The 57,126-nt window shown below is 68.9% G+C and carries 53 protein-coding genes (1 of these 53 only partly in view); 24 read left to right on the forward strand and 29 right to left on the reverse strand.

Annotation, left to right across the window (positions count from 1 at the left end; genetic code table 11):
• The first annotated feature begins 161 nt into the window (after window positions 1-161).
• Complete coding sequence (locus HMPREF3121_RS11395) at window positions 162-743, forward strand: hypothetical protein (RefSeq protein WP_083291710.1); 582 nt, start codon at window positions 162-164, stop codon at window positions 741-743.
• 4 nt (window positions 744-747) lie between these two features.
• Here HMPREF3121_RS11395 and HMPREF3121_RS11400 read toward each other — a convergent pair whose 3' ends face one another.
• From HMPREF3121_RS11400 to HMPREF3121_RS11415, 3 genes are all read right to left on the reverse strand, one after another.
• Window positions 748-1,704 carry an ADP-ribosylglycohydrolase family protein gene (locus HMPREF3121_RS11400; RefSeq protein ID WP_070523743.1) on the reverse strand — a complete coding sequence of 319 codons (957 nt, stop codon included), beginning with the start codon at window positions 1,702-1,704 and terminating at the stop codon, window positions 748-750.
• 91 nt (window positions 1,705-1,795) lie between these two features.
• Complete coding sequence (locus HMPREF3121_RS11405) at window positions 1,796-2,692, reverse strand: putative toxin-antitoxin system toxin component, PIN family (RefSeq protein WP_168161407.1); 897 nt, start codon at window positions 2,690-2,692, stop codon at window positions 1,796-1,798.
• Window positions 2,693-3,032: 340 nt separating this feature from the next.
• Window positions 3,033-3,587: a hypothetical protein gene (locus HMPREF3121_RS11415; RefSeq protein ID WP_070523619.1), complete on the reverse strand. Its 555-nt coding sequence runs from the start codon at window positions 3,585-3,587 to the stop codon at window positions 3,033-3,035.
• 79 nt (window positions 3,588-3,666) lie between these two features.
• On the opposite strand from HMPREF3121_RS11415, the gene HMPREF3121_RS11420 reads away from it, so the two are divergent.
• Window positions 3,667-4,347 (forward strand): TetR/AcrR family transcriptional regulator, encoded by a 681-nt coding sequence (locus tag HMPREF3121_RS11420; RefSeq protein ID WP_083291713.1) that lies wholly within the window; start codon window positions 3,667-3,669, stop codon window positions 4,345-4,347.
• A gap of 63 nt (window positions 4,348-4,410) precedes the next feature.
• On the opposite strand, the gene HMPREF3121_RS11425 is transcribed toward HMPREF3121_RS11420, so the two are convergent.
• Both HMPREF3121_RS11425 and HMPREF3121_RS11430 read right to left on the reverse strand, forming a co-directional pair.
• The gene (locus HMPREF3121_RS11425) at window positions 4,411-5,364 is read right to left on the reverse strand and encodes a hypothetical protein (protein ID WP_070523625.1); all 954 of its coding nucleotides are present in this window, start codon (window positions 5,362-5,364) and stop codon (window positions 4,411-4,413) included.
• 134 nt (window positions 5,365-5,498) lie between these two features.
• The gene (locus HMPREF3121_RS11430; RefSeq protein WP_083291715.1) at window positions 5,499-6,434 is read right to left on the reverse strand and encodes a (2Fe-2S)-binding protein; all 936 of its coding nucleotides are present in this window, start codon (window positions 6,432-6,434) and stop codon (window positions 5,499-5,501) included.
• Between the two features lie 615 nt (window positions 6,435-7,049).
• Between HMPREF3121_RS11430 and HMPREF3121_RS11435 the strand changes: the two genes are divergently transcribed.
• The 3 genes from HMPREF3121_RS11435 to HMPREF3121_RS11445 all read left to right on the forward strand — a co-directional run bounded on the left by HMPREF3121_RS11435 (window position 7,050) and on the right by HMPREF3121_RS11445 (window position 15,887).
• The gene (locus HMPREF3121_RS11435) at window positions 7,050-8,048 is read left to right on the forward strand and encodes a hypothetical protein (RefSeq protein WP_070523628.1); all 999 of its coding nucleotides are present in this window, start codon (window positions 7,050-7,052) and stop codon (window positions 8,046-8,048) included.
• Window positions 8,049-12,098, forward strand: coding sequence for an ABC transporter ATP-binding protein (locus HMPREF3121_RS11440; protein ID WP_070523631.1), 4,050 nt, complete (start codon window positions 8,049-8,051; stop codon window positions 12,096-12,098).
• 66 nt (window positions 12,099-12,164) lie between these two features.
• Entirely contained in the window at window positions 12,165-15,887 is a 3,723-nt protein-coding gene (locus tag HMPREF3121_RS11445) for a multifunctional oxoglutarate decarboxylase/oxoglutarate dehydrogenase thiamine pyrophosphate-binding subunit/dihydrolipoyllysine-residue succinyltransferase subunit (protein ID WP_070523634.1), read from the forward strand.
• A 121-nt stretch (window positions 15,888-16,008) separates the two neighbouring features.
• Here the strand turns inward: HMPREF3121_RS11445 and HMPREF3121_RS11450 are convergent, their stop codons facing one another.
• A complete protein-coding gene (locus tag HMPREF3121_RS11450) occupies window positions 16,009-16,776 on the reverse strand; it encodes a type 2 periplasmic-binding domain-containing protein (protein WP_141743093.1) in 768 nt (255 codons plus the stop codon).
• A gap of 162 nt (window positions 16,777-16,938) precedes the next feature.
• On the opposite strand from HMPREF3121_RS11450, the gene HMPREF3121_RS11455 reads away from it, so the two are divergent.
• Complete coding sequence (locus tag HMPREF3121_RS11455) at window positions 16,939-18,000, forward strand: magnesium and cobalt transport protein CorA (protein WP_246580179.1); 1,062 nt, start codon at window positions 16,939-16,941, stop codon at window positions 17,998-18,000.
• Window positions 18,001-18,055: 55 nt separating this feature from the next.
• On the opposite strand, the gene HMPREF3121_RS11460 is transcribed toward HMPREF3121_RS11455, so the two are convergent.
• Window positions 18,056-18,541, reverse strand: coding sequence for a YflT domain-containing protein (locus tag HMPREF3121_RS11460; protein WP_070523640.1), 486 nt, complete (start codon window positions 18,539-18,541; stop codon window positions 18,056-18,058).
• 167 nt (window positions 18,542-18,708) lie between these two features.
• Here HMPREF3121_RS11460 and HMPREF3121_RS11465 point away from each other — a divergent pair, with 167 nt between their 5' ends.
• From HMPREF3121_RS11465 to HMPREF3121_RS11480, 4 genes are all read left to right on the forward strand, one after another.
• Window positions 18,709-20,064 (forward strand): magnesium transporter MgtE N-terminal domain-containing protein, encoded by a 1,356-nt coding sequence (locus HMPREF3121_RS11465; RefSeq protein WP_083291727.1) that lies wholly within the window; start codon window positions 18,709-18,711, stop codon window positions 20,062-20,064.
• Window positions 20,065-20,067: 3 nt separating this feature from the next.
• Window positions 20,068-20,652, forward strand: coding sequence for a DUF1003 domain-containing protein (locus tag HMPREF3121_RS11470; RefSeq protein ID WP_070523644.1), 585 nt, complete (start codon window positions 20,068-20,070; stop codon window positions 20,650-20,652).
• An 11-nt stretch (window positions 20,653-20,663) separates the two neighbouring features.
• Window positions 20,664-21,797 (forward strand): Mrp/NBP35 family ATP-binding protein, encoded by a 1,134-nt coding sequence (locus HMPREF3121_RS11475; RefSeq protein WP_070523646.1) that lies wholly within the window; start codon window positions 20,664-20,666, stop codon window positions 21,795-21,797.
• 85 nt (window positions 21,798-21,882) lie between these two features.
• Window positions 21,883-23,019, forward strand: a complete 1,137-nt coding sequence (locus tag HMPREF3121_RS11480) for a nitronate monooxygenase (RefSeq protein ID WP_070523648.1) — start codon at window positions 21,883-21,885, stop codon at window positions 23,017-23,019.
• Window positions 23,020-23,036: 17 nt separating this feature from the next.
• Here HMPREF3121_RS11480 and tatB read toward each other — a convergent pair whose 3' ends face one another.
• The 4 genes from tatB to sigE all read right to left on the reverse strand — a co-directional run bounded on the left by tatB (window position 23,037) and on the right by sigE (window position 26,309).
• Window positions 23,037-23,546, reverse strand: a complete 510-nt coding sequence (tatB, locus tag HMPREF3121_RS13045) for a Sec-independent protein translocase protein TatB (protein WP_083291719.1) — start codon at window positions 23,544-23,546, stop codon at window positions 23,037-23,039.
• 93 nt (window positions 23,547-23,639) lie between these two features.
• Window positions 23,640-25,166 (reverse strand): S1C family serine protease, encoded by a 1,527-nt coding sequence (locus HMPREF3121_RS11490; protein WP_070523651.1) that lies wholly within the window; start codon window positions 25,164-25,166, stop codon window positions 23,640-23,642.
• Window positions 25,163-25,522, reverse strand: coding sequence for a zf-HC2 domain-containing protein (locus HMPREF3121_RS11495; protein ID WP_168161408.1), 360 nt, complete (start codon window positions 25,520-25,522; stop codon window positions 25,163-25,165). The genes HMPREF3121_RS11490 and HMPREF3121_RS11495 overlap by 4 nt, the downstream gene beginning before the upstream one ends.
• A 166-nt stretch (window positions 25,523-25,688) precedes the next feature.
• A complete protein-coding gene (gene sigE, locus HMPREF3121_RS11500; RefSeq protein WP_070523657.1) occupies window positions 25,689-26,309 on the reverse strand; it encodes an RNA polymerase sigma factor SigE in 621 nt (206 codons plus the stop codon).
• A 339-nt stretch (window positions 26,310-26,648) separates the two neighbouring features.
• Between sigE and HMPREF3121_RS11505 the strand changes: the two genes are divergently transcribed.
• Window positions 26,649-27,275 (forward strand): O-methyltransferase, encoded by a 627-nt coding sequence (locus HMPREF3121_RS11505; protein ID WP_070523751.1) that lies wholly within the window; start codon window positions 26,649-26,651, stop codon window positions 27,273-27,275.
• Window positions 27,276-27,557: 282 nt separating this feature from the next.
• On the opposite strand, the gene HMPREF3121_RS11510 is transcribed toward HMPREF3121_RS11505, so the two are convergent.
• Window positions 27,558-28,169 (reverse strand): type 1 glutamine amidotransferase domain-containing protein, encoded by a 612-nt coding sequence (locus tag HMPREF3121_RS11510; protein ID WP_224371621.1) that lies wholly within the window; start codon window positions 28,167-28,169, stop codon window positions 27,558-27,560.
• A gap of 510 nt (window positions 28,170-28,679) precedes the next feature.
• Window positions 28,680-29,897, reverse strand: a complete 1,218-nt coding sequence (glgC, locus tag HMPREF3121_RS11515) for a glucose-1-phosphate adenylyltransferase (RefSeq protein ID WP_070523660.1) — start codon at window positions 29,895-29,897, stop codon at window positions 28,680-28,682.
• Window positions 29,898-30,129: 232 nt separating this feature from the next.
• Here glgC and glgA point away from each other — a divergent pair, with 232 nt between their 5' ends.
• Both glgA and budA read left to right on the forward strand, forming a co-directional pair.
• Window positions 30,130-31,326, forward strand: coding sequence for a glycogen synthase (gene glgA, locus HMPREF3121_RS11520; RefSeq protein ID WP_070523663.1), 1,197 nt, complete (start codon window positions 30,130-30,132; stop codon window positions 31,324-31,326).
• A gap of 135 nt (window positions 31,327-31,461) precedes the next feature.
• On the forward strand, window positions 31,462-32,229 hold the full coding sequence (budA, locus tag HMPREF3121_RS11525; RefSeq protein ID WP_256388245.1) for an acetolactate decarboxylase: 768 nt from the start codon (window positions 31,462-31,464) through the stop codon (window positions 32,227-32,229).
• 6 nt (window positions 32,230-32,235) lie between these two features.
• Here the strand turns inward: budA and HMPREF3121_RS11530 are convergent, their stop codons facing one another.
• The 7 genes from HMPREF3121_RS11530 to HMPREF3121_RS12755 form a co-directional block, all read right to left on the reverse strand.
• The gene (locus tag HMPREF3121_RS11530; protein ID WP_070523665.1) at window positions 32,236-33,111 is read right to left on the reverse strand and encodes a methyltransferase domain-containing protein; all 876 of its coding nucleotides are present in this window, start codon (window positions 33,109-33,111) and stop codon (window positions 32,236-32,238) included.
• Window positions 33,112-33,335: 224 nt separating this feature from the next.
• The gene (locus HMPREF3121_RS11535; RefSeq protein ID WP_070523668.1) at window positions 33,336-33,503 is read right to left on the reverse strand and encodes a DUF3117 domain-containing protein; all 168 of its coding nucleotides are present in this window, start codon (window positions 33,501-33,503) and stop codon (window positions 33,336-33,338) included.
• 11 nt (window positions 33,504-33,514) lie between these two features.
• Entirely contained in the window at window positions 33,515-33,757 is a 243-nt protein-coding gene (locus tag HMPREF3121_RS11540) for a hypothetical protein (RefSeq protein WP_070523670.1), read from the reverse strand.
• Window positions 33,754-34,596: a glucosyl-3-phosphoglycerate synthase gene (locus tag HMPREF3121_RS11545; RefSeq protein WP_305764041.1), complete on the reverse strand. Its 843-nt coding sequence runs from the start codon at window positions 34,594-34,596 to the stop codon at window positions 33,754-33,756. The genes HMPREF3121_RS11540 and HMPREF3121_RS11545 overlap by 4 nt, the downstream gene beginning before the upstream one ends.
• 32 nt (window positions 34,597-34,628) lie before the next feature.
• Window positions 34,629-35,441, reverse strand: a complete 813-nt coding sequence (gene folP, locus HMPREF3121_RS11550; protein WP_070523759.1) for a dihydropteroate synthase — start codon at window positions 35,439-35,441, stop codon at window positions 34,629-34,631.
• A gap of 71 nt (window positions 35,442-35,512) precedes the next feature.
• Window positions 35,513-36,355: an LOG family protein gene (locus HMPREF3121_RS11555; protein ID WP_070523674.1), complete on the reverse strand. Its 843-nt coding sequence runs from the start codon at window positions 36,353-36,355 to the stop codon at window positions 35,513-35,515.
• A 110-nt stretch (window positions 36,356-36,465) separates the two neighbouring features.
• Window positions 36,466-37,551 carry a hypothetical protein gene (locus HMPREF3121_RS12755; protein ID WP_070523677.1) on the reverse strand — a complete coding sequence of 362 codons (1,086 nt, stop codon included), beginning with the start codon at window positions 37,549-37,551 and terminating at the stop codon, window positions 36,466-36,468.
• Window positions 37,552-37,688: 137 nt separating this feature from the next.
• Between HMPREF3121_RS12755 and HMPREF3121_RS11565 the strand changes: the two genes are divergently transcribed.
• Window positions 37,689-38,615, forward strand: coding sequence for a DapH/DapD/GlmU-related protein (locus HMPREF3121_RS11565; RefSeq protein WP_070523680.1), 927 nt, complete (start codon window positions 37,689-37,691; stop codon window positions 38,613-38,615).
• A 171-nt stretch (window positions 38,616-38,786) separates the two neighbouring features.
• On the forward strand, window positions 38,787-40,235 hold the full coding sequence (locus HMPREF3121_RS11570) for an amino acid permease (protein ID WP_070523683.1): 1,449 nt from the start codon (window positions 38,787-38,789) through the stop codon (window positions 40,233-40,235).
• A gap of 245 nt (window positions 40,236-40,480) precedes the next feature.
• On the opposite strand, the gene HMPREF3121_RS11575 is transcribed toward HMPREF3121_RS11570, so the two are convergent.
• A complete protein-coding gene (locus HMPREF3121_RS11575; protein WP_070523687.1) occupies window positions 40,481-41,578 on the reverse strand; it encodes a cutinase family protein in 1,098 nt (365 codons plus the stop codon).
• 166 nt (window positions 41,579-41,744) lie between these two features.
• Window positions 41,745-42,683 (reverse strand): pseudouridine synthase, encoded by a 939-nt coding sequence (locus HMPREF3121_RS11580; RefSeq protein ID WP_246816144.1) that lies wholly within the window; start codon window positions 42,681-42,683, stop codon window positions 41,745-41,747.
• 104 nt (window positions 42,684-42,787) lie between these two features.
• Between HMPREF3121_RS11580 and HMPREF3121_RS11585 the strand changes: the two genes are divergently transcribed.
• Window positions 42,788-43,099 (forward strand): hypothetical protein, encoded by a 312-nt coding sequence (locus tag HMPREF3121_RS11585; protein WP_070523694.1) that lies wholly within the window; start codon window positions 42,788-42,790, stop codon window positions 43,097-43,099.
• A gap of 124 nt (window positions 43,100-43,223) precedes the next feature.
• A complete protein-coding gene (locus HMPREF3121_RS12655; RefSeq protein WP_070523697.1) occupies window positions 43,224-44,279 on the forward strand; it encodes a hypothetical protein in 1,056 nt (351 codons plus the stop codon).
• 528 nt (window positions 44,280-44,807) lie between these two features.
• Here the strand turns inward: HMPREF3121_RS12655 and fdxA are convergent.
• The 5 genes from fdxA to typA are packed head-to-tail and all read right to left on the reverse strand — an operon-like array spanning window position 44,808 to window position 50,995.
• Window positions 44,808-45,131 (reverse strand): ferredoxin, encoded by a 324-nt coding sequence (fdxA, locus tag HMPREF3121_RS11595; RefSeq protein ID WP_070523700.1) that lies wholly within the window; start codon window positions 45,129-45,131, stop codon window positions 44,808-44,810.
• 55 nt (window positions 45,132-45,186) lie between these two features.
• Window positions 45,187-45,636 carry a hypothetical protein gene (locus HMPREF3121_RS11600; protein WP_070523703.1) on the reverse strand — a complete coding sequence of 150 codons (450 nt, stop codon included), beginning with the start codon at window positions 45,634-45,636 and terminating at the stop codon, window positions 45,187-45,189.
• Window positions 45,633-46,733, reverse strand: coding sequence for an N-acetyl-1-D-myo-inositol-2-amino-2-deoxy-alpha-D-glucopyranoside deacetylase (mshB, locus tag HMPREF3121_RS11605; protein ID WP_070523705.1), 1,101 nt, complete (start codon window positions 46,731-46,733; stop codon window positions 45,633-45,635). Before mshB ends, HMPREF3121_RS11600 begins: the two co-directional genes overlap by 4 nt.
• A gap of 50 nt (window positions 46,734-46,783) precedes the next feature.
• On the reverse strand, window positions 46,784-49,036 hold the full coding sequence (locus HMPREF3121_RS11610; protein ID WP_070523708.1) for an ABC transporter substrate-binding protein: 2,253 nt from the start codon (window positions 49,034-49,036) through the stop codon (window positions 46,784-46,786).
• 42 nt (window positions 49,037-49,078) lie between these two features.
• The gene (typA, locus tag HMPREF3121_RS11615) at window positions 49,079-50,995 is read right to left on the reverse strand and encodes a translational GTPase TypA (RefSeq protein WP_070523709.1); all 1,917 of its coding nucleotides are present in this window, start codon (window positions 50,993-50,995) and stop codon (window positions 49,079-49,081) included.
• A 389-nt stretch (window positions 50,996-51,384) separates the two neighbouring features.
• Here typA and HMPREF3121_RS11620 point away from each other — a divergent pair, with 389 nt between their 5' ends.
• The 4 genes from HMPREF3121_RS11620 (at window position 51,385) to HMPREF3121_RS11630 (ending at window position 53,856) form a co-directional block, all read left to right on the forward strand.
• A complete protein-coding gene (locus HMPREF3121_RS11620; RefSeq protein WP_070523712.1) occupies window positions 51,385-52,104 on the forward strand; it encodes an Rv1157c family protein in 720 nt (239 codons plus the stop codon).
• A gap of 225 nt (window positions 52,105-52,329) precedes the next feature.
• A complete protein-coding gene (locus tag HMPREF3121_RS12660; protein WP_168161410.1) occupies window positions 52,330-52,497 on the forward strand; it encodes a hypothetical protein in 168 nt (55 codons plus the stop codon).
• Between the two features lie 52 nt (window positions 52,498-52,549).
• Window positions 52,550-53,215 carry a DUF402 domain-containing protein gene (locus tag HMPREF3121_RS11625; protein ID WP_070523715.1) on the forward strand — a complete coding sequence of 222 codons (666 nt, stop codon included), beginning with the start codon at window positions 52,550-52,552 and terminating at the stop codon, window positions 53,213-53,215.
• Window positions 53,216-53,259: 44 nt separating this feature from the next.
• Window positions 53,260-53,856 carry a suppressor of fused domain protein gene (locus HMPREF3121_RS11630; RefSeq protein ID WP_070523717.1) on the forward strand — a complete coding sequence of 199 codons (597 nt, stop codon included), beginning with the start codon at window positions 53,260-53,262 and terminating at the stop codon, window positions 53,854-53,856.
• 144 nt (window positions 53,857-54,000) lie between these two features.
• Here the strand turns inward: HMPREF3121_RS11630 and HMPREF3121_RS11635 are convergent, their stop codons facing one another.
• Entirely contained in the window at window positions 54,001-54,276 is a 276-nt protein-coding gene (locus HMPREF3121_RS11635; RefSeq protein WP_052054242.1) for a metal-sensitive transcriptional regulator, read from the reverse strand.
• A gap of 290 nt (window positions 54,277-54,566) precedes the next feature.
• Here HMPREF3121_RS11635 and HMPREF3121_RS11640 point away from each other — a divergent pair, with 290 nt between their 5' ends.
• The 3 genes from HMPREF3121_RS11640 (at window position 54,567) to HMPREF3121_RS11650 (ending at window position 56,459) form a co-directional block, all read left to right on the forward strand.
• Complete coding sequence (locus HMPREF3121_RS11640; RefSeq protein WP_070523764.1) at window positions 54,567-55,103, forward strand: hypothetical protein; 537 nt, start codon at window positions 54,567-54,569, stop codon at window positions 55,101-55,103.
• A 105-nt stretch (window positions 55,104-55,208) separates the two neighbouring features.
• Window positions 55,209-55,514, forward strand: a complete 306-nt coding sequence (locus HMPREF3121_RS11645; protein WP_070523720.1) for a DMT family transporter — start codon at window positions 55,209-55,211, stop codon at window positions 55,512-55,514.
• A 114-nt stretch (window positions 55,515-55,628) separates the two neighbouring features.
• Window positions 55,629-56,459 (forward strand): NAD-dependent deacylase, encoded by an 831-nt coding sequence (locus HMPREF3121_RS11650; protein ID WP_141743097.1) that lies wholly within the window; start codon window positions 55,629-55,631, stop codon window positions 56,457-56,459.
• An 84-nt stretch (window positions 56,460-56,543) separates the two neighbouring features.
• On the opposite strand, the gene HMPREF3121_RS11655 is transcribed toward HMPREF3121_RS11650, so the two are convergent.
• A protein-coding gene (locus HMPREF3121_RS11655; protein ID WP_070523722.1) for an acyl-CoA dehydrogenase family protein crosses the window boundary here: on the reverse strand, window positions 56,544-57,126 show its final stretch. It continues 605 nt past the right edge of the window; only the last 583 of its 1,188 coding nucleotides appear in the window; its start codon lies off the right edge, out of view; the stop codon is at window positions 56,544-56,546.

Raw genomic sequence — 57,126 nt, forward strand, 5'->3', positions numbered from 1 at the left:
CACCCGGATCAACGCACTCTAAATCGTGAAGAGCCCGTTCACCTTTGCTCCGAAAGGCTACCAGCCCGTTCGGACGAAAAACCTTCATTTTTCACCACTGTCGCACTCCCGTTCGAACGCTCTTCGAACGTCCGTCCGAGCCGTCGTCTAACGTGCGGGCCATGACGACCTCCCCGAACACTCCCGCCGCCAACCAGCCCACCACCTGCCCCGACGCCGTTCGCCCGGACGTGCACCAACTCCCCCGGCACGCCTCCGCACTCGCCGACCGCTACCGCACCACCTGCGCCGACGATCTGGCGCTGGTTTCCACGTTCCACCGCCACCCCGTCGCCGCCCGCAACCTGCGCCCCGGCGCACTCGACCACACCATCACCCTGCCCGGCACCGACGCCGTCACCGCCACCGTCCGCACCCACCGCCTCCGCGTCCCCGCCGGCCTGGTCCGCGACTTGTCGCTGCGCTACCCCGAGTACTTCCTGCTCGGCGGCAACCCCGTCTACCTCTTCACGGTGTCCATCCGCGTGGGGCTTCACGACGACCACCCCACCGCCTCCACCCGACACGCACATGCACGCGCCATCGCCGAAGCCCTCCACGACGCCCGGGACGCCGCCAACATCCACGCCAACGGCACCGACCCCGCCACCGGCGCCCTGCGCTTCAGCTGGATCGGTGACCGTGAAGGCCGGGTGTTCACCAGCCCACCCGAACTGTTCAGTTCACGACATCGAGCAGCGTAGACGCCTACTCCCCGTAGTCCGTGCCCGCCAGCTCGTCGGCCTGCTCCAGCAGACCCGTCGCCCAGAACTCACGGCCCAACGGATTCGCCACACCGGGGCGCCCCTCCGCCGGCTCGCACTCCAGTACGCCGGTCACCCAGCGCTCCGGCCAAGCCCCCGCCCCATGCACCGCGCCAAGCAACGCCCCGGCAATCGCCGCATTGGTGTCCGTGTCGCCGCCCATGCCGACGGCGTCGACGAGAGCCTCGACGGGATCGTCGTAAAGCACGAGCTGCCGCACCGCGATCGACAACGCCAACAACACCCAGCCCATGTGCCCCTCATACGCGGAGACGACACCCGTGCGGCCCGCCGCAATCGCCTGCGCCACCGCCCGCTCCAAGGCGGCGGCCTCCATCGCATCGACGACCTCCCCGGCCGCGCCACCACGAATGCCGGTGACCAGACCAGTGACGAACACCGCGTTGGCATCGACGCAGACGGGATTCGGGTGGGTCAGGGCGGCATCCGCGCGGGCGAAATCGGCGGCGGCGTCGATGCCAACGTCCTCGCGAGCACCGAATACGCCCAGCGGAGAGACGCGCATGAGGGCGCCATTGGCCTGGGAGTCCCCGTTGAGCCCCTCACCCGACAACGCCTGCGCACACGTGCCGCCGATATCGAACGGGCCCGTCGAATACCAATGAACGTAACCGCGCATCACGTCATCGGCATCGAACGTGCCGCAGCGCTGCAAACTACGAATGAGCATCATCGCCATCTGCGAATCGTCCGTCGGCTGGCCGGCGATCAGATTCCACGTGCCACCGTCGGCGAGATCGCGCACCCCGTCCGGGTAACGCCCGGCGATCTCCTCGGGCGTCTCAAACTCCACGAGACTGCCCAGCGAATCGCCGATGAACTGGCCAAGCAAGCACCCGCAGGCGCGGTCGCACAGCAGCGCGGAATCAACGGAAGTCATGATGGCCAGGATAGGGAAAGCGGGCGACGGGCACAGGAGGCCCAAGTACTCATCAACTAAGTAGAGGTTTCACACGGCCTCTGTCTCGTGATCACTCCCGACGGTCGAGCTGAATCTGCGACGGGTCGACGGGGTAGTCGCCGATCGAATGCGGCCTCCAACCGCCGAAGCCAAGTGGATCACTTCCGTCGCCATCCAGGATTGATCCGTAGCGCACCAAAGTCAGCCATACAACGTCCGCCAGCTCTATCGTCGGAGTTATCGACCTGTAGGTGTCACCCAAGTCCGGCACGAGCTTCATCGCACAAACGTCGACCCCCATGACCCATGGTTTCGTGGCGATCGCGCGACCGCTCGCCATCGCCATCACCTCATCGAGGTCCTTAAGCCATGCAGCCTCGGTACCGGGCGCGACAAGCTTGGTCACGATTTCCCGACGGTATTTGCCCTCGCGAATCCCGGTCAGCGCCTCCGAGAACATGGAGACAACCTTGAACAGGTCGCCGTTCCCTTCAGCGGCCATCATTGCCACCGCCTCTTCCTCGCTGCCCTTGATCAAGTGAGAACCCCACGGGTGTTGTTTCTCCAGAAGCCCAAGCGCCTCTTTTGGACTCAAAACTGTGCATCCGGGGAATTGAACAGCCCGGACCCCCTTGTCGCCGCTAATCAACACATCCGCATGCCCGTCCTCGTAGACCGAGAACAGGTAGTTGTCATCGGGGTCGACGCAAACCCTCGGATGCTCCCCCTCCGGCCGATCTTCGACCCTTTCACCTGCAACTCGGATCACATCGAGAAGAACGTACCCCTCGTCCACAGGAAACCACCGGCGGAACTTCTCTCGTACGAATACGCTCTCCAGCTCGTCAAGAAGCCCCTGGGAGTAGAGCAAAACGAAGCGGCCATCCAGGCAAGCTTCGATGATTGGCGCGGCTAACCCATTTGTCGAAATGAGGTCCGAGATGAAGACGTTGGCGTCCAGCAGCAATCGCCGACGACGATCCGTCCTCTCCCCTTGCCCGCTTCCCCCCATCGTCATCAGTATCCCTCTGCCAGAAGATCCTCGGGCTGCTTGCGTTCCTCTCTCATACGCTGAACTTCTTCAGCGACCTCGCACTCAGCCTCCTCCGGGGGCAACGTCGCACCCCGCCGGCGGATTCTCGACTTGAGCTGGCTATATGCAGAGACCGCAGATTGGTCCGGTTCCATCTCGGTGCCCTCCCCCTCCATTGCGATCCATCGTTCGAGCCGACGACGCGCTTCCTGATCACCAGTAGCCATGGCGTTCAGCACCTCCTTTGGTTACTCGGAGCGTAACCCCGACGCCCTCAGTTGCCAATGGGGCCCGTAGCCGGTGCCCCACGCCGCCCGCCCGGCGTCAGTATCACCCACAGAGGACCGGTGGCGAACCAAATCGCCAACACCAAGCCAAGTCGCGGATGCCACTCGCGCAGGGCCTGCGTTTCGACGCCACCACCGACGGCGAAAACGCACACCTCCAACACCACCGCCGCGATTCCCGCCGCCACGACGGCCAAGCCGAAGTCCACCCACTCCTTGCGCAGCTTCGACCCGACGTCCGGTTCGGCGACATCCTCGCCCCGCACCTTCCGCCGATACATCCGATCAGCCCACGCCACCGAGCGCTTGCCGAACACCACCGAAAAACCCAAATACAACGCCGCCACCCCGTGCACCAAGCTCGGCTGACCACCCGTACGCAGATCAATGACCGTAAACGCCAACAACGCGACATCCACCACCGGCGTCAGCGCCAACAACACCAACCCCAACCGCGACATACCCAGCGGATACCTCGCCAACAGGCCCGCCGCGATGAGCACCCAGAATCCAATCTCACACGCAATGATCGCGTACACCATGGCCGATCACTTCCCTTCCACACCTCTAACACGGTCGTGCTAATCACGGAGACTAGCACGACTGGGCTAGAATTGCGTCATGGCAGATTCCGGCAGTAGCTCAACGGGCACTTCGCGCTCCCCTCGCAGCCCCCGACCACGCCTCACCGCCGACGAACGAAAGGCCCAAGCACTCGACGCCGCCCGCCGCTTGATCCTGCGCGGCGGCATCGAAGCCGCCAGCGTCCGCAACGTCGCCGCCGAAGCCGGCATGGCCACCGGCTCACTCCGGCACATCTTCCCCTCCCACGAATCACTGTTCATCGAGCTCATGGCCGACAACGCCACCCAAGCCGCCGCACAGATCCAAGCCGTCTACGCCCGCGAACTCGCCGCCGGAACCCCCATGCGCGACATGTTCCTGGCCGTCCTCCGCGAGGTCATCCCCCTGACCGACACCACCCGCACGCAACTGGTGGTTCAGCTCGCGCTCTTCACCGCCCACCCCGACAGCGCCCCCATCCGCGAGTCGATCAAAGATGCCGGCGCGAAACTCGACCAACTGTGCACCGACATCGTCGGACAGCTTCGCCCCGACCTGGCCCCGACGGACAATGCTTCGGCCAACCTCGCCACTGACCTGCGAGTCGCCCTCGACGGGATCGCCCTGCGCTGCCTGGAAAACCCCGCATTCGCCACCGACGCCACCAGCCGAGGCGCCGAAGCGACGCTCACCCGCGCCCTCGACCGGATCACCGAAGCCCGAATCACCGAAGCGTAGACGCGAAAGCGGGGCACCGGCCCAATGCCAGTGCCCCGCTCCCGCGATTCGCGCTACACGCGACTACTTCTCGTCATCCGCGTCGTCCGAGTCATCATCATCGTCGGAGTCGCCATCATCGTCGGAGTCGTCATCGTCGTCGGAGTCATCCTCTTCGCCATCATCCTCCGACTCCTCGCCATCGAGGTCATCGTCGTCAAGCTCATCATCGTCGAAGTCGTCCTCGTCATCGAAGTCGTCTTCGTCATTGTCGTCGTAATCATCGTCATCGCCCCAGTCATCCTCATCCCGGTACGACTCATACAACGACTCCGCGAAACCATCCTCCACCGGCGCGAGCTGATCCTCCCACTCCTCGGCACGATCCGCGGCCAGCGACAGCACATCCAACAACTTGTCGAAATCGCGGAACGACCCCAACGTCAAAACCTCATTGCGCAAGCTCGCGGCATCCGCATACAGGTCGGCGAACATCTTCCGACGATCCTCATCCGTGAGAATCGTCTCCGTATCCGAATCCCAAAACTCCGCAATCGCCTGATCGACGATGTCATCCAGATTTTCGTCCTGCGCAATGAACCGCACATGCGCCACCGGATCATTGTCATTCGCCGACACCAACACCTGCAGCACCGACGACTCCCCCACCTCCGCCGACACCAACGTCGCCTCCTCCGGATCCTGCTCGAACTCCAGATCCGACACGCGATCGTCGTCACCATCAAGCAGCGTGCGCAGCAACGCCACCACCCGATCCGTCGCCACATGATGCGCCACCGCATCGACCGCATCCTCCACCGAGAACACGACCGACACCAACACGGCCTCGAAATCGTCATCATCCGAATCGACGTCCGCCGCCGCGACATACACCTCCGCCGCCGGCAAATCCTCGTCGATCGTGACGAACTGGACCTCCAAATCCAAGGTGATGGGCACGAACAAGGTGTCACCGTTAACCCGGCTCTCGATGTCCTCGCGATCCAGCGCCGCGGCAATATCCTCGAAGAAGCTCATGACTGGGACCCTTCCCTCAATCGACGTCAGCCCAACGCCCGAATACCGGCCGCGGCACGACCGCCATCGTAGCGACAACCCGCCGCCCCCGCCGCCACCAAAACCACCCCGTCACACGCCCGGTGCGGCCCCGCTCACGCACCCGCCCACAACGCACGCCGCTCCTCCGCCGACCGACGCGGACACGACACGCACAAGTCAGCGTCCGGACAGTGGAAAATCATGCAACACGACGACCGCTCCACATGCGTGACGACGTCAAAGTCCGCAACCGCCCCATCCGCCGCAGCCGCCAAATCCGTGGCCACCACGCCATCCGCCCCCGCGCCGGCGACGACGTCGACGAAACGCGGCGCCGGCACCCGCGCCACCTCGCCCAAGCCCTCCACCAGCCACGATCCGATCAGCGCACCCGCCCACGGCTCCATCACCTCATTGCCCGCGGCGACCGCGGCGCCCGCCAGGCCATCGGCGACGATCGCCCACGAAGGCGCCGGCCGCACCCCCAACTCCTCCTCCATCGCCGCGACGACCGGCGCCACCAGCTCCCCCAGCGCCCGCCCGTAGGCCCGCACCGCGTCGGCCATGGCCGGGTCGCCGGGCTCGACGCCGTCGTCGGCGCCCACATCCACGAAGGAGTCGGAGGCGAAGCCCAGCCAGTAGTCGTCGCGCTCGAAGACCGTCAACCCCGCCCACTCGGCCGACGGCGCCCGGCCCTGCACCACAATCGACGCCGCCGCCGGGCCCAACCACGAATTGCACGTCGAATACCACCACAGCTGCGTTTGGAACCTCTGGTCGCCCGCGCCGTCGGAATCCTTCGCCGCGGCATCGGGCATCGGGAACAACGCCCGGCCGGCGTCGATTCGGGCGCGCAGGAAATCGCCGTCGTCGGAAAGCAACGTCCGCGCGTCTTCGCCCGCCCACCAGCGCGCGCCGTCGTGAGCATTGACCTCGGCGGTGAGCCGCGGGATTTCGGCGAGAGTCCGCGCATACTCCCGCGCCGGCTCGGGCACCGGACCCGTGTTGGCCGGAACAGTTCCGTCGATTCCGTCGGTTCCGTCGGTCATGACAGTCCACCTCTCGCCGTGCGCATGCCTCCAGCCTAGGGACAGTCGGCGCAGGCCACCCCAGCCACCGCACGCAACCCGGCCACCGCCACCACTGCAGCCACCGCACCCACCCCAGCCACTCCCGCCCCAGAATCCCGCGAGGTCGCACAAAACGGGACAACCGACACCCGCAAAACCCCAGGTCGAAGCCAACGACAATGTCCCGTTTTGTGCGATCGCGGACTTGTTACCCCGCCAGGATGCGATTGGGCGCCGTCGAGTGCGCCGCAGACCGCGAGGAAGTGAAGTGGGCCGAGAATCCGGGGCCAGACGAGACGGCCGAACAGGGAAACCGGAGCAGTCCGAGAGTCCCGGGGGCACACGGGATGGATCACCACACGCAGTGGATGAACACACGGGATGGATGGCCACACGGGATGGATCGCCACACGCAGTGGATCGACACACGGGATGGATGGCCACGCGGGATGAACAACGACACAGTTGGGTAACGGCGCTCACCAATGGGTCCCGCGAATCGCCGATGCGGATAGAATCAGGTCGATAACCCCCGGCGACCGTCGGCAGTCGGCAGACCATCTCCGGCAGCCAACAGTCGATTCTCGGCGGTTGATGGCCGACGACCAGGAAGGACGCCACATGTTCGGATTCTTCGGCAAGAACGGCGACGCCACGAAGACCAAGCCCCGCACCACAGACGACGCCAACGGCGACGGCCCCGTCGGCCTCGACAGCGCCCCGCGCGACGGCGGTTTCGTCACCGACGCCGTCGGCTCGGACCCGAAGAAGCTGCAGGACGAGACGGGCATCGCCGGCCGCCTCCTGATCCGTTCGCTGGACACCGCGATGGGCTGGCAGACCTCGGCGATCACGGGCTACGTCCGGCAGCTCCACGCGCGCAAGCCGGACGAGACTCCGGCGCAGATCCAGAAGCGCATCGACGATCACTTCCTGGCGCTGGTCACCGGCTCCGGTGGCGCGGCGGGCGGCGCGGCGGTGATCCCGGGCGTCGGTTTCGTCACGGGTCTCGGCGCGGTGGCGTTGGAGTCGGTGGTCTTCCTCGAGATCGCCGCCTGGTACACGCTGGCGTCGGCGTCGCTGCGGGGCATCAGCATCGGCGAGGAGGAGCGGCGCCGCAGTCTGGTGCTGGTGACGTTGATGGGCGCGTCGGGCACGGCGCTGGTCGCGGCGGCGATGGGCGATCAGCCGCTGCGGAAGCAGGCCCCGGCGAAGGACCCGGCGGCGTCGCTGATCGCGCGTTTGGGCGTCCCGCAGCTGGGCGGGCTGAACAAGATGATGATCAAGCAGGCGCAGAAGCGCCTCGCGAAGTCGGCGCGGATGGCGATGATCGGCAAGTTGATGCCGATGGGCATCGGCGCGTTCGTGGGCGCGGGGGCGAATCGCAAGATCGCCAAGAAGTTGATGGAGCGGGCGCGTCTGGCGCTTGGTCCGATTCCGGCGTCGTGGCCGGAGGAGTTCGTGCTTTCCGACGACGACCTCGCAAAGGCCCAGTTCTCCCTGCCGAAGCTTCCGTTGTCGTTCGGGTGGATCGGCGGCAAGGACGATGACACGGGCAAGGACGGCTCCTCCGACAAGAGCCCCGAGGCTTAGATGCCGGGTCCCGCCGCCGCACCCGGGACCCACCCGGCGCGCGTGATCTGGCGTTCGTGTCTTCGGCATCCGGGGCCGTTGGCGGCGGTGGTCGTCGCGACGGTGGTGCTCGTCGCTTTGGAGACGGTGATCCCGCTGTTGACGCGCGATGCGATCGACGTCGCGACGGGTCAGGGCGATGGTGGCACCTCCACCGCGCTGCTGCCCGGCCTGGCACCGCTGGCTGCGGTGATCGCGGTGTTCGTGGGCGTGGGCGTGGCTCGGTTCCTCACGCAGGTGGTGCGCCGGTTTACCGCGGGGCTGCTGTCGCTTGACGTCCAGCATGATTTGCGGGTGCGGCTGCTGCGTTCGTTGCAGGCGCTGGACGGCCCGGCGCAGGACCGGGTGCGCACGGGTCAGGTCGTTTCGCGGGCGATCTCGGATTTGCAGGGCATTCAGGGGATGCTCGCGATGTTGCCGTTGACGTTGGGGGCGGTGGTCAAGATCGTGTTGACCATCGGCGTGATGCTCATGCTTTCCCTGCCGTTGACGGTGGTGGGCCTGGCGGTGATTCCGCTGGTGGTGGCGGTCGCGGTGAAGTCCCGCTCGGCGCTGTATGCGGCGACGTGGACGGCGCAGCAGAAGGCGGCGGACGTCGCGACGCACGTGGAGGAGACCGTCTCGGGCGTGCGGGTGGTCAAGGCGTTCGCGCAGTCGTCGCGTGAGGTGGCGCGGCTGGATGCGTTGTCGCGGTCGTTGTATGCGTTGCGGATGCGGTCGGCGAAGCTCAACGCGCGGTTTCAGCCGGCGTTGCAGGCTTTGCCGCAGGTGTCGTTGGTGGTCAACATCGCGGTGGGCGGTTGGTTGGCGTTGCGGGGTTCGATCACCGTGGGCACGTTCGTGGCGTTCGCCACGTATTTGACGACGTTGACGGCCTTGTCCCGCATGGTGTCGACGATGATCATTTCGTTGCAGCTCACGGCGGCGAGCATCGATCGCGTCGGCGAGGTCATCGAGTCGGTGCCGGATCATCCCGACCCCGACGACCCGGTTGCCGTGCCGGCGGGGCCGGTGGGGCTGCGGTTGCGGGGAGTGACGCATTCTCGGGGCGGGCGCACTTTGCTTGACGACGTCGACGTGGACGTCCCCGCCGGTTCGACCCTGGCGCTGGTGGGGCCGCCGGGGGCGGGAAAGACGATCCTGACGGAGTTGCTGGGGCGTTTTTACGTCGCCGATTCCGGGTCGATCGAGATCGTGGGCGGGTCGTCGTCAAGCAAGGAGGACGCCGGGGCCGCGGACATCGCCCTGGCCACCGCCGACGACGTGCGCGGCGCGATCACGGTCGTGCCCGATGAGCCGTTCCTGCGTTCGGGGACGCTGCGCGACAACATCGCGCTGGCCAAACCCGACGCCACCGACGCGGAAATCGAGGCCGTCGCCGAGGATGCGCAGGTGACGTTCGTCGACCAGCTGCCCGACGGGTGGGACACCGCCATCGGCGAGCGCGGCCATAACCTGTCCGGCGGCCAACGCCAGCGCGTCGCCCTCGCCCGTGCTCTGCTCGCCCGGCCGCGGATCCTGGTGCTCGACGACGCGACCTCCGCCATCGACGCCGCCACCGAAGCCCTCATCTTCGACGCGCTGCGCACCCGTTACGGGGACATCACCACGGTCGTCGTCGCCCACCGTTCCTCCACCCTGGAGTTGGCCGACCGCATCCTCGTCCTCGACGGCGGGCGCGTCACCGGCTACGGCACGCGCGACGAACTTCTCGCCGGCCACCCCGGATTCGCCGACCTGATGGACCTGTCCGACGACGACCGCGCCCGCGCCCGCGCCGCGCTCGACGCCGAACGCGACGGCGACGCCGATCCCCTGGTCATCGACGCACCCGACGCCGCGGAACCCGACCGGGCGGTGCTGTGGCCGACGGCGAAGACCGAGGCCGGTGCAGGCGTCGGGTCCGACCGCGTGATCTCGGCAACGGGCGCGGGAGCCGGAATGAGCGGTGGCGGCGCAGGCGGTGCGATGGGCGCAGGCGGCGGGGGCGGCCGGGGCGGCGGCCATCGCGGGATGGGCGGCGGCATGGGGGCCGCGATGATGAACGCCCCGGTCACCCAGGACCTCCTCGACCGCATCGCCGCCCTGCCCCCGGCCGACGAAGAACCCCGCATCGCCGCCTCCGCCCTCGACGACTCGCGGCCGTTCAGCCTGCCGAACCTGCTGTCCAACGCACGGATGCTCATTCTCGCCGTCGTCGCACTGCTGCTGGTGACCACCGCCGCGGACCTCGCGTTCCCCATGCTCGTGCGCTGGGCCATCGACGACGGCGTGTCCGCCGGCGACGAAACCACCCTCTGGCTCGCCGCCGCAGCCGGCCTGGGCGTCGTGGCCGTGAGCTTCATCGCCATCGCCGCCACGACCGTGCTGACCTCCCGCACCGGCGAACGACTGCTCTACGCCCTGCGCGTCCGCTCCTTCCGCCACCTGCATTCGCTGGGACTGGACTACTTCGAACGTCAACGGTCGGGACGCATCATGACGCGGATGACCACCGACATCGACGCCCTGTCGTCCTTCCTGCAAACCGGCGTCGCCCAGGGCATCATCGCCCTGTCCACCCTCCTGGGCGTCGCCGGCATGCTGCTGGCCACCAACGTCACGCTGGCCGGGGTGGCGCTGCTGGCGCTGCCGATCGTCGCGGTGGCCACGGCGGTCTTCCGGTCGATTTCGTCGAAGCTCTACGCCGCCGCCCGCGAACAGGTCTCCACCGTCAACGCCGACTTCCAGGAGACCATCGGCGGCCTGCGCGCCATCCAGATGCACCACCGCGTCGCCGACGTCGAACGATCCTTCGCCCGCCAGTCCGACCGCTACCGCCGCCTGCGCATCCGTGCCCAAGCCGCCGTGAGCGTCTTCTTCCCCGGCATCAACCTCATCGCCGAACTGACCACCGCCGCCGTGCTCTTCGTCGGCGCCACCCAGGTCGCCGAGGGCGCCACCACCGCCGGCGTGCTCATCGCGTTCACCCTGTACCTGGGCATGATGTTCGGCCCCATCCAGCAGCTGTCCCAGGTTTTCGACGGCTACCAGCAAGCGCGCGTCGGCCTGACCCGCATCTCCGACCTGTTGGGCACCGAACCGACCGTCGCCGACGATGGCGCCCGCGACGGAGCCCGGGCGGCCGCCGCCGGCGACGTCGCACTCGACGACGTCACCTTCCGCTACGCCCCCGCAGACTCCGACGCCTCCGACGGCGACGCGACCACCGGCCGAAAGACCGATGCAGGATCCGGTGCGACCATCGACTCCACCGAGGAAGCCGACACCACCGCCCCCACCTCCCTCCCGCCGACCGTGCTCGACGGACTCGACCTCCACATCCCCGCCGGGCAAACGATCGCCGTGGTCGGATCCACCGGTGCGGGGAAGTCGACCGTCGTCAAGCTCCTGGCCCGCTTCCACGACCCCGTGTCCGGCGCCGTGCGCGCCTCGGGCACCGACATCCGCGAATTCCCCCTCGAACAATGGCGCGCCACCCTCGGCTACGTGCCCCAGGAACCCCACCTGTTCCACGGCACCATCGCATCGAACATCGCCTACGGCCGCCCCGACGCCGACGAGGACGCCATCACCGACGCCGCCCGCCGCGTCGGCGCACTGACCGCCATCGCCGCCATCCCCGGCGGCTTCACCCACCCCGTCAACGAACGCGGACGCGGTCTGTCGTCCGGCCAACGCCAACTCATCGCCCTGGCCCGCGCCGAAATGGTCGACCCCGCGCTGCTGCTTCTCGACGAAGCCACCGCCACCCTCGACCCCGCCACCGAAGCGACGTTCCTCGCCGCCGCCGACCGCGCCACATGCCGCCGCACCTCGGTCATCGTCGCCCACCGACTCGCCACCGCAGCCCGCGCCGACAGAATTTTGGTGATCGAAAATGGTCGCATCATCGAAGACGGGGCTCACGCCGCTCTACTGGCGGCGGGCGGCCCCTACGCTCGGCTGTGGGACACGTACCATAAAGGGGCGGCGGACGTGGAGGAACGGGACAACAACCGTTATCCTTGATTGACTCCAAAAACTCCGCAGTCAACGCGCAGATGCAATCAACATGAAATGAGGCGAGTACCTGCCGTGAGCAGCGACATGAGCTTCGGCCAGAACGAGTGGCTGGTCGACGAGATGTTCCAGCAGTTCAAGAAGGATCCCGATTCCGTCGACCCGGAATGGCGCGATTACTTCACCAAGAACGCCTCCGGTTCGGACCTGTCGGCCGCCAGCCGCGTCGGCTCCGCGACCCCGCGCAACAACCCGCAGGATCCGGCGCCGATGGCCAAGCCCGCAGCCGCCACCGAGGCCGAGGCCAGGGAAACCGGCCGCCGCCCGTCGAAGGGACCGGAGCCGACCGGCACCCCGCAGAAGGCCTCCCCGATCCGGGCGAAGAAGTCCCCCATGGACATCGCCGCGGCCGCCGAGGCCCCCGAGGCCGGCAAGACCGCCCTGCGCGGCATCGGCAAGGCCATCGCCAAGAACATGGACATCTCGCTGGAGGTCCCGACGGCCACGTCGGTCCGCGACATGCCCGCCCGCCTCATGTTCGAAAACCGCACCCTGGTCAACGACCAGCTCAAGCGCACCCGCGGCGGCAAGATCTCCTTCACCCACATCATCGGCTACGCGATGATCAAGGCCGTCATGGCCCACCCGGACATGAACAACTCCTACGACGTCGTCGACGGCAAGCCGACGCTCGTCGTCCCGGAGCACATCAACCTGGGCCTGGCCATCGACATGCAGAACAAGGACGGCTCCCGCGCCCTCGTCGTCGCGGCCATCCGCGAATGCGAGACGCTGTCGTTCAAGGAGTTCGTCGACGCCTACGAGGACATCGTCGTCCGCGCCCGCAACGGCAAGCTGACCGGCAAGGACTTCTCCGGCGTCACCATTTCGCTGACCAACCCGGGCGGCATCGGCACCCGCCACTCCGTGCCCCGCCTGACCAAGGGCCAGGGCGCCATCATCGGCGTCGGCTCCATGGATTACCCCGCCGAGTTCGCCGGCGCCTCCGCCGACCGTCTCGCCGAGCTGGGCGTCGGCAAGCTGGTGACCATCACCTCGACCTACGACCACCGCATCATCCAGGGTGCGGAGTCCGGCGAGTTCCTGCGCACCATGTCGCAGCTGCTCGTCGACGACAAGTTCTGGGATCAGATCTTCGAGGACATGGGAGTGCCCTACACCCCGGTCCGCTGGGCGCAGGACATCCCCAACGTCGGCGTCGACAAGAACACCCGCGTCATGCGCCTCATCGAGGCCTACCGTCAGCGCGGTCACCTGCTCGCGGACATCGACCCGCTGCACTTCGACCACCCGAACATCATCACCCCCGACCACCGCGACCTCGACATCGCCACCCACGGCCTGTCGCTGTGGGACTACGACCGCACGTTCAACGTCGGCGGCTTCGGCGGCAAGGAGCGCATGACCCTGCGCGAGGTGCTCATCCGCCTGCGCAACGCCTACTGCCTCAAGGTCGGTTCCGAGTACACCCACATCCTCGACGCCGACGAGCGCGAGTGGCTGCAGGACCGCATCGAGGGCGGCCAGCCCCGCCCGACGCACGCCGAGCAGAAGTACATCCTGCAGAAGCTCAACGCCGCCGAGGCGTTCGAGAACTTCCTGCAGACCAAGTACATCGGCCAGAAGCGATTCTCCCTCGAGGGCGCCGAGTCGCTGATCCCGCTGATGGACGCCGCCATCGACACCGCGGCCGGACAGGGCCTCGACGAGGTCGTCATCGGCATGCCGCACCGTGGCCGCCTCAACGTGCTGGCCAACATCGTCGGCAAGCCCCTGTCGCAGATCTTCACCGAGTTCGAGGGCAACATGGACCCGGCCCAGGCCGGCGGCTCCGGTGACGTGAAGTACCACCTGGGCACCGAGGGCCGCCACATCCAGATGTTCGGCGACGGCGAGATCGACATCACCCTGACCGCCAACCCGTCCCACCTCGAGGCCGTCAACCCGGTCGTCGTGGGCCTGGCGCGCGCCAAGCAGGACATCATCGACCGCGGCGAAGAGGGCTACTCGGTCATGCCGATGCTGCTCCACGGCGACGCGGCCTTCGCGGGCCTGGGCATCGTCCAGGAGTCCCTGAACCTCATGGCCCTGCGCGGCTACAAGGTCGGCGGCACCGTCCACATCGTGGTGAACAACCAGATCGGTTTCACCACCTCCCCCGACTCCTCGCGTTCGTCGTACTACGCCACCGACCTGGCCAAGGCCTACGGCTGCCCGGTCTTCCACGTCAACGGCGACGACCCGGAGGCCGTCGTGTGGGTCGGCCAGCTGGCCGTCGAGTACCGCAACCGCTACGGCAAGGACGTCGTCATCGACCTCGTCTGCTACCGCAAGCGCGGCCACAACGAGGCCGATGACCCGTCGATGACCCAGCCGGCGATGTACGACGTCATCGACGCCAAGGAGGGCGTGCGCGCCGCCTACACCGAGGACCTCATCGGCCGCGGCGACCTGTCCGAGGAAGAGGCCGAGGCCGCCCGCCGCGACTTCCACGACCAGATGGAGGCCGTGTTCAACGAGGTCCGCGCCGCCGAGCGCGGTGGCCCGGGCGAGCAGACCGGCATCACCGGCTCCCAGCCGCTGCCGCACGGCCTGGACACCAGCATCGACAAGGTCGAGCTGCAGGCCATCGGCAACGCGCACGTCAACCTCCCCGAGGGCTTCACCGCGCACTCGCGCGTCGCCCCGGTGGCCAAGAAGCGCGCCGAGGCCGCGAAGGAAGGCGGCATCGACTGGGGCTTCGCGGAGCTGCTGGCGTTCGGTTCGCTCGCCGGCGCCGGCCGCACCGTCCGCCTGGCGGGCGAGGATGTCCGCCGCGGCACCTTCACCCAGCGCCACGCGGTCCTCATCGACCCGAACACCGGCGCCGAGTACAACCCGGTCAACGCCTACGCCGAGTCGCAGGGCAACGGCGGCCGTTTCATGGTGTACAACTCGGCGCTGACCGAGTTCGCGGCCATGGGTTACGAGTACGGCTACACGCTGGGCAACCCGGACGCGGTCGTCGCGTGGGAGGCGCAGTTCGGCGACTTCGCCAACGGCGCGCAGACCATCATCGACCAGTACATCTCCTCCGGCGAGGCGAAGTGGGGCCAGACCTCCAAGCTGATCCTGCTGCTGCCCCACGGTTACGAAGGCCAGGGCCCGGACCACTCCTCCGCCCGCATCGAGCGTTTCCTGCAGCTGGCGGCCGAGGGTTCGTACACCGTCGCTCAGCCGTCTGACCCGGCGAACTACTTCCACCTCCTCCGTCGTCACGCGCTGTCGGACCTGCACCGTCCGCTGATCGTCTTCACCCCGAAGTCGATGCTGCGCAACAAGGCCGCGGTGTCGCCGGTGGAGGCGTTCACCGAGCAGAAGAAGTTCAAGTCGGTCATCGACGACCAGTACTTCGAGTCCGGACAGGGCGACAAGGACAAGGTCAAGACGATCCTGCTGGTGTCGGGCAAGCTGTACTGGGAGCTGGAGAAGAAGCGCCAGAAGGACAAGCGCGACGACGTCGCCATCGTCCGCCTGGAGATGCTGCACCCGATCCCGTTCAACCGTCTGCGGGACGCGTTCGACAACTACCCGAACGCCACCGAGGTTCGCTTCGTCCAGGACGAGCCGGCGAACCAGGGTCCGTGGCCGTTCCTGGCGCTGGGTCTGCCGGAGGTCCTGCCGGACATGCCGAAGCTGACCCGCGTGTCGCGTCGCGCCCAGTCGTCGACGGCGACGGGTGTGGCGAAGGTTCACGCCATGGAACAGAAGGCTCTGCTCGAGGAGGCCTTCAAGTAGGCCGCCCGCGCATCAGGGTTTGACGAGGCCCCCGCTTCCGACCATCGGGTCGGGGCGGGGGCCTTCCGCATGTCCGGTTGGGCTGTGCGCGATTTGCTTGACGACGCCTATCCCCCGGCGTCTACCCGGTGGTGAATCGGGAGGTGTCGAGCCATTCGGCGGCGACCTCCGACGGGTTTTCCCCCGCGGTGGCGCGGGTGGTCAGGTCGTCGAGTTCTTCGGTCGACAGCGACCCGGCGACGCGGTTGAGGACGTTGACGCGGTCGGCCCTCGTCAACGCCGGCTTGAGGTAGAAGGGCACGATGTGCTGCGGCAGCACGGCGCCGGGGTCCTCGTCCGCGCGTGCTTCGAGTGCGGCCGCCTCGTCCTCGTCGAGTCCGTCCTCGCGGCCGCAGCCCTGCGCGTTGGACGGGTCGGTGGCCATGATTTCTCCGGGCAGCGCCGCCGACATGGCGCCGTAGACGCGGTCGCGCCATTCGGCGGACAGGGCCTTGCCGGGGTCGTCGTCGGCGAGGTATTCCTCGGCGAGTTCGCGGGCGGTCGCCGGGTCGATGAGCCCCAGCAGTTCGCCGGTGCAGCCGAACGACAGCGTCACGGTCCCCGACTGCACGGCCAGCATCCGTTCGTCGGCGGGCACCTCGACGACCGGCGCGGCTTCCCGACCACGCCGTTCCAGCGCGCCGGCGTACACCTCGGCCATGACGGCCTGCTGGGCGATGCGCGCGTCGGCGCCGACGACGACCGGCTCGGACTGTTCGGCGGGCACGGGCACGGCGGGGTCCTGGGACGCGCAGCCGGCCAGCACCAGGGTCGTCGCCAGCGTCGCCGACAGCATCACCGGCAGCCTTGCCGTCGACGTCCCCGTCGACTCCGCACCCCGCATGCGCATTGCCCCCCGTGCTTGACCCGTTCGGCGATACCTCCGGTCGCGTCGTAAGCTCATTCCGATGCGCCGGACCTCCGTCATCTTCGCGGCACCGCTCACGGCCTTCACCACTTCGCTTCCGTCAATCGGCAATACGCCGCCAGATTACCCACGTAGGAGGTCCCAGTGCCCTCGTCCCCCCGGCCGACTCCGCGGACGAATCGTCGCAAAGCATTCGAGCCGGCGCAGGACGCGATGCGCGACTGCGGCGTCTACGTCAACGGACACCGCCTGCCGGGGCAATTCGACCACCGCAGCGCACTCGAAGAGGTCCGCAACCGCGGCGAAGGTTTCGTGTGGCTGTCGCTGTCACGGCCGAACGCGGTGCAGATGGACGCCATCGCCGAGGAGTACGGCCTCCACGAGCTCACCGTCGAGGACGCCCTGACGCAGCGGCAGCGCCCGAAGGTCGAGATTCACGACGACCACATGGTTTTCGTCATCCGTTCCGTCCACTACAACCCGGACGGCACGGAGGAAGACGAAAACGAGAAGATCAATACCGGCCAGCTGCTCATGGTGCTGGGGCGCAACTACATCATCACCATCCGCATGGGCATGGCCCGCGAGGCGCTGAGCATCCTCGGCGAACGCGTGGCCGAGGACCCCGAGCTGATCCAGCCGGGGCCGGCGGGCGTGCTGTGGGCGATCACCGACTACCTCGTCGACGACTACCTGCGCACCGTCCAGCAGCTGGAGGAACTCGTCGAAGACATGGAAGACGACGTCTTCGAGCCGGGATACATCACGGAGATCGAGGACATCTACATCCTCAAGCGCGAGATCCTGGAGATGCGCCACGCCATCGACCCGCTGACGACGGCGCTGCGCTCCATCATGGCGATGCGCGGCCAGCTGATGCCGAAGTCCGTCCGCCGCTACCTGTCGGACGTCCTGGACCACCAACTCGTCGCCGCCGACATGGCGCAGGGTTTCGACGAGCGTCTGTCCGCCCTGATCGACGCCGCGGCCGTGAAGATCCAGCTGCAGCAGAACACCGACATGCGCACCATTTCCGCCTACGCCGCCATCCTCGCCGTGCCGACCGCACTGGCCGGAATCTACGGCATGAACTTCGACCGCATGCCCGAGCTGCATTGGGAGTACGGGTACTACATCGTCCTGCTCATCATGGCCGGGATCGTCGCGTTCCTGGTATGGCTGCTGCGCCGCAACAAGTGGCTGTAGCTGCTTGCTTTGCGACGCCCGCGTCCCCGCCCATTGACGGGGAGCCTGGCAGCGATCAGCGCAGTCGACGCTGGGCGAGCAGGTCGCGGGCCTTCTCGGCGTTGCGGGGGTTGCACAGGACGTCGTACCGGCCTGCGACGATCTCGGTGGTCGACGCGAAGTCCCGCTTGCCGTTCTGCATGCCGTAGGGCACTGCGGCCAGGATGATGCCGAACACCGCGCCGACGACGACGCCGGTGATCAGCGGGGCGATCCAGTCTTCCTGGAACAGGCCGAGCAGCAGGCCGAAGAACAGGCCCATCCACACGCCGTACAACGCTCCTCCGCCGAGTACCTTGCCCCACGTCAGACGGCCGACCACCCGCTCGACCTGCATGAGGTCGACGCCGACGATGGTCAGATCCGACACCGGAAACTCATCCCGGTCGGACAGTTCGTCGACGGCGGCCTGCGCCTCGGCGTACGTGGTGAAGGTTCCGATCGGCCATCCCTCGGGCGGCGTGGCGGTGGGTTTTCCGTAGGGGCGGCGGCCCTGGGCCATGACGGTGATGCTCCTTTTGATCCTCGGCTGCGGGCGGTGTCGGCCGGCGACCGGCGGCCAACGGAAGTGAATCGGCGGATGCCCGCTCGTTCCACCCCCTTCAACGGCCCGGCCTCGGAATTTGTTCCAATCACGGCGGCCCCGACGCGGCGGTTATTGTTGTGTCCATGACTTCAATCGATCGCGTGTACGCCGGACGTTTGTCGGGGATGATCGTGCGCAACCCCGACGGCGACGCCATCGGACGGGCCCGCGACGTGGTCGTGCGGCTGCGCCCCTCCGGCGCCCCTTCGCGGGCGTTGGGGCTGGTGCTGCAGCTGACCGACAAGCGCAGGGTGTTCGTGCCCATGGGGCGCATCACCGCCATCGAGCCGAATGAGATCCTGCTCAACTCCGGCCTGGTGTCCATGCGGCAATTCCGGGCGCGGCCGGGCGAATCGACGGTGCTCGGCGACCTCGTCGGCGCGAAGGTGCAGATCGACGACCCCGACCTGGAGCACCTGCACGGCGTGCCGCAGGAACTCACCGACGTCGAGATGGAACGCTCCCGCACCCGCGACTGGATCCTCACCCGCGTCGCCGTGCTCGGCCCGAAACGGGGGTTGCGCGGCCGCCGGGATGTCGCCGTCGCCCCGTGGAACCACGTCCACGGCCTCGGCGCCGGCGCGGAACCCAGCGACCACGACACCGAGCTCATCGCCGAGTTCCACGAGATGCGCCCCGCCGACGTCGCCTCCGCCATGGCCGACATGTCCAATGAACGGCGCCGCCGCATCGCAGAGGCGCTTGACGACGAACTGCTCGCCGACATCATCCAGGAACTTCCCGACGACGACCAGACCGAAGTCCTGGAAGACCTCACCATCGAACGCGCCGCGGACATCCTGGAGGAGATGGATCCCGACGACGCCGCCGACCTGCTCGGCGAACTCGACGAAAACCGAGCCGACGTGCTGCTGGAACTCATGGCCCCCGAGGAGTCGCAGGCGCTGCGGCGACTCATGGTCTTCGAACCCGACACCGTCGGTGGTCTGATGACGTCGGACCCTCTGATCCTCCAGCCCACCACCACCGTCGCCGAGGCGTTGGCCAGGGCGCGTGACCCGGAGCTGCCGACGTCGCTGGCGTCGATGGTCTTCGTCGTGCGTCCCCCGACGGCGACGCCCACCGGCCGCTACCTCGGCTGCGTGCACCTGCAGAAACTGCTGCGCGAACCACCGTCGACGCAGATCGGCGGCATCCTCGACCCCGACCTGCCGCCCCTGTACGCCGAAGACGACGACGAAATCGCCGCACGGTACTTCGCCACCTACAACCTGGTGTGCGGGCCGGTCATCGACGACGAAGGCCACCTCCTCGGAGCGCTGAGCGTCGACGACCTGCTCGACCACATGCTCCCCGACGACTGGCGCGAAGACGGCATCCGCCCCGCCGGCCGCATCCGCACGGCCGCTGCCGCCAACACGGAGGCGTCGCAAAGCAACGCAACCCGGACCACCGGCACGACGAAGAAGGAGGCGTAACCCATGGCGAAGGACGCCCACCGCACCGAACGGCCCGCCAAGGAGCGCCTCGGGCTGGACACGCCCGTCGTCGCCCGCCGGAAGAAATACCTCGACTTCGACGGCGACCGCGTCGGCGAAGTCGCCGAAAGCGTCGCCCGATTCCTCGGCACCGGCAAATACCTGGCGTTTCAGACGATCATCGTCGTCGCCTGGATCGCCCTCAACATCGGCGGCATGTGGTGGAACTGGGACCCCTACCCGTTCATCCTGCTCAACCTGGCGTTTTCCACCCAGGCCGCCTACGCCGCGCCGCTGATCCTGCTCGCGCAGAACCGGCAGGAGGACCGCGACCGCGCCTCCGTCAACGAAGACCGCCGCCGCGCCGCCGAAACCAAGGCCGACACCGAATTCCTCGCCCGCGAAATCGCCGGCGTCCGCGCCATCGTCGGCGAAGCAGTCACCCGCGACTACCTGCGCCGCGAACTCGACGACCTCACCGGCGTCCTCGAACGCATCGAAGCCCGCCTCTACGAAGAAGACCGCCACCCCGGCGCGCACCACGACGACCGCCACCCCGGCTCCCCCGCAGACCACGACGACCGATAGAATCCCAACCGATGTCCACGATTACTGAAGCCCAGGTCCGCACCGCCCTCTCCACGGTCGAGGATCCCGAGGTCCGTCGCCCGATCACCGAAATCGGCATGGTCAAGTCCATCGCCATTTCGGAGTCGAACGACGTCGCCGTCGAGGTGTACCTCACCATCGCCGCGTGCCCGATGAAGAACACCATCGTCGAGCGCACCGAAGATGCCGTCAAGGGCATCGAGGGCGTCGGCGCCGTCACCGTCACCACCGACGTGATGAACGACGAGCAGCGCCGCGAATTCCGCAACGCCGTCCGCGGCTCGGCCTCCGAGCCGGTGATCCCCTTCGCCCAGCCGGAATCCCGCACCCGCGTCTACGCGGTGGCGTCCGGCAAGGGCGGCGTGGGCAAGTCGTCGGTGACGGTGAACCTCGCCGCCGCGCTGGCCGCCAAGGGCCTGGCCGTCGGCGTGCTCGACGCCGACGTCTACGGCCACTCCGTGCCCCACATGATGGGTTCGCAGGACAAGCCGCACCAGGTCGACGACATGATCATGCCGCCGCAGGCCCATGGCGTGTCGCTGATTTCCATCGGCCACTTCGTCGACGACAACGCGCCGGTGGTGTGGCGCGGCCCGATGCTGCACCGCGCGATCCAGCAGTTCCTGGCCGACGTGTTCTGGGGCGACCTCGACGTGCTGCTGTTCGACCTGCCCCCGGGAACCGGCGACATCGCCATTTCCGTGGCGCAGCTGGTGCCCAACGCCGAGCTGCTGATCGTCACCACGCCGCAGATGGCGGCGGCCGAGGTCGCCGAGCGCGCCGGCACCATCTCCCTGCAGACTCGCCAGCGCATCGCCGGCGTCATCGAGAACATGAGCTGGATGGAGATGCCCGACGGCTCCAAGATGGAGGTCTTCGGTTCCGGCGGTGGCGAGACCGTCGCCAAGCGCCTGACGCAGATCACCGGCGGCACGGTGCCGCTGCTGGGCCAGGTGCCGCTGGACACCCGCCTGCGCGAAGGCGGCGACGAGGGCACCCCCATCGTCCTGTCGGAACCGGAGTCCGGCGCGGGCAAGGCCCTCAACGACATCGCGGCGAAGCTGTTCACCCGGCGCGAGTCCCTGGCCGGAAAGTCGCTCGGCCTGGGTGTCACGCCCAAGTAGGAATCCGCGGCGGCCAGCACCGGCCGCCACCGGCTCCCACCGTCCGCATCGGTCAACCCGACTTCAATTGCGTATTCTGGACTCCATGTTCAGTCCCCGCGATCTCCCGCTCCCCCTCGTCGGCGCCCCGATGGCCGGCGGTCCCTCCACGCCGGAACTGGTCTCCGCCGTCGCGCGGGCCGGGGGCCTCGGCATGATCGCGGCGGGCTATCTCACCGCGGCACGGCTCGCCGAGGTCATCGACGCCGCTGCCGCGCTGTGCGACGCCCCGACTTCCCGTCGCCGCGCCGACCGTCCCTCCGGGAGCAGCCGGTCGGCGCGCGGGCGCATCGGCCTGAACCTCTTCGTGCCGGACGCGGACGATTCCGAAGGTTGGCGCGAGTACCGCGATCTTCTGGCCGAGGATTTCCCGGGGGTGGATCTGCCCGCCGCACCAAGGTGGTCCGACGACGATTGGGATGCCAAGCTCGCGCTGCTCACCGGAAGTTCCGCAGCCGGGCCGTGCGACGCAGTTTCGACCGTCACCTTCACGTTCGGGTTACCCGAGCGGGCGGTCGTGCACGCCCTCAACGAGGCCGGGAAATCGGTCGGCGTCACCGTCACCGGCCCGGTTGACGCGCAGGCGGCGCTCGACGTCGGGGTGGACTATCTCATCGTCCAGGGGCCCGGTGCCGGCGGACACCAGTCGACCTTCACCGTCGCCGAGATTCCCGCGTCCGTCGATTCCGTTGAAGCGCAATCGGCGACGGCGGAACTCGTGCGGTCGGTGCGCGCGCTGACGGAAGAACACGCGAAGAGGATCGCCGACGACACCCCGACCGTGCCGATCATCGCGGCCGGCGGCGTCGGCGGGCGCTCGGACGTACGGGCTTTGTTGGCGGCCGGCGCGGACGCGGTGCAGGTGGGCACGCTGCTGCTCACCGCCGACGAGGCGGGTACGCGGCAGCCGCACCGCGAAGCCCTGCTGGCCCGGGACCGCGACACCGTGCTGACCCGGTGCTTCTCCGGCCGTTTGGCCCGTGCCTTGGTCAACGATTTCACGCTTCGGTACACCGATGCGGCGCCGGCGGCGTACCCGCACGTGCACTATCTGACGTCGCCGATCCGCGCGGCAGCCGCCGATGTCGGCGATCCCGAGGGACTCAATCTGTGGGCCGGCGTGGGCCACCGGTCGTGCCGTGCGGCGTCGGCGGCGGAGATCCTCGAAGAGCTGGCGCCGTAGCGGCGGGCCAGAGTCGGCTACAGAACGTCGTCGTCGGCCCAGTTGTGGCCGCCGGCCTGGGCGCCGCCGTTCGGGTTCGCAGCGGGGTTCACGCCGCCGGCATTCGGGTTCGCTCCACCGCCGTCGTTGGTGTTGACCGTGTTGCCCGGCAGCGCATTGCCTCCGGCCGCACCCGGGTTGGGGTTCGCGGCATCGCCGGCGGTTCCGGCGGCCCCTCCACCTGCGGCGGGCTTGCCGGACAGCAGGTCGAGGTACGTGTCGTCGCCGTCGAAAAGCGTGCGCGTCAGCGCGGTCTTGGGGTTGAGCTTGCGCAGCTCGTTGAGCTCGCCCAACGGCTTGCGCAGTTCGTCGAAGTCCTCGCCGAATTCGCCGGTGATGCTCTGCCGGGCATCGTCGATCGCGGTGCGGGCCGCGAGGATCATCGCACGGACATCCGTGATGATGCTCGGCAGCCGCTCCGGACCGATCAGCACCAGACCGACGATGAGAATAAGGAGGATTTCTCCCCAACCGACATTAGAGAACACGAGTTAGTACCTTAGCCGCCATGGCAGTCGATTGCAGATGCTGGGCGGGCCGATTACGCAGCGCCCGCCGCCGCGTTTGCTTTACGACGCCGCTCACCCCGCCGGAGTGACGTCGAGTTCCATGGTCTGCCCGTCGCGGACGAGCGTGACGCGGACGGTCTCGCCGACGGGCACGCCCCAAATGGCGACGGTGAGCTCATCGGCCGAACCAACCGACCGCTCCCCGACCGCCGTGATGACGTCGCCCTCCCGGATGCCGGCGGCGTCGGCGGGTCCGTCCGGCACGACGGTGGCGACTTCGGCACCGGTGACCGCACCATTGGCGGCCGTCCGAGCGGCGATGCCGATGTCGGGGTGGACGGGCTGCTCGCCGGCGATGAGCTGCTCGGCGATGTCCTTGGCCATGTTGATGGGGATGGCGAAACCAAGGCCCTGCGACCCTCCGGACACGGAGTAGATGACGGTGTTGATGCCGATGACCGCACCACGCACGTCGACCAGCGGACCGCCCGAATTGCCCGGGTTGATGGAGGCGTCGGTCTGGATTGCGTCGGCCACGCCGTCGGTGTCGGTGCCCTCGCCGGCCAGCTTCACCGGACGGTTGAGCGCGGAGACGATGCCCGAGGTCACCGTGCCGTTGAGACCCTGCGGCGACCCCATCGCGATGACGGTGTCGCCGACGCGGACCTGCGACGAATCGCCCAGCTCGGCGACGGTGAGGCCCGAGACGTCCTCGACTTTGATCACCGCCAGGTCGGTTCTGGGGTCGCGGCCGACGATGGTGGCCGGCACGCTGCGGGGATTGCCCGCGTCGGTGAACGTCACGGCCAGCTCGACGTCCTCGGCATCGGCGGCCTCGGAGACGACGTGGTTGTTGGTGAGGATGTGCCCCGCATCGTCGATCACCACGCCCGAGCCGATGCCGCTCATCCCCGCGGCGTCGATGCTGATCGACGCGACGGCCGGCTGCACGCGTCGGGCGACGTCGCCGATCTCCGTGAGGTCACCGTTGCCCGGACGCCCCTCCACCTGCCGCAGTTCGACGCGCTCATGGTCGGCCCGGAACGTCTTGCCCGCCCAACCGCCGGCGAATCCACCGATGCCACCCAGCACCAGCACCACCGCCGCGCCGAGGACGAGGAAGCGCCACGGCACGATGCGGCCGAACATCGCCTCGCGCACGTCGACGCGGGGCACGGGCACGACGGGCTCGCGCTTGGGCCGCTTCGGCTTCCGTGCGGTGCCTCCGGTGACCATGCGGGTGCGCGGGTTCGCCCACGGCGAGTACCCGTCCCCGGCGTCGTCGCGGGGTTCGTCGAACAGTCCGCCGCCACCGCCTTTGCGTGACGACGACCCGCGTCCATCCACATTCGGCGGCAACTGCAGACCTTGGTGGGTGGCGCCGCCCGGAGAAAAGGCCAGATCCTCGCGGGAGACGTAGGCGTCGAGGACGGCGTCGCCACCACCGGCGTCCCGGCCACCGGTTCCCCAGCCCTCGGCACTGCGGCCACCCGTGCCCCAACCTTCGGCGGCCCCTCCGCCGAACTGCTCACCCCGATGACGGGGATCCACGCCGCCGACGACGCCGTCGGGACGGGCGAACGGATCGCGCCCCGTCACTGGCCGTTCCTCGGCCCGCGCAAAGTACGCCACGTGGATTCGAAAAACGCGGCCAACGAATCCGGCCGGCGATGCGACAAATGGCGCGCGCCGGGCGCATTCTCCGGCATCTGCTCCCGCGACAACGACGCAAGACGCTCCCGCAGATCCGCGGGAATGCGCACCTCGCCGGAATTGCGGAGACGCCGAGCCGCCTGACGCTGCCTGGCCACCTCACGCCGACACTCGGCGCACGCCAACAAATGCGCCTGCGCACGACGACGCGCCACCGCCCCCAACTCCCCGTCGACGAACGCCGCAACGGCCTCGGTGCCCAAATGGTCGGTCGACGCGAACTCCTGATGCGGTGCAGCCACTGTCGCGCCTCCTCCAAAAAGCCTGGCCCGCAACATCACGGGCGATGAGGGTGAGGTCGGATCGTCGTCAAGCAACGGCCGCGGAAACCCCGCGCCGCCGACGCCGACCACCCCACCGGTCGGTTCTCCCGCCCACGATACCGACGACGACCGCCCGATGGCGCAACTACCGCGCGTGCGTGAAGGACTCGCGCTCCGCGCGCTCCCGCTCCGCAGCCTCCAAATGCGCGCGAAGCTGGGTCCGGGCGCGGTGAATGCGGGAACGGACGGTGCCCATCTTCACGCCGAGTGTGTCGGCGATCTCCTCGTACGTCAGGCCCACGACGTCACACAGCACCACCGCCGCACGATAATCCGGGTGCAGCGCCGCCAACGCACGCTCCAAATCCGGATCCAAATTCGCGTCGGCGTAGACCTCCTCCGGCGTAGGCGCCGTGCCCGGCACGCGATCGTAATTCTCCGGCAGCGCCTCCATCCGAATCGCCTGACGATGCCGAACCATGTCCAGGAACAGATTCGTCGTGATCCGATGCAGCCACCCCTGGAACGTGCCCGGCCGGTAGCGCTTCAACGAACGGAACACCCGCATGAACGTTTCCTGCGTCAGATCCTCCGCATCATGCGGGTTGCCCGTAAGGCGGAACGCGAGACGGTAGACGCTGTCGCCGTGCTCCTCGACCAACTCCGCCCACGTGGGCATGTCCCCCTCGCCCGCATCGAAGGCCGCCGTGCCGGAAAGAATCTCGGACTCCGCCGAAGCACCCGTCACCGGGCCGCCATCGGCCATGTCCCGCACATCGGCGGGGGCGTTGCTGTCCGGAACGCTGTCCGGAACGCTGTCCGGAACAGGAGAGCCTTCGTCGTTCATGGCAGGTACCTTGCCTCATCTACCTGGGGGTCCATTGACCTTAACCTGATAGTCACATGTGAGTACAGTTCCGGTTCGGAAACGAATCCCCCTGGCGACTCCCCTCGCCGATTCCGCCGCGGGTCCCGGCTCCCTATTCGCGGCCCCCTCGGCCGATTCCACCGCGGGCCCCGGCGTGCCCTCGCCGGACAACGACGACCCCGCCCTAGACTCGGCGTCGTGACCGATTCCGCAGCTCCGATCTCCGCCCTCGACGCCATGAGCGCCCACATCAACGCCACCTCCGTGGCCGATGAGGCACTGGCCGGCGCGCGCGACGACGCCGCCGAATTCGGCCTGTCGATCCCCGACGCCGTCGCCGGCGACACGCTCCCCGCGCTCGCCGCCCTGGCGTCCGCCCGCCGCCCCGACGGACCCGCCGCCGTCGCCGCGACCCCCGCGGTCGGCGTCGTCGGCCTGCACCTCTTCGCGGGCATGCCGGACAACGCCGTGCTGACGTGCATCGACCCCGAGACCGAGCACCAGAAGCTCGCCCGCGACGCCTTCCGCCGCGCCGGCATCGGCCCGTCGCGCCACCGCTTCCTGCCGTCGCGCCCGCTGGACGTGCTCGGCCGCCTGGCGCCCGGCGCCTACGACCTCATCTACGCCGACGTCTCCCCCGCCGAGATCCCGATGTTCCGCGAACGCGCATGGCCGTTGCTTTCCGACGGCGGCGTGCTGATCTTCGCCGGCGTCCTCCTCGACGGCACCATCGCCGACGAATCCCGCCGCGACCGCGACACCAACGCCGCCCGCGAGGCCGAAAAGCACCTCCTCGAACGCGAGGACGCGCTGGTGGCCCGCCTGCCCATTGGCTCGGGCGCGATTGCGCTGATCAAGAGGTAGGCGGCGCCTCGTACTCAGCCGACGAATGTGCGCCACAGGGCCCGCAGCGCACACTCGTCAAATGTGCAGCCCCGGCACCTCCCACGAATGTGCGCCACAGGGCCCGCAGCGCACACTCGTCAAAAGTGCAGCCCCGGCACCTCCCACGTATGTGCGCCACAGGGCTCACGGCGCACACTCGTCAGATCTGCAGCCCCACCTCACCTGGGCGGCCCGTCAGCACACACGAAAAAGGGGCCGCGGCACGTCACCACGCACCACGGCCATGTCCGCCTAGAACGATCAGCGGGCCGAAGCGGTCGCCTCGACGATCGCCGCACAGAACGGCTCGAGATCGCCCGGATTGCGGGACGTGATGATGTTGCCGTCGACGACGAGCGGCTCATCCACCCAGTCCGCACCGGCGTTGACCAGATCCGCCTTGCACGAGACATACGACGTCAGCTTCGTACCCGATGCCAGGCCCGCGTCAATGAACAACCACGGCGCATGGCAGATCGCCGCGATCGGCCGACCCGCCTCATGGAACGCCTTGACGAAGCGCAGCACCCCCTCGTCGATCCGCGCCGCATCCGCGTTGAGGGTGCCACCCGGCAACACCAGCGAATCGAAGACATCGACGTCGGCCTCGTTGACGTCGACGTCGACCACGAAGGTATCGGCGTGCTCCCAGTCGCCCTTCATCGCGACGAAAGACCCCTCGGAGTAGGACACGATCACGGGCTCACCACCGGCGGCGCGGATCGCACGCATCGGATCGGTCAGCTCGATCTGCTCCACGCCCTGACCCGCGAGCACCGCCACGCGACGCCCATCGAGCGGCCGACCATTGCCGGCCTGGCCCTGGTCCGCCTGGCCGTGATCGATCTGGTCCTGGTTGGACATGTCCGTCATGGTCTCCTCAACTTCTCGTTCGTTAATTCAGGCCCGGAGGCGATGCCGCCCCTCGGGCCAGGTTGGCCAATCCGCATCCGCGGATCACCGAAACTCCATGGTAACCATTAGTCACCGATGGTGGGCATTCCGCCACAATGCCGACGAATGTGCGCCACAGGGCCGGCAGCGCACACTCGTCAAATGTGCAGCCCCGCCAACACCGACGAATGTGCGCCACAGGGCCGGCAGCGCACACTCGTCAAATGTGCAGCCCCACCAGCGCCCACGAACCCGTCGCCGCACACGAAAAAAGGGCCGCGGCACGTCACCCCGCACCACGGCCCATGCCCGCCGCAAACCGGGACGGACACCGGGGAGTCACACGACCGGGAACCACGCCCCCGGCCTCACCGGCGCACCCCACGAGGCACGCCGGACGGGCGAAACGCCGGGACGTCGTCAAGCACGACAACGACCGGCAACGTCCCCGCCGCCACCCGACGGCGGCACACGGGGACGCGCGACGAACTAGACGACCTCGCCCTTGCCCACGGTCACCACGCCACCGGGGCTGATCTTGAACCGCTGGGCATCGCGCTCTGCATCGACGCCGATGATCTCGCCGTCGCCCACGACCACGTTCTTGTCCAGAATCGCATGACGCACCACGGCACCACGGCCGATGCGCACACCCGGGAACAGTACCGAACCCTCCACCGTGGCGCCGTCCTCGACGACCACGCCCGTGCTCAGCACCGAATTGCGCACCGTGCCACCCGACACGATGCACCCCGCGCCGACCATCGACGCCTGGGCGATGCCGCCCTGCGTGAACTTCGCCGGCGGCAGATTCTCATCGGCGAACGTGTGGATCGGCCACTTCTTGTTGTAGAGGTTGAACACCGGGTGCACCGAAATCAGGTCCATGTTCGCCTCGTAGAAGGCGTCGATGGTGCCCACGTCACGCCAGTAACCCTTGTCGCGCTCGGTCTCGCCCGCGACGTAGTTGTCCTTGAAGTCGTAAACGTAGGCCTCGCCCTCGGCGACCAGCATCGGAATGATGTCGCCGCCCATGTCGTGGTTCGAATCCTCGTTCTCCGAGTCCCGCTTGATCGCCTCGATCAGGGCATCGGTGGTGAACACGTAATTGCCCATCGACGCGAACGTCGACTCCGGGTCATCCGGGGTGCCCGGCGGGTCGGCCGGCTTCTCCAGGAAGCTGGTGATCCGATTGTTGTCATCCGCATCGATGCAACCGAAGGCATGCGCCTCCGAGCGCGGAACGCGGATGCCCGCCACCGTGACGCCGGCACCCGACTCGATGTGCGCCTGGACCATCTGCTCCGGGTCCATGCGGTACACGTGGTCGGCACCGAAGACGATGACGTACTCCGGCGACTCGTCGTACACGAGGTTCAGGGACTGCAGAATCGCGTCGGCCGACCCGGTGAACCAGCGCTTGCCCAGTCGCTGCTGCGCCGGAACCGGGGTGACGTACTGGCCCGTGATGCCGGACAGCTGCCACGCCTGGGAAATATGGCGGTCAAGCGAGTGGGACTTGTACTGGGTCAGCACGCAGATCTTGACGTAACCCGCGTTGACCAGGTTCGACAGCACGAAGTCGATGAGGCGGTAGCTCCCGCCGAACGGAACTGCGGGCTTGGCGCGGTCCGCAGTCAGCGGAAACAGGCGCTTGCCCTCGCCGCCGGCGAGAACGATGGACAGAACATTCGGTTGACTCCTCACGCCTCCCAACCTATATGCGTTTGCGCGGTCTCGCTTCCGATCCCCCTACCCCCGCCCCGGCACCCGCGTCCACGCCGCCCGGACAGCCGCCGCCCCACTGCACCCGAACGTCCCACCCGCGCTCCCCACCCGCGCCGCCTCCCCCGGCCGGCGCACACACCCCACCCGCGCCCGCCGCCCCCGCATGCGCCGCCCACGGCCAACCCCTCCAAATGCGGATACGCTTGTTGACATGCGAGTTGCGATGATGACCCGAGAGTATCCCCCGGAAATCTACGGCGGCGCAGGCGTACACGTCACCGAGCTCACCCGTTTCATGCGCGGGCTCGATGGCGTCGACGTCGACGTGCATTGCATGGGCGCCCCGCGCGACGAGGAGGGGTGCTACGTCCACGGCGTCGACCCCGAACTCGCCGACGCGAACCCCGCCATCAAGACCCTGTCCACCGGCCTGCGCATGGCGGACGCCGCGGCGGCGACGGACATCCAGGTCGTCCACTCCCACACCTGGTACGCCGGCCTCGGCGGCCACCTGACCGGCAAGCTCAAGGGCATCCCGCACGTGGCCACGGCGCATTCGTTGGAACCGCACCGCCCGTGGAAGCGCGAGCAGCTCGGCGGCGGCTACGACGTGTCGTCGTGGTCGGAGAAGAACACCATGGAGTACGCCGACGGCGTCATCGCGGTGTCGGCCCGCATGAAGGAGGCGATCCTCGACGCCTACCCGCGCATCGAACCGGATCGCGTGCACGTCGTGCTCAACGGCATCGACCCGGGCCTGTGGTACCCGCGCCCGACGTGGGAGGAGTCGCAGGAGGCCAACGGCTGGTCCGTGCTGGCGGACCTCGGCGTCGACCCGTCGCGCCCGATGGTCGCCTTCGTCGGACGCATCACCCGCCAGAAGGGCGTGGGCCACCTGATCAAGGCGGCGTCGCAATTCGACGACGGCGTCCAGCTGGTGCTGTGCGCCGGCGCGCCGGACACCCCGGAGATCGCGGCGGAGACCGAGCAGCTGGTCACCGACCTGCAGGCCGAGCGCGACGGCGTGTTCTGGGTGAAGGACATGCTGCCGAAGGAAAAGATCCAGGAGATCCTCACCGCCGCGGATTCCTTCGTCTGCCCGTCGATCTACGAGCCGCTGGGCATCGTCAACCTGGAGGCCATGGCGTGCGGCACCGCGGTCGTCGCCTCGGACGTCGGCGGCATCCCGGAGGTCGTCGTCGACGGCGAAACCGGTGCGCTGGTGCATTACGACGAAAACGACCCGGCGACCTTCGAAGCCGACATCGCGGCCGCGGTGAACAAGATGGTGTCCGACCGCGAGGCGGCGAAGAAGATCGGCGAGGCCGGCAAGCAGCGCGCCATCGACGTCTTCAGCTGGGAAACCATCGCCCGCGACACCGTCGAGGTGTACAAGTCCCTCATGTAGGTCGGACCATGTGGGCCCGAGCATGTAGCCCCGACCAAGTGAGTCCGGGCATATGGGACCGATGACGGCCGGCGCACCCGTCGGGGTTGCGCCGGCCGTCGTCACGTCGCACGCGACGACGCTAGCCTGGGGCGCGTGAACACCAACGCGAACCCCACCCGCGGCGACCACCCCGCCGACCTGCCCACCACCCGCCACACCTTCTTCCAGGCGTCGCTGATGACTGCCCTGCTCGACGGCATCTACGACGGCGAAATGTCGATCGGGGAACTGCTCGGCAAGGGAAACTTCGGCATCGGCACCTTCGACGGCCTCGACGGAGAAATGGTCATCATCGACGGCGTGTGCTGGCAACTGCGCGGCGACGGCTCGGCGACGAAGGCGTCGATGGGCCAGAAAACCCCCTACGCGGTGGTGACCAACTTCGTGCCGCACATCGTCCGCGACGCACCGCCCAACTGCGTGCGCGCCGACATCACCCCCTTCATCGACTCCGTCGTCCCCAGCGCCAACTACATGTACGCGCTGCGCATCACCGGCGAGTTCGAATGGGTCACCACGCGGACCGTCGTCAAGCAGTCCCGCCCCTACCCCAAGATGATCGACGCGACCGAAGCCGACGAATCCGTCGACTTCGAAAACGTCCGCGGCGTCATCGCCGGATTCCGCACCCCCGTGTACGAAAAGGGCATCTCCGTGCCCGGCTGCCACGTCCACTTCATCGACGACGACCGCACCGGCGGCGGCCACGTCCTCGACTTCAAGCTGAAATCCGGCGTCATCGAAATCTGCCCCGGCACCGACCTGCAGCTGCGCCTGCCGCTGTCCGAGGAGTTCTCCGGCGCCGAACTCGCCCCCGAAGACCTCGACGCGCAGATCCACGCCACCGAGGTCAAGGACTAGCCGACGCTACCGCTCCTTCTTGCCCAGACGCGTCACGTACGCGCGGGCGGTGATCTCCATCTGATGCGGCAGCGCGGCGATGCGCTCGGCCAACACGTCCGGATGAATGTGCCGCGCCGACGGGCTCATGCCGATCTGCGCGGCGATCGCGGCCTGATCGAGGGTCATGGGGAACTCGACGAGCTCCGGCTCTCCGACCGGCACCAGGTGGCCCTCGGCCTGCGCGATCATCCGCTCGACCTTGCCGCGCTCGACGTCGATGATGCCCAACGGCTGACGCAACTCGCCCAGGTGCCCCGTCGCCGCGGTGAGCACCACGACCTGGCCGCCAGGCTTGAGCACGCGGGCGAACTCCTCCGCATTGCGCGGCGCGAAGATCACCGTGATCGCGTCGATGGAATTGTCGCGGATGGGCAGCCGCGCCCACGCGTCGGCCACCACCGCGCCCACCCGCAGGTGGCACTTGGCCAGGTGCTTCGCCGCCGGCACCGACACGTCGATGCCCACGCCGCGCGCACCGCTGACCCCGTCGAGCGTGTGCGCCAGGTAGTAGCCCGTGCCCGCGCCGATCTCCAGGATCGCCGGATTGGCCTCCTCCGCCACGCAGGCGTCGTCGAGGACGTCCTGCACGTTGCCGGTCACCGCCTCGACGAACGGTGCGTAATGCCCGCCGGAGAGGAACTCCTCGCGGGCGGCGATCATCTTCGCATCATCGCCCGAGTAGCGCAGCCCCGCGCCACCGGCCAGCGTCACGTACCCCTGACGGGCGACGTCATAGCTGTGACCGGACTCGGACTTCAGCGTCGCCCACTCGGGGTCGCCGCACCGCAGCGGGGACCCGTCGATGGGGTCGGCGAGCACGTCGATGATGTCGGCGAGCAACCTATTCCTCCTCGGAAATCCGGCGAACCGGTGGCGCCCGTCGCGAACACCGGTGAATGGTGGCCAATCCTACCGGGCATGCCCCGCGTCAATGCCAACGGGCCGCCAATGGGCCACCGAACGCGACGCCCCGCCGACGCATCGTCGACGGGGCACGGCGAATCCGGCCGGGGCGCCTCACCGCAAGGCGGGCTCCACCCGGCGGAATCGAAGATCGGTCGGGGTCACTCGCCGACGGCGGTGAGGGCGGCGCCGAGCTCGGCGGCCTCCTCCGGCGTCAGTTCGACGACCAGGCGGCCGCCGCCGTCGGCGGGAACGCGCATGACGATCTTCTTGCCCTCCTTCACGGCCTCCAGAGGTCCATCTCCGGTCCGGGGCTTCATCGCTGCCATGTGACTTCTCCTCATTCGTGAAAGTGCGTGGACGGCTGTGCTTCGGTTTCTTCTGCGCCGCCTGCGCCGACGCGGTCGCCGACACTGCCGACGTGGTCGTCTCCGACGCCGCGCCTGCTCACCGATAATACGCCTTTTCGCACCGCCGGGGGTTTGTCCGCACTTTCGGGCAACCGCGCCAGCAGCACCGCGAACACCGACCAGAACACCGGGATGATCAGCACATACAGGCACACGACGAGAAACTGGATCATTCGTCGCCCACTCGTTCCCTCCTCGTCCCGGGCAGCATCGTGGCCAGCGGCGGGCGGTCGCCGGGAAGGTCCTCGCCGGTGGCCGGCGCCAGGCCGATCTTGCGCAGGAGCGTCGCGGACACCTCCACGGCCATCGGCGCAAGCTCGCCCAGCGGCCGGTTGCGGTGCACGCGCACCCCGAGGTCGACTTCCTGGATCGCCGCGGCGCCCCACCGGTCGGCGACGTCGACGAGCAGGCCGATCTCCACGCCATACCGCGCGGCGAACGGCAGCTCCATCAGGTCGGCCCGCCACGCCGCGTACTCTCCCGACAGCGGCTGCCGGATGACGGCCAGGTCCGGCCGAAACGCCGCCAGCAGCGGCCGGGCGGTCAACTCGGTGACGCGCCCGCCGCCGACGTCCCCCGGCGCATCCCTGCGGTAATGGCCCTTGACCAGGCGCATGGTGTCGTCGGCAAGCAACGGGGCCAGCAGCGACGGCACGAACGCCGGGGACGGGTCGCGCAGGTCGGCGTCGAGGAAGACGACGACGTCACCGCGCGCGGCGGCCACCCCGCGCCACAGGGCCTCACCTTTGCCGGGGCGGGTGGGCACGTCCGGCAGCACGTCGGCCCAATTGACCACCCGCGCCCCGGCGGCCGCGGCGACCTCGGCGGTCGCATCCGTCGAATCGGAATCCACGACGATGATCTCGTCGACGATGCCAGCCGCCAGGCTCGGCCGCACCGACTCGATCACCGACGCGACGGTCGCTTCCTCGTTGAGGGCCGGCAGGATCACCGACACCGCGGGACGCTTGACGACGCCCGCCTCCCCGCGATCCGCCTTCGTGCCATGCACACTGCCGTTGACGTTCCCGCCATCCCCGCCGCTCATTGCAGCCCCCGGATCGTCGACAGGGGCGCGACATCGCCGCGGATGGCGCCGATCATGCGGCACACGTCGACGGTGTCGTCGACCTCGTGGACGCGGAACATGGCCACGCCCTGCGCCGCCGCCCACGCCGTGGCGGCCAGCGTCGCCGGCACCCGCCCGTCGACGTCCCGGCCGACGGTCTCGCCGACGAAGTCCTTGTTCGACAACGCCATCAGCACCGGCCACCCGGCGGCGACCAGCTCGTCGAGGCGCCGCAGCAGCTCCAGGCCGTGGAAGGTGTTCTTGCCGAAGTCGTGCGTCGGATCGACCAAAACCTTGTCCTCGGGCACGCCGCAGGCCACCGCCCGCTCCGCCAACGCGGATGTTTCGGCGATGACGTCGGCGACCACGTCGTCGTAATGCACCCGAAACGGCCTGGTGCGGGGCACCGCGCCACCCGTGTGCGAGCAGACGTAGCCCGCTCGGTGCGCGCCGGCGACCTCCACCAACTCCGGATCGTGGCCCGCCCACGTGTCGTTGACCAGATCCGCGCCCGCGGCAATGGCGGCCTCGGCCACCGACGCCCGCCACGTGTCCACGCTGATGGTCACGCCCGGATGCCTGCGACGCGCCTCGGCGATGGTGGGCACCACCCGGTCGATCTCCTCGGCCGCGTCGACCACCGGCCCCGGCCCCGCCTTGACGCCGCCGATGTCGATGACGTCCGCCCCCGCCGCGACCACGGCGTCGATCCGGGCCAGCGCGGCGTCCTCCGCGGCGGTGGCACCGCGGTCGTAGAAGGAATCGGGCGTGCGATTGACGATGGCCATCACCGCCGGCAGCGGCGTCGGCTGGAATGCGCTGCGCCGGGCGCCCTTCACCCCGTCGAACTCCTTCACCGTCAGTCCAGCAGCCCCTGGTCGCCGTCGCGGTGGGCGCGGGCGATCGCCTCGCGCGCGACTTCCTCCCGGCGATCGCGCTCCTGCCCCTCGTGGGCGGCGACGATGAACTCCATGGCCTCGTCGATGGAGTCGGTGACCAGGAACAGGTCCATGTCCTCCGGCGAAATCATGCCCTCGGCCAGGACGCGGTCGCGGATCCAGTCGATCAGCCCGCCCCAGAACTCCGTGCCCAGCAGCACGACGGGGAACCGGGTGACCTTGCCGGTCTGCACCATGACCAGCACCTCGAACAACTCGTCGAGGGTGCCGAAGCCGCCGGGCAGCCCGATGAACGCCTGCGAGTACTTCAGGAACATCGTCTTGCGCACGAAGAAGTACCGGAAGTTCAGGCCCAGGTCGACCCAGTCGTTGAGGCTTTGCTCGTGCGGCAGCTCGATGCCCAATCCCACCGACAGGCCGTCGGCGTCGTAGGCCCCGCGGTTGGGCGCCTCCATCAGGCCCGGGCCGCCGCCGGTGATGCACGCGTAGCCGGCTTCGACGATGGCGCGGCCGAGTTCGCAACCCTGGATGTAGTACGGGTGGTCCTCCGGCATGCGCGCCGAACCGAACACCGTGATGGCCTTCGGGATCTCCGCCAGCGCCCCGAATCCATCGACGAACTCGGACTGGATCCGCAGCACCCTCCAGGTGTCGGTGTGCAACCAGTCGGTGGCCTGGCCCGGGTCGAGCAGGCGGCGATCCGTCGTCGAGCGGTTCGGGTCGTACTCGCCGGTGTTGCGGACCATCATCGGTCCGCGCAGCTGGCGCTTGCGCTCCGGGGAAGGGGTGCGGTGCGGGGCCATGTCGGTGGTCTCCTGGTCGGTTTCTTCGTGGTCGTGCGCGGGTGCGGCGCGGGCCGTGAACCCCGCGTCGACGGCAGCTCCGTCATTTGCGTCGTCTGCGTCGTCGGCGTTCAGCCGTGGCGTTCGCCCACCCCAGAGTAACCATCCAGCGCGTCGAGCACCCGGGCATGCAGGTCGGCGGCGATGCCGTGGCAAGCGTCGCCATCGGGCGGGGTGCCCGCGCCGAGATGCGCTGCCAGTTCCTGGGGTTCGGTGGCCACGATCTCGGTCGCGCCGGAAAGCACGGCGGATCCGGCCGGCGCGGCGGACGGCGTCGAGGCCGGGGCGTCGTCAAGCGAAGAAGCAAGCTCCGTGCCCTCGCGCACGACGAACACCCGGGCCCCCACCCCTGCCGGCAACGGCGGCAGCGGCGGCGCCTGAACCGCACGATCCAGGCGCGGACCCCACGCGACGACGGCGACGCGGGAACCGTTGACCGCGATGGCGGGCTCACCGGCCAGCACCGTCGACCCGGGCAACGGACGGCACACCGCGGCGAGCAGGCGCACCGCCGGATCGGAGTGCGAACCGATCACGGCCGGGCCGGGCGGGCGCGTGGCATTCGGGTCCAGGCCGTCGGCGGCGGCGCCGAGCTCGTCGCGGGCCCAATCCGGCAGGGCCGCCAGGCGACGCTCGCGTTCGGTTTGACGACGATCCCACGACCCCCGCACCGCCGCCCCGCCGACCATGCCGACGGCCAAACCCAAAACGGGCACGCCGATCATGACCAGCGCGCCGACCTCGCCCTGCGCCGACGAGCCGGCCGCCACCGCCCACGTGCCCTGCGCCGCCGCGGCGACCGCACCGATCAGCGCCCACTTCCCCGCCGCCACGCCGGCGAAAATGCCCCAGCTCACGCACCACGCCAACAGCACGATCACCGCCGCCCACGCCACCGGCGCCCAGCCCATCGCCACCGCGACGACGGCCACGACCAGCGCGACCAACGCCACGCGCCCCAACGCCCGCGACACCGCGATCGCCGCCTTCGCCGCGCGCGGCAAATCCGAACGGGCCAGCAGATCCGCCGACGACAAACCGCCCGCAGCGGCGCGGGACTGCCGGACGGACGACGGGACGGGTCGACGGGCGGCCGACGGGGCGGGCTGCTCGGCGGGCGTCTGGGCGGGCTGCTCGGCGGGCGTCTGGGCGGACACGGGAAACCTCCGGGGATCGGGCGGCGGCGGCCGCATTCGACGCCCCCGACGATATACCCCGGGGCCCCACCCGAACGGGCCACCGACCAGCCACCGTGCGGTCGAGGGCGTCGACCACAGCGGATACACTTGGAATCATGATGACAACAGGTGCCTCGGCCACGGGTATCGCGAACATCGCAATGGACGGCACCGTCCTGGACACGTGGTACCCCAACCCCCAGCTCGACGACACCATCACCGAATCCGGCACCCGGCGCCTCGGCGCGCAGCACCTCACCCCCCAGTTGCTGCGCCAGGTGCTTCTCGACGAGGACCGCAGGGTCGAGCAGGTCGCGGTGCGCACCACCATCGCCGACCTGTCGCAGCCGCCGATCGACTCGCACGACGCCTACCTGCGCCTGCACCTGCTGTCGCACCGCATCGTCACCCCGCACTCCATCCAGATGAGCGAGGTGTTCGACGCCCTGAACATCGTCGCGTGGACGAACAAGGGCCCCTGTCTGCCCGACAACTTCGAGGCCCTGCGCACCAACCTGCGCATGCGCGGCCTCATCCACGTCTATTCCATCGACCGCATGCCGCGGATGGTCGACTACGTCGTGCCGTCGGGCGTACGCATCGCCGAAGCCGAGCGCGTCCGCCTGGGCGCCTACCTCGCGCCGGGCACCACCGTGCTGCGCGAGGGTTTCGTGTCGCTGAACTCCGGGTCGCTGGGCCCCTGCAAGATCGAGGGCCGGTTGTCGTCGGGCGTGGTGCTCGGCGAGCACACCACCGTCGGTCTGGCCGGCACCGTCATGGCCCGTCACGACGAACGCGGTCGCCGCATCCCGCTGACCGTCGGCCGGCGCTGCGTCATCGGCGTGTCCGCGGGCACCGTGGGCGTCGACCTCGGCGACGACTGCATCATCGACAAGAACATCCTCATCGACAAGGACGCCCCGATCGAGCTTCTCGACGAAGGACGCCGCGTCCACGCCTGGGAGCTCAACGGCCGCGACCGCATGCACTTCTTCCGCCACCCCGATTACGCCGCGGTGTGCATGCGCCCCACCGAGGTGTAGGCGGCTCCCCTCCCCCTGGGTCGGCGCCACGCCCGCACACGCCCGCGTTCTTTTGCGGGTGAACGCACGTCATCGACTCGGCATCGCCGTCGCATCCGCGTCTGACCCCAGCCATCGTCAACGGCGGAACCAGGCGCGAGAGCCCGGAAGACGGCGGGTAATGTCCCATCCATGACCAATGACCCCTTGTCCCGGGCCGACGAGGCCGTGCCGGACGCTTCGACCGACGAGAAGCTCGGCAAGGGACTGAAAGTTCGCCACCTGACCATGATGGGCCTGGGTTCCGCCATCGGCGCGGGACTCTTCCTGGGCACCGGCGTCGGCATCAACGCCGCCGGACCCGGTGTCCTGCTGTCCTACCTCGCCGCCGGCGTCATCGTCGTCCTGGTGATGACCATGCTCGGCGAGATGGCCGCCGCCCGCCCCGCCTCCGGCGCGTTTTCCACCTACGCCGAAATGGCGTTCGGCCGGGGCGCCGGCTTCATCCTCGGCTGGTTGTACTGGTTCATGCTGATCATGGTGCTCGGCGCCGAAATCACCGGCGCCGGCGCGATCATGGGCGCATGGTGGGACATCCCGGGGTGGATCCCGGGCCTGGTGTGCGTGGTGTTCTTCGCCGTCGTCAACCTGGCCAAGGTCCGCGGTTTCGGCGAGTTCGAGTTCTGGTTCGCGTTCATCAAGGTGGCCGTCATCATCGGCTTCCTCGTCATCGGCGTCCTGCTGATCTTCGGGCTGCTGCCCGGCACGACCTTCGTCGGCACGCAACACATCGCGGAGTCGGGCTTCCTGCCCAACGGCTTCTCCGGTGTCGCGGCGGGCCTGCTGGCCGTCGCGTTCGCGTTCGGCGGCATCGAGATCGTCACCATCGCCGCCGCGGAATCCGACGACCCGAAGCGTTCGATCGCCTCCGCCGTCCGCTCGATCATCGTGCGCATCGGCGTGTTCTACATCGGCTGCGTGCTGGTCATCATCACGTTGCTGCCCTACTCCCAGATCGACGGCGCCGACACCGCCGCCGAGTCGCCGTTCACCTTGGTGCTGCAGCAGGCGGGCATCCCGGGCGTCGTCGGCTTCATGGAGGCCGTCATCGTCCTGGCGCTGCTGTCCGCCTTCAACGCCCAGATCTACGCCACGTCGCGCCTGGTGTACTCGATGGCCCGCCGCGGCGAGGCCCCGCACATGTTCACCGCAATGAACTCCCAGGCCGTGCCCTACAAGGCGGTGATCATGTCGATGGTCTTCGCGTTCCTGTCGGTCGGCATCCAGGTCGTTTTCGACGGGTCGAAGGTGCTGGTGTTCCTGCTCAACGCCGTCGGCGGCTGCCTGCTGGTCATTTGGTTGGTCATCGCGCTGTCGCAAATCAAGCTGCGCCCGCGCCTGGAGGCCAACGACGAGCTCACCGTCCGCCTTCCCGGCTACCCGTGGCTGTCGTGGCTGGCGGTGTTCATGATCCTGGGGCTGACCGTCATGATGCTTTTCGACGAGGTCGCCCGCCAGCAGGTCTTCTCCGTGTTGGCAGTGTGCTTCTTCCTCGCCGTGCTCGCCGCCCTGACGTCGTCGACGCGCGCACGGGCCCGAGACAACATCGACCAGTCCCCCGTCGACGGGGTCCACCACTAGGTGTTCGGCCCCGGGCGAATGCGATGCCCGGGTAGTCGTCAAGCCCCGGCAGGTTGCGAGCGCAGCCTGCCGGGGCTCACTCATCTGGCCCCCTAAACCACGGGGCCCAAACCACGGGATCGGTCCGTTTTCGTCCCTAAACCACGGGGTCCAAACCACGGGGTCGGCCCATTTTCGTCCCTAAACCACGGGGTCAGCACGAACCCCGTGGTTTGGACCCCGTGGTTTGGGCGTGGGAGAGGACGCTAGGCCGAGGCGACGGCCGGCCCGATCTTCGCGCCGAGGAATGCGGCGGCCTCGGCACGTGCCGACGGCGCTCCGTCCAACTCGGCCTCGTACTGCAGATGATCGGACGAGCCGTCGATCAGGAACTCCAGCAACGCGCCCAGGGCCTCTCGGATCTCCGGATCGGCCAGGGCACCCGACCCCACGGCGTCTTCGATGACCGCGCGGGCGGCGGCGGCATCCTTCGGGGCGAACGACGCCGACATCACCGCCGGGGCGATCTCCCGCATTCCCGGGGTGGAATCGCACCACAGGTCACCGTCGTTGCACGAGTCGAAGATGCGGTCGCCGAGCACACCCCACGTCCCCTCGCGCGGCCCGAGAATTCCCGTCGAATCCGCGGCCGCCGTGCCATGGGCGACCGCGACATCCGCACCGCGACGGGGATTGCCGAACAGGGCCACCGCGACGACGCGATCGACCAGCGGCACCCCGGCCGCATCCGTCCGCCCGGCCAACGCGTCGGCCACCCACCCGCCGACGATGTCCGCGCCCTGCGAATACCCGGTGAACACCAACCCGGTCGTCGGGCAGGCCGCGGCGACGGCGTCGACGAGACGGGTCAACGCCTCCTGGCCGCGCGGCGCCGACTCCGCGTATGAGGCGGTCAGAAACGCATCCGACGTGTAGGGCAGGTACAGGTTGCGGACGTCATCGCCGAACTCGGCGGCCAGATCATGCCCCAGCCCGGAAACGACGCGCCCATGCGGAACATCCGGGTCACGCTGCTCGTTGGTTTCGCCGGTGCCCGGCACGTGAATCGCCGTGATGGCCGTGCATTCGCGGTCATCCAGCGCGTCCAGGCCCAGGTCCTTGCCCGCGAGCCGGCCGATGCCGTGCTCGATCCCGCTCCACGCCGACGGGGGGATCATCGGGCTGCGCACGCCACCGTCGTCGAGGGCCGGCGGCTCGTACGGGATGGTCGGCGGAGTCACCGCCGACGCCGGGCCGACACCCACGCCAAGCCCGCCGACGGCGATCGCCGTGGCCGCCAGCGCAGCGGTGACTCGACGATGGACGCGCTGATGGCCCCGACGATGAACGCCCCTGATGTTCATTCGATTTCTCCCCGTGGAAACTTCCCCGTTGGAACGGCATCTGACAGATGGGATGCTAACCCCACCCGCCGGGAAAACGGCCTCGCCGCGCCGCACCCGAACAGCCCCGCGAGCACCACACGGGCAACGTAGCCGAAACACCGACACGGGCTCGCCGCGCCAACGCTCAGTACCTCGGTTCAGCCAACGGATCCGCCACATCACGAACCGAGCGGAAATGACGCGGCCGGCCGTCGAGGGGATCGTCGTAACGCAACTCCGCGGCCACCAACCTCAACACCCGCGTGACGTCGCCCAGATCCAACCCACGGTCCTCGGGATACGTGTCGTCGCCGAGAATCGGATACCCCAAATGCGCCATCGTCGCCCGCAGCTGATGCGTCCGCCCCGTCACCGGCTCCAGGCGCCACTTCCCCACCGTCATCCGCATGCCACACGAACCGCACCCGCACGACGCGCCATGCCCGCCGCCGAACATCCCCGGCAACACATCCCCCACCTCCGCCGCCACCGTGCCCACGTACGTCACCCGCGTCGTCGCCGACCGCCACACCACCCCCGGCACTTCACCGGCGGCCACGGCGGGCCGGTCGGCCGACGGGCCGTCGTCAAGCAACAAATCCCGCACCCGCACCCCACGCTCACCGGCGACGTTGGCCAACTCCACCACGACGTCCCGCGACTCACCCGGCACCCAATCATCGGCGACGACCGTCAACGCCTCATACGTCTTGCCCACGCGGCCCTCCTGAAACAACCGCTGGTACGCGCCCCGCGACGCCGCATCCCGCGACACCAACAACAACCCCGACGTCAACCGATCAAGCCGATGCACGCACGTCAACTCCGGCTCCCCGAACCGATCCCGCAACCGCCGCAGCACCGTGTTGCGCACCAGCCGCCCATTCGGCGTCGACGGCAGGAAGGGAGGCTTATCGACGACGACCACCCCACCCTCTTCCGCCACCACCACCGGATCAAACGGAATGTCCGGCTCCGCGTGGGAGACCACCGGGTCAGGCGCAGGCGCCTTCTTCGCACCCCACCACTCGTCGCGGTTGCCCGCCGCCCTGCCCATCCGGTCACGCTCCTCACGCCACGTCACGCCACGGCACTCCACGGCCGAGCCAAAGAGCCGCACCGCACCGCCCACATCACACGCCGACGATCGCCGATCATGCCCCCGCAATCCTGCCGTATCCTGACCCCATGACCGACGCCACCCCCACCAACCACGACGCCACCGCCACCACCGCCGGGGCCGGCGCCCACGCACCCCACACCCCGCAATCCGACGCCAACCCCGCCACCGCCACCTCCACGGCCTACAGCGTCCGCATCGTCGCCGGCGTCCTCCTCATCGTCGTGTTCGGCGGACTGCCCACCGTCGTCGACGGACGCCCCCTGTGGGCCGCGATCGTCGGACTCATCGGCGTCATCGCGGGCGCCGTCCTCATCGCGCTGGCCATCAACTCCATGATCCGCGAACGCCGCGCCCGAAACCTCGCCGCCCGACGCTGACGCCACCGCCGGCCGCGCCCGACGACACGGGCGAAGGCGCGGAGGCCGAGACGTCGTAAAGTACGGGGACACCCGCCCGCAAAAAGGACGGAACCGAACCGCCGCCCCGCGCGTCCAACTGGGCATGGGGGACAACGACACGACCACGACCATGCCCACCGACGCCACCGGACTGCGGCCACTCGGCTCAGGACTCCTCGCCGCCCGCGGCCCCGTCGGCCGATCCGCACTCGCCCGAGCCGTCAAAGCCGGCACCGCACTGAAACTCGCGCCCGGCATCATCATCGACGCAACCACCTGGGCCGCCGCCGACTGGCCCGAACGCCGCCGCCTGCGCTGCCTCGCCCACGCCCACGCGCACCCCAAACTCGCGCTCGCCGGCGTCAGCGCCGCCCGCATCCACGGCCTCGACATCCTCGTCGACCCCGACCACGACACCGACGAAAAAGTCCACCTCGCCCACGTCGGCCGCGGCAAAACCGGCGGCGGCGCCGGGCACACCGTCCACTGCCTCGCCCTCGACGCCGCCGACATCACCGTCGTCGACGGCGTCCGCGTCACCACACCCGCACGCACCATCCACGACCTGCGCACCACCCACGGGCCCGCCCACGCCCTCGCCGCCGCCGACGACGCCCTGCGCAAAGGCCACGGACGCGGCGCGCTCACCGCCCTGGCGGCCACCCTGTTCGGCCGCCGCACCCGCGGCGCCAAACAGACCGCCGAAGTGATCATGCTCGCGTCCACGCACTCCGAAAGCCCCGCCGAATCGTGGACCCGCTGGCTGCTCCACGTCCTCGGACTGTGCGGCGTCCTGCAGCAGGTGTACATCATCGCGCCCGGCGGCCGACCCATCCGGCGCGTTGACTTCTGGATCCCCGAGCTCGAGATGGTCATCGAATTCCACGGCTGGAAGAAATACGACGGCCGCTACGGCGACGGCGACGTCATATCCACGTACGAAAACGCCGCCATGCGCGAACTGGCCAACTGCGGACTCGAGGTCGTGCAGCTGACATGGCGCATGCTTGTCGACGGCTCCGCCGCAACGCTCATCGCTCAGCGCGTCGCCGCACGCCGCGAGTTGCTGGAGAAGGCGGGGCCGCAGTTCACCGGCGAGGTGTTCCTGCGGCACGAGAAGCTGCCGGCGCGGGTGACGCGCTACTTCCGCGGCAAGTGAGCGGGGTGCAGCTTCCGCGGCAAGTGAGCGGGGTGCAGCGAGCGTGGGCATATCGGCCTGGTGCCCCAACGGCGGGGCCCGTCGCCCACTGCGGCTGTACCGGCGTCAGACTCCGCCCCGAGCGAAGCACTGGCCCCCGGGACGGCCCTGATCCCGGTCGAAAACCCTCAACCCAAGGTTTGAAGCGCACTTAGTCGGCGGATTTGTTGCAAATTTCGGCCAAACTTTCCCGATTTGACCGACGATTTGCAACAAATCCGCCGACTAAATGCAGATCAAGTTCCAACGGTTACGCATGGGGCAGGTGGGGCCCATGAGAACCGGCGGCGGGCCCACGCGCTGTTGCCCCGACCGAGGCGGCGGGGCCATGCCAAGGGCGGCCCGGAGTTCCGCGGTTGCCGGGGCTCAGGGGCGCCGGACCACGCCGAAAGCCGCCGGGAGTTCAGGGATTGCCGCAGTTCAGGGGGTGCCGGGCCGGCCCCACCAACACCAAGGCTTGACGACGGCAACCGCCGGGTCGCCGCTCTGCTAGTCCTCTGCCTGCGGGGGCAGCTCGGCGATGAACGCGACGTCGAAGTCCTGCGGGCCGAGCTTCGCGGCGCCACCGGGCGACCCGAGCTCGTCGAACCAGTCGACGTTGGCGTCGGTGTAGTCGGCCCACTCGTCGGGCACGTCATCCTCGTAGAAGATGGCCTCGACGGGGCACACGGGCTCGCAGGCGCCGCAGTCGACGCACTCGTCGGGGTGGATGTACAGCATCCGCTTGCCCTCGTAGATGCAGTCGACGGGGCATTCCTCGACGCAGGCGCGGTCCATCACGTCCACGCAGGGCTGGGCGATCACGTAAGTCATGGCTTGGGAAACGGCCTTTCACGAATGCGGGGCTGGTTGTAACCGCCCCATTGTGTCACTTGCGGTGCCGGAGCGGCCAACCGCCCCCGACGATACCGGCGATGAGCAGGATGACCGATCGGATGGACTCGCCGAGGACCTGGTCCCCGCCGAACGGGAGGCCGGTCCAGATGAACAGGAAGATGTAGCCGACGATCCAGGTCCACATCGGGATGAGTGCGATGTTACGGCTCTTCGTCCACAGCATCGCCGTACGAGTGATTATGAGATTAAACACGTATGCGGCGGCGATGGTCCACGGCAGGGGGATGGGCACGCCGCCGACGTCGATGCGCATGCCCAGGTACGCGACTTCGAGCACGAGCGACACCAGTGCGGCGATGGACAGCCAGGTGATGCCGGTGATGATTTCCCCGCGGTCGACGTCTTCGCGGACTTGGCTGCGGTCGGGGTCGCCCCAGTGCTTTTCGACGGCCACCTCTCCGCCTTCGGCCGGTTTGTTCATCGCGCCGTCTCCGCGGAGGTGGCGGGGGCGGTGGTCGTTGGGGCTGCGGCGGTGGAGCCCGATGCGGAGGTACCTGCAGCGGTGGCGCCCGGGGCAGCCCACTTCTTCTCCCCCGCCAACACGGCGGCGAGGTCGGCGCCCGCGGTGCCCAGGCGGTAGTGCTCGGCGGGCATGATCGGCTGGCACACGAGGTTCGACAGCGCCCACGTGCCCCGCGCCGCGCCCGAGGCGTCCACGGCCCCGACGGCGGCTTGGGGGTTGACCATGCTCACGCTGCCGTCCCCGACCCATACCTGGGTGGCGTGGGCGCGCAGGGAGGCCGTCTTGGCTGCGACGTCGGCGTCGGAAAGCCGTACCGCGAAATCCGATGCGACCGACGGCAAGTCGTCGAAGCCGGCGCGGGTCCACGGCTGCGGCACCACGGTGATGGCGTCGAGGCCGGCGCGCAGGGCGTCGTCGTCGGTGACCGTCCAGATCGTCGCCCACAATTCGGCGTCCGCCACCGGGCCGCCGCCGGTACCCGAATCCTCGCCCGAGCCGTCGCCGGCGTCGCCGCCCACCCGCGCCTCGGCCCGCAGCCGGTCGCACGCGGCGACGGTGAGCTCGTGGGCGCGGATGTGGTCGGGGTGGCCGTAGCCGCCGTCGGCGTCGTAGGTGATCACGGCATGGGGTCGCAGGTCGCGCAGCACGGCGGTGAGCTGGTCGAGGGCCTCGTCGCCGGAGCGGATGAACGCCCGCTCGTCGTCGTTGCCAGGGTCGCCGACCATGCCGGAATCGCGCCAGCGTCCCGCGCCGCCGAGATGTACCGGCGCGTGCCCGGGGCCGTTGCACCCCAGGGCGGTCAGTGCGGCGTGGAGTTCGTGGACGCGGAAGCCGCCCAGCTGGTCGGATTCACCGCCGACGAGCCCCTGGTACGGCTCGCCGATGACTTCGCCGAGTTCGCCGAGCGTGCATGTCACCACCGTCACCTGCGCTCCGCGGCGGACGAGCTGCGCGATGGTGCCGCCGGTGGTGATCGCCTCGTCGTCCGGGTGCGCGTGCACGAGCGCCACGCGCAGCCCGGTCAGATCGCGGGCGTGGTCGGCGGGGTTGGGCATGTCTGCTCCTGACGTGGTGTCGGTGGTGGTTGCGTGACGACGTCCCGACGTCATCGCCGTCCGCCCTCCCCATCGGGTGTGGCGGCGTCGGAGTTGGGATCGGCCCCCGAGTCTGAGTCGGCGTCGGGGTCGGCGTCGGGGTTGGTGACCTCGGATGTCGTGGCCGAGGGTACTCGCCGCCAATCCGGGATGGTCATCAGCGGCCCGATGAACGGACTGGACGGCCATGCCAGGGGATCGGTGGCGTCCTCGTCGGCGATGGGCAACTCAACGCCCGACCCCATCACCGTGAGGACCCGATCCACCACGATGCCCAGCTCGACCGCCTCCCGGTCGACGGCGTCGCGGATACTGGCGGGCACCGCCCCCTCCGGCGCGATGACGTCCACCCCGAGGCCGCCGGCAGCTCCCGCGCCGACGGCCTCGTCGAGCATCTCGTCGATCGCCGCGTCGCACAGGCCGGACAGGTTCGAACCGCGGGCGACGTCGGCCGGCGCGGCGCCCGTCTTCTCCCCGGTCCCCTCACCCGGCTCCGGCGTCGTGGTCGCCCCGGACGTGGTGCCCGGGGTCGACGTGGCACCCGGGGTGGCCGGGGCCGACGTGGTCGACGTCTCCGTCGACGCGCCCGGCCGCGCATCCCCCGCCGGCCGCGTCGACCGGCGCTTGTCCGACGGGCACGCCCACCGGCTCGCGGCCTTCTGCGGCGAATCGACCACGTCATTCCACGCCACGACGAAATCCACGCGGCCATGCGGCAACAACGAGCCCGCGAGCGTCTGCTCATCGGCCGCGGTCACCCGCGCCGGCAACCCGGCTGCGGTGAACTGATCGGCGATGGCCCGCGCCGCCGCCACCGCCTGCCGGTCCTCGCCCATCACGCCGATGAGCAGCGGATTGTCCTCCGACACGCCGTCGACGACACCGGACAGATCCACCGACGCGGCCTCCGGATCCCGCTGCCCCGACTCCCGGCCGTCGTCGCCACCGGCCCCTTGGCCCCCACGCCGCTCCTGCGACTGCGCCCGATCCCCCGACGTCGCCGCGGCGCCCGACGCGGAATACGGCGAATCCGGGATCAGAAGATCATCCGTCCGCCCCGTCGCAATCGCGGCCACCGCACCCACGTCGACGGCGGAGAACAGGGAACGGCGAACCGCGACGTCGTCAAGCAAAGGCGACGCGACGTTGGCATGCAGAGTCAACTCACGCGGAAGGGCCGCCGACACCTCCGCCGCCCCCGGCACCAGCCCATACGTCAACGCCGTGGTCTGCCGCGGACGCACCCGCACCGCCTGCAACTGCCCGGCGCGCAACTGCTCCGCCCCCGTCACCGAACCGTCGACCGAACGAACGATGACCGTGTCCGTCTTCGCCGGCACATCACCCCAGAACCGATCGTTGCGCACCAGACGCACCTCGCCGCGGCCCACGTCGATGGACTGCGCCGTATAACGACCCCCCGACGCCGGCAGACTCGTGTCCAGAAGATCGACGAACGGCGTCGCCGACGGACGCATCACATGGCTCGGCAACAAATTGCGGAACAACGTCCGCCACTCCGGCATCGCCCCATCGACGAGCACGTCGACCTGCCGGCCACCCGCCGACACCGTGATCGCCTTGATGCGCTCATACCCCGCCGCATCCGACACACCCGCATTGGCCAGCAACGACGCATGCAAGTACCGGAAATCGGCGCCCGAAATCGGCGTGCCGTCCGACCACTGCGCACCCGACCGAATGCGGTACCGGATGCGCGTATCGCCGGCCCGGGCATCCGAGGCATCGGCGTCCCGGGCCTCCGCGGCAATCGACGGGGCGGCGTCCTCGGCCGCCCCCGTGGAATCCGAGCCCGTGCCCGAGCCCGAGCTCGACCCCGAGCCCGAACCGCCGTCCACACCGGAACCGTCGGCCCGCTCGCCATCCCCCGCATCTTCGTCGGGCACCGGCTCATCCACCGGCACGATCTCCGCGCTCTCCAACAAATCCGGGCTCATCCGCCACCGCGACGGGTCCTCCGGGTCCGGCTCGAACGCGCTCGGCAACGTCAACGCCGCCACCAGATCCGTCACCGGCGACGCATCCGCGATCAAATGCGGATTGAAACCCTCCCCGAACGCGTCGACGCCCACCCGGATCTGCTTCAGCGACTCCTCCGCCCGCGCCGCCGCCTCGCGCGGCGGCTCATCCTCCCCGACCGTCGGCGCATCCCCCGGATTGGCCATGCACCCCGACAACAGAACCGCCGCCGCCACGCTCCCCAACAGAGCGGTGCGGCGGCGGCGATTCTGGCGTTCCAACATGGGATCAGCCTACTTCACGGCCCGGACCGACCCCCACGCGAACTACTTGCCCTGGTTGCGGGCCTTCTCGCGGGAACGGGCGCGGTTGCGCTCGGTGGCGTTGAGGATCAGCTTGCGCACGCGGATGCCCTCCGGCGTGACCTCGACGCACTCGTCGGCGCCACAGAACTCCATGGCCTCATCCAGCGTCAGGGAGCGCGCCTTGTCCAGCGTCACCGTCGTGTCGGCCGACGCCGCACGCATGTTGGTGAGCTTCTTCTCCTTGGTGATGTTGATGTCCATGTCCTCGTCGCGCGGGTTCGCGCCGACGACCATGCCCTCGTAGGCCTGGTCGCCCGGCTCGACGAAGAAGGTGCCGCGGTCGGCCAACTGCAACAGCGCGTACGCGGTGATCTGGCCGCTGCGGTCGGCGACGAGCGAACCGGTGGCGCGGTCCTTGATCTCGCCGGCCCAGTCGTCATAGCCCGCGGAGAAGTGGTTGGCGATGCCGGTGCCCTTGGTCTCCGTCATGAAGATGGTGCGGAAGCCGATCAGGCCACGCGACGGCACGACGAACTCCATGCGGACCCAGCCGGTGCCCTGGTTGCCCATCTGCTCCATGCGGCCCTTGCGGGCGGCCATGAGCTGGGTGACGGCGCCGAGGTGCTCCTCGGGCACGTCGATGGTCAGATGCTCGTAGGGTTCCTGCAGCTTGCCGTCGACGGTCTTGGTGACCACCTGCGGCTTGCCGACGGTCAGCTCGAAGCCTTCGCGGCGCATGGTCTCGACGAGGATGGACAGCGCCATCTCGCCGCGGCCCTGGACCTCCCAGGCGTCGGGGCGTTCGGTGGGCAGGACGCGCAGCGACACGTTGCCGATGAGCTCCTGGTCGAGGCGGGCCTTGACCATGCGGGCGGTGAGCTTGTCGCCGCCGCCCTGGCCGGCCATCGGCGAGGTGTTGACGCCGATGGTCATGGAGATCGCGGGCTCGTCGACGGTGATGCGCGGCAGGGCCTCGGGGGCGTCGACGGCGCAGAGGGTGTCGCCGATCATGACCTCGTCGATGCCGGAGATCGCGGCGATGTCGCCGGCGATGGCCTCGTCGGTGGGCACGCGGGTGACGCCGACGGTGCGCAGCAGCTCGGCGATCTTGGCGGTCTTGGTGTGCTCCTCGCCGTCGGAGTCGTAGTGGATCCAGGAGACCTGCTGGCCCTTGCGGATGCGGCCCTTGTGGATGCGGATCAGTCCGATGCGGCCGAGGAAGGAGCTGGAGTCCAGGTTGGTGACCTGCGCCTGCAGCGGCGCGTCGATGTCGGCGGACGGCTCCGGCAGCACCTCGGTGATGACGTCGAACAGCGGCTGGAGGTTGTCGGAGTCCGGCAGGTTACCGTTGCCCGGGTTTTCGGTGGCGGCCTTGCCGGCGCGACCGGAGGCGTAGAGCACGGGCAGTTCGAGGTTGCGCTCGGCGGCTTCGGCGGCGTCCGGGTCCTCGAGAGTGGAGGCCAGCTCCAGCAGGAGGTCCTGGGCTTCTTCGACGACTTCGTCGATGCGGGCGTCGGGGCGGTCGGTTTTGTTGACCACGATGATGACCGGCATGGAGGCCGCGAGCGCCTTGCCCAGCACGAAGCGGGTCTGCGGCAGCGGGCCTTCGGAGGAGTCGATGAGCAACACGACGCCGTCGACCATGGACAGGGCGCGTTCGACTTCGCCGCCGAAGTCGGCGTGGCCGGGGGTGTCGATGACGTTGATGATGAGGTCCCGGCCGTCCTTGCCCGCGCCCTTGCGTCGGATGGCGGTGTTCTTGGCCAGGATGGTGATGCCCTTTTCCTTCTCCAGGTCACCGGAGTCCATCACGCGGTCGGCGACCTCCCCGTGGTCGCCGAAGACGCCGGACTGTTCCAGCATGGCGTTGACGAGGGTGGTCTTGCCATGGTCGACGTGGGCGACGATGGCTACGTTGCGGAACTCGGTTTCGTTCACGTGGGGGGTGCTCCTTGGAGATTGAGGCAGGTGGGCCCCGACGGGCCCGGCGGGTACAGGCTACTCGCTTGCCGGGGGCGGACGCGATTTCAAGGGTCGGCGGGGCTGGCGGCACCCGCCTACCCCCGTCGCCCCTGCATTCGCGGCGCCGCACACTCCTTTGGCGGAGTTCGCGGCCTTTTCGGGGGTCCGGCGCGAACACCAGCGTTAACCCCCTACCACACACGTCACATCAACCACATCAGACTCGCCGACAACATTCTTGTGCGGGGGGGAAGAAATTTACCGAATCTTTTCCCAAATGAGTTTGTGCCCCTTATGATGGCGTCACTTCCATCAATGTCACCTCAGGTGATTATCAGCTACGACCTACGAGGGGTATTTCAACCGTGGTCTCGAACCGTCGCACCAACATCCGCCGCATCGCGGCCGCCCTGGGCACCGCCGCTCTGCTGTCGGCCGGTCTCGCCCCCGCCTCCATGGCGCAGCCGGCCCTGCCGGGCCTGCCGACCCCGGACTACGGCTCCATCCCGCAGGCGCCGAGCAGCTCCGATCTGCCGGCCAACGAGATCGCCGCGGCCATCGAGCGGATCACGAGCCAGGAAGCCGTGCCGGAGGAGATCCGCTCCGCGCTCGAGCGCGTGTCGGCCTTCCTGACCGGCTCCGGCGAGCCCGGCTGGGAGGAGCCGGAGAACGCTCCGACCACCTCGGACTTCCCGCTGCCGAGCGTCGCCGAGAACTGCATCAACGGCGAGGGCCGCTCCTTCGGTATGGCGACCTCCATCCCGGGCCCCGCGGCTCTGCCGCTGCCGGGCGTTCCGGCCCACCAGGTCGGCTACGTCTTCACCGGCCTGGGCACCAAGGGCGTGTACAACGGCCAGTCGACCATGAAGGTCCACTGGGTCAACATCACCAACGGCAAGTACGGCACCACCCCGCTGACCTACAACGGCGTCAACGAGGACAGCCACGGCACCGTCAACGGCGTCGCGGACACCGGTTCCGGCATCGTCGTCTCGGCCATCGAGGGTGGCTTCACCACCAACGGCGAGAACGGCCCGTCGGAGTGCAACTACACCCCGACCGCCACCTACACCGTGGTTCAGTAGCTTCGGCTCTTCGCTTTACGACGACCCCGTCTCCCCGCCGCACGGCGGGAGGGCGGGGTTTCGCCGTGTTCGAGGTCTGGCACCGCTGCGGCGGCAACCGAACCTTGGTCTCCGATGCCGCACTTGCATACCCAGTGGGGTATAGTCACCTGCGATGACGCGGCGGCCCGGCCCGGGTCGCCGCAGAAACAGCCCACAGCTTCACCTACCCCCACGGAGACCCGCATGTGCTACCCCGTCGAATGCCCCAAGTGCCACAAGACCACGTGGGGAGGCTGCGGCATGCACGTCGATCAGGTCATGGCGACCGTGCCGAAGGACCGCCAGTGCACCTGCCCGGCCAACCAGCCCGGCCAGCCCAAGAAGTCGGGACTGTTCGGCCTCTTCGACTGACCCGACGGCCGGACGGCTCCGTCGATCCGGGCGGCACACTACAGTCGGGACCATGTCCGACCTGCACGTGCCGAAGCTGGAGACCTTCGACATCGGGGCCCGCGCCAACGTCGACCCGAAGGGATTCGTCCGCGCCGTCGACGTCTTCGAGGTCCACCCCCACGGCCTGTACATGGCACGGGGCGCCGATCACCCGCAGTTCGGGTACCTCGAATCATGGCTGCTGCCCTCGTTGGGCCTGCGGGCGAACATCTTCCACTTCCGCCCCGGCGTGGCGGCCACCAGCCATCGCTACCTCGACGTCGCCGAAGTGACGTGGAGCGACGGTGATGCCTCCGACCACCCGACCGCGCGCGGAGCCACGGCCGACGCCATGCCCGACGCCGCCTCCGCAACGGTGTGGCGCACGCGCGATCTCTACCTCGACCTGCTCGTCCTCGACGGCGCAGTCCACGTCGACGACACCGATGAACTCACCGCAGCCATCGCCGCGGGCATCGTCGACGCCGACGCCGGCGCCTGGGCCATCGACCGCGCCTTCGACGCACTGGCCGGCATCACCGCCCACGACGGCGACGTCGACTCCTGGCTCGCCGCCGCCGGATGCCCCGTGACATGGGCAAACGACGTCACGCTCGTTGAGGCGAACCAGCCCCACCCCAAACGCGTCGCCATCGGGCAGGGCCCGGATGCGCCGGCCGCTGAGCCCACGCGTTAGCGTCGCAAAGCAACGACCACCCGAACAACCGGAAAGCGGGAACCATGACGGCCATCATCGACGCGGTGCGCGCCCACCTGTGCGGCTACTTCGAGGAAAGCGCCCCCGGCGAAGCGAAGCTGACGTTCCTCGGCGCCGACCCCCTCACCGTGCTGCGGTTCGGCCCCGACCGCGACGGCACCGTCACCTACGCCACGCTCGGCTGCTCGCGATCGCCCATGCAGGACCCATCCGCCATGGTCACCGACCCCGACGACGGGCCGCGCGCCGAACTGGCACTGCCCATCATCGGCGGACTCGACGCCGTGACGCGGCCGCTGGCGATGCTCGCCGCCTCCCCCTCCATCGAAGGCCTCGTTCTGCAGGACGGGGCGCTGCTCGACTTCGGCCAGCCGCTGTGGCCCGACGCGCGCTTCACCGGATTCGTGCTCGTCGACGCCGACGTCCCCGACGTGACCGTCGGCGGAAACGACGGCGAGGCGGACGACGCACGACCGGCCACCGTGTCGATCCTGCAGCCGGTGCCGGCCACTCCCAACGAATTCGCCCTCGCACGGGCCAAGGGCGTCGCCGAACTGCGCACTCAATGGCGCGAGAAGGGCACCGTGCTCGCCGACCCCCATCGGGCGAGCGTGGTGTGACGACAGCGGCGCAACGGCAAAGAGAAAAAGACCGGGACGCGGCCACACCGCCGCCCCGGCCCCGCGCCCACGCCCGCGACTACAAATAGACTTCCAGCTCAGGCGCCTACGTCACGCGCCCAGGTCAGGCACCCACATGCGCGCCTACGTCAGGCGCAAGAACAGCTCCTCGATCTCATCCGGGGTGAGATTGCCCTCGCCCGAACCGTTGAGGCAGCCGCGCATCGACGACGACACCAACTTGAAACCGGCGCGATCCAACGCCTTGGACACCGCCGCCAACTGCGTGACCACATCACGGCAGTGGCGGTCCTCCTCCATCATCGCGATGACGCCGGCCAGCTGCCCATGGGCGCGCTTGAGCCGGTTGATGATGGCCCGACGCTGAGCGACGGGATCGAACCCGGGATCGGATTCCACGGTCGAAACAACCACCTCGGAAGCCACCGAACACCCCTGTCTGATCGTCGTACGATCCATCCACGCGCAGGATCGACGCCCGGCCAGCCACCACGCGACTCGCCGCCACGCGGGGAATGGCCTGCGACGCGGAACCGGGACGGTCGGCACCTGCGCAACACCTTTACATACCCCGCACCGTACCCCATCACATGAGGTTTTGAACAGATCTGTCTGAGCAGACGTTCATAATCCCAGGTGACGGGCCAACTCATGAAGGCCCATGACGACTCGTTGATACATTGATCACCATGAAATCCAGCGCCGATCCCACCCCGCACCGCACCACCCCGTATCACGCGGCGCAAGCCAGCCGGCTGTGGCGCATCGCCGTCGGCGTATACCTGCCGGCGCTGGCGCTGACCGTGGCCACCGCGATCCTCAACTGGGACCGCATGATCGAGGCGGCGCGATCCGGCACCACCGGCACCATCGTCCCCACCGAATCCCAGGCGCAGACGTCCGTGCTGATCAGCGTCGCATTTGCGACCATTCTGCAGGGCGCCGTGGCACTGGCGTGCTGGCTGCTCGCCGGAAAACTGCTGCGCGGCAGCGTCGCCGCACGGATGATCCTCAGCATCGCCGCGACCGTGTTCACCATCAACGCCGTACTGTCGCTCATCGCCCTGGCCACCGGCGCCAACCAGGTAGGGGCGGGCTCCGGCGCCGCCGAATTCATCGACGGCACCGTCACCGTGCTCATCGCCGTCGCCTCCGCCATCGCCGCGTGGGCGACCATCCAGTCCTACCGCGGCCCCGACAACCGGGCCTTCTTCGCCACGACGTAACACCGTGACCACCATTCCTCCCGCCGGCAATCTCGGCTCCTCCGCCGGCCCCGGCCCCGAGTCCGGTTCCGGCCCGGGTTCCGGCTCGCCCACCGCCTCGCGCCTGTGGTTCTTCGCGGTTCTGCTGGTCATCGGCATGTTCTCGCTCGAATTCGGGTCGGCGTTCGCCGCGATGGCGATCGACGCGTCGTCGCCGGCGCGTTCTGGGCGGGCTACATCCTCACCACCGAGGGCACCGGCCGGCGTTTCTCCGGCCAGACCGGCCTGGCGCTGGCCCTGACCGTCGGCGGCATCGGCCTTGCACCGATCGGTCTGGTCACCGCGCCCGCCGCGTTCATCGACCCGCCGGTGCTCGCGCTGGGCGTGACCGCCGCCGGCTTGGCGCTGCGCGAATCGGCCATGGCCTCCTGACCCGGCCCCTCCGTCCCCCGCCCTTTCCATGCTTGACGACGTCCCGCCCCCGCACCGACACGTCGTCAAGCAAAGGGAAAGTCGAGCAAAGGAAAACCCGCCTACCCTGGGGTCATGAGCCGCCATGACGGAAACCATCACGACGACTCCCGCCCCGGCGACGCGGGCATCGACGTCCCCGAACCGATCGCCGAACTCGCCCGCAACGCCCGCCGCATCGAATTCTTCACCGGTGCCGGCATGAGCGCCGAATCCGGCCTGGCCACCTTCCGCGACGCCCAAACCGGCCTGTGGTCCAAGGTCGACCCGCAGGCCATGGCCAATTTCGACGCCTGGCGCAACGACCCCGCCACCATCTGGCCCTGGTACCTGTGGCGCATGAAACTCGCGCGGCAGGCCGAACCCAACGCCGGACACGAGGCCATCGCCGCCTGGTGCGCCACACTCGACCGCGGCGCCGGATGGGGCCACGTGACCACCCAGAACATCGACGACCTGCACGAACGAGGTGGCACCGGCGAGGATTCCATCGCCCACCTCCACGGCAGCCTCTTTGCGTTCCGCTGCGACCACTGCGGCGCCGCGGCGGCCGAGCCCGAGCTTCCCGACGAGCCCGTCGCCAAGCTCTTGCCCCCGTTTTGCGACGTGTGCGAACTGGGATTCGTCCGTCCGGGCGTCGTGTGGTTCGGCGAATCGCTGCCCGTGCCGGAGTGGAACGAGGCCGAAACCCACGCCCGCCACTGCGACCTGATGGTCGTCGTGGGCACCTCCGGCGTGGTGTTCCCCGCCGCCGGGCTGCCGCTGATGGCGGTGTCGGCGGGGCTGCCGGTCATCGAGATCTCGCCCGACGACACCGATTTCACTCCTCATGCCACTCACTCGTGGCGGACCACCGCGGCGACCGGCCTGCCCGCATTGGCCCGAGCCGCCGGCGTCGAGGTGTAAGGCCCGGGCCGCAGGCGTCCGCCGGCCGGCCGTCATGCGAAAACGCCCCCACCATTCCAGGTGGGGGCGTTTTGTTTGTGCTGGTTAGCGCTTGTTCTTGCCCTCGGCCAGGAGCTGGCGGCCGACGACCATGTTGCAGACCTGGTTGGTGCCCTCGTAGATCTGGGTGATCTTGGCGTCGCGCATCATGCGCTCAACCGGGAAGTCGCGGGTGAAGCCGTAGCCGCCGAAGAGCTGCACGGCGTTGGTGGTGACCTCCATCGCGACGTCCGAGGCGAAGGCCTTGGCGGCGGCGGCCATCAGGCCCAGGCGTCCGCCGCCGTCGGCGGAACCGCGCTCGGCGTTGGCGGCGGCGGTGTACACCATCAGGCGGGCGGCCTCGATCTTGGTGCGCATGTCGGCGAGCATGAACTGGGTGTTCTGGAAGGCGGCGATCGGCTTGCCGAACTGCTCGCGCTCCTGCACGTACTGCACCGCGGCGTCGTAGGCGCCCTGGGCGATGCCGAGGGCCTGCGCGCCGATGGTCGGGCGGGTGTGGTCGAGGGTCTCGAGGGCGGTCTTGAAGCCGGTGCCCTCTTCGCCGATCATGCGGTCGGCGGGGATGCGGCAGTCCTCGAAGTAGAGCTCGGCGGTCGGCGAGCCCTTGATGCCCATCTTGTGCTCGAGG

The organism is Corynebacterium sp. HMSC11E11 (genome assembly GCF_001807025.1).
GTDB classification, from domain to species: Bacteria; Actinomycetota; Actinomycetes; order Mycobacteriales; family Mycobacteriaceae; genus Corynebacterium; species Corynebacterium freneyi.

Bases quoted from the DNA above. Each gene is read 5' to 3' on its own strand.
- HMPREF3121_RS11395 (WP_083291710.1), top strand. From the start codon at position 162: ATGACGACCTCCCCGAACACTCCCGCCGCCAACCAGCCCACCACCTGC.
- HMPREF3121_RS11400 (WP_070523743.1), bottom strand. From the start codon at position 1,704: ATGACTTCCGTTGATTCCGCGCTGCTGTGCGACCGCGCCTGCGGGTGC.
- HMPREF3121_RS11415 (WP_070523619.1), bottom strand. From the start codon at position 3,587: ATGGTGTACGCGATCATTGCGTGTGAGATTGGATTCTGGGTGCTCATC.
- HMPREF3121_RS11420 (WP_083291713.1), top strand. From the start codon at position 3,667: ATGGCAGATTCCGGCAGTAGCTCAACGGGCACTTCGCGCTCCCCTCGC.
- HMPREF3121_RS11425 (WP_070523625.1), bottom strand. From the start codon at position 5,364: ATGAGCTTCTTCGAGGATATTGCCGCGGCGCTGGATCGCGAGGACATC.
- HMPREF3121_RS11430 (WP_083291715.1), bottom strand. From the start codon at position 6,434: ATGACCGACGGAACCGACGGAATCGACGGAACTGTTCCGGCCAACACG.
- HMPREF3121_RS11435 (WP_070523628.1), top strand. From the start codon at position 7,050: ATGGCCGACGACCAGGAAGGACGCCACATGTTCGGATTCTTCGGCAAG.
- HMPREF3121_RS11440 (WP_070523631.1), top strand. From the start codon at position 8,049: ATGCCGGGTCCCGCCGCCGCACCCGGGACCCACCCGGCGCGCGTGATC.
- HMPREF3121_RS11450 (WP_141743093.1), bottom strand. From the start codon at position 16,776: ATGCGCATGCGGGGTGCGGAGTCGACGGGGACGTCGACGGCAAGGCTG.
- HMPREF3121_RS11460 (WP_070523640.1), bottom strand. From the start codon at position 18,541: ATGGCCCAGGGCCGCCGCCCCTACGGAAAACCCACCGCCACGCCGCCC.
- HMPREF3121_RS11465 (WP_083291727.1), top strand. From the start codon at position 18,709: ATGACTTCAATCGATCGCGTGTACGCCGGACGTTTGTCGGGGATGATC.
- HMPREF3121_RS11470 (WP_070523644.1), top strand. From the start codon at position 20,068: ATGGCGAAGGACGCCCACCGCACCGAACGGCCCGCCAAGGAGCGCCTC.
- HMPREF3121_RS11475 (WP_070523646.1), top strand. From the start codon at position 20,664: ATGTCCACGATTACTGAAGCCCAGGTCCGCACCGCCCTCTCCACGGTC.
- HMPREF3121_RS11480 (WP_070523648.1), top strand. From the start codon at position 21,883: ATGTTCAGTCCCCGCGATCTCCCGCTCCCCCTCGTCGGCGCCCCGATG.
- sigE (WP_070523657.1), bottom strand. From the start codon at position 26,309: ATGGCCGATGGCGGCCCGGTGACGGGTGCTTCGGCGGAGTCCGAGATT.
- HMPREF3121_RS11505 (WP_070523751.1), top strand. From the start codon at position 26,649: ATGAGCGCCCACATCAACGCCACCTCCGTGGCCGATGAGGCACTGGCC.
- HMPREF3121_RS11510 (WP_224371621.1), bottom strand. From the start codon at position 28,169: ATGACGGACATGTCCAACCAGGACCAGATCGATCACGGCCAGGCGGAC.
- glgA (WP_070523663.1), top strand. From the start codon at position 30,130: ATGCGAGTTGCGATGATGACCCGAGAGTATCCCCCGGAAATCTACGGC.
- HMPREF3121_RS11535 (WP_070523668.1), bottom strand. From the start codon at position 33,503: ATGGCAGCGATGAAGCCCCGGACCGGAGATGGACCTCTGGAGGCCGTG.
- HMPREF3121_RS11540 (WP_070523670.1), bottom strand. From the start codon at position 33,757: ATGATCCAGTTTCTCGTCGTGTGCCTGTATGTGCTGATCATCCCGGTG.
- folP (WP_070523759.1), bottom strand. From the start codon at position 35,441: ATGGCCATCGTCAATCGCACGCCCGATTCCTTCTACGACCGCGGTGCC.
- HMPREF3121_RS11555 (WP_070523674.1), bottom strand. From the start codon at position 36,355: ATGGCCCCGCACCGCACCCCTTCCCCGGAGCGCAAGCGCCAGCTGCGC.
- HMPREF3121_RS11565 (WP_070523680.1), top strand. From the start codon at position 37,689: ATGATGACAACAGGTGCCTCGGCCACGGGTATCGCGAACATCGCAATG.
- HMPREF3121_RS11570 (WP_070523683.1), top strand. From the start codon at position 38,787: ATGACCAATGACCCCTTGTCCCGGGCCGACGAGGCCGTGCCGGACGCT.
- HMPREF3121_RS11575 (WP_070523687.1), bottom strand. From the start codon at position 41,578: ATGAACATCAGGGGCGTTCATCGTCGGGGCCATCAGCGCGTCCATCGT.
- HMPREF3121_RS11585 (WP_070523694.1), top strand. From the start codon at position 42,788: ATGACCGACGCCACCCCCACCAACCACGACGCCACCGCCACCACCGCC.
- HMPREF3121_RS12655 (WP_070523697.1), top strand. From the start codon at position 43,224: ATGGGGGACAACGACACGACCACGACCATGCCCACCGACGCCACCGGA.
- fdxA (WP_070523700.1), bottom strand. From the start codon at position 45,131: ATGACTTACGTGATCGCCCAGCCCTGCGTGGACGTGATGGACCGCGCC.
- HMPREF3121_RS11600 (WP_070523703.1), bottom strand. From the start codon at position 45,636: ATGAACAAACCGGCCGAAGGCGGAGAGGTGGCCGTCGAAAAGCACTGG.
- mshB (WP_070523705.1), bottom strand. From the start codon at position 46,733: ATGCCCAACCCCGCCGACCACGCCCGCGATCTGACCGGGCTGCGCGTG.
- HMPREF3121_RS11610 (WP_070523708.1), bottom strand. From the start codon at position 49,036: ATGTTGGAACGCCAGAATCGCCGCCGCCGCACCGCTCTGTTGGGGAGC.
- HMPREF3121_RS12660 (WP_168161410.1), top strand. From the start codon at position 52,330: ATGTGCTACCCCGTCGAATGCCCCAAGTGCCACAAGACCACGTGGGGA.
- HMPREF3121_RS11625 (WP_070523715.1), top strand. From the start codon at position 52,550: ATGTCCGACCTGCACGTGCCGAAGCTGGAGACCTTCGACATCGGGGCC.
- HMPREF3121_RS11630 (WP_070523717.1), top strand. From the start codon at position 53,260: ATGACGGCCATCATCGACGCGGTGCGCGCCCACCTGTGCGGCTACTTC.
- HMPREF3121_RS11640 (WP_070523764.1), top strand. From the start codon at position 54,567: ATGAAATCCAGCGCCGATCCCACCCCGCACCGCACCACCCCGTATCAC.
- HMPREF3121_RS11650 (WP_141743097.1), top strand. From the start codon at position 55,629: ATGAGCCGCCATGACGGAAACCATCACGACGACTCCCGCCCCGGCGAC.